The following is a 57671-nucleotide window of genomic DNA, read 5'->3' as shown; positions in this document are numbered from 1 at the left end:
CCGGGTTCGGCGCAGTCATGTCCGACAAGATCATTGGCAAGGCCTCGGGTAACTTCACCCGCGCCGAGGGCAAGATCGCCGTGGAGGCGGCCCTGCAGGCATACCCCGAAATGAACGTCATCTTCGCCCACAACGACGACATGGGCCTGGGGGCGATCGAGGCGGTCGAGGCAGCCGGGAAGAAGCCGGGGGTGGACATCAAGATCGTCACCATCGACGGCGTGCGCGACGGCCTCCAAGCCCTGGTGGACGGCAAGTTCAACTTCGTGGTCGAGTGCAACCCGATGTTTGGTGAGCAGCTGGGCCAAGTGCTCCGCGACGCCAAAGCGGGCAAAGACCTGCCTGACAAGGTGATCGTCAAGGACCAGACCTTTGACCAGACGATCACGCAGGAAGTTGTCGATCAGCGTCCCTACTAAACCGACAGGGGTGGGCGGGCATCCCTCCCGCCCACCCGGGTAAGGAACAGCGTCATGCGTCAGCCAGACACGCAGCCACGCCCGTTGGTGGAAATCAAGGATCTGTCGGTGCTTTTCCCCGGCGTGCGGGCCCTGGATGGGGTCGACTTCACGCTCTACCCGGGGCAGATCCACGCCCTGATGGGCGAAAACGGGGCCGGCAAATCCACTCTCATCAAGGCCCTGACGGGGGTCTATGCGCCCGCTGGGGGCCAGATCCTGCTGGACGGCCAGCCCCGCACTTTCCGGAGCCCGGCCGAGGCGGCGGCGGCAGGTATCTCGACCGTCTATCAGGAGGTGAACCTCGCAGGCAATCTGACGGTGGCAGAGAACGTCATGTTGGGGCACGAGCCGCGCCGCGGGCCGTTCATTAACTGGCGGGCCATGCGGGCCCAGGCCCGGCAGCACCTCCAACGCCTGCACCTGGATATCGACCCGGGTTCGTTCTTGGCCGAGCACTCGTTGGCCACCCAACAACTGTGTGCCATCGCCCGCGCCTTAGTGGCCAACGCCCGCATACTGATTCTGGACGAGCCGACCTCATCATTGGACAACGATGAGGTCGCCGAACTGTTCGCGGTGCTGCGCGAGTTGCGCGACAGCGGGGTGGCCATCCTGTTCGTCTCGCACTTCCTGGAACAGGTCTACGAGATCTCCGATCACATGACGGTGCTCCGCCACGGCCGCAACGTTGGCGGCGGGGACACCGCCAATCTGCCGCGCCTGGAGCTGGTCTCGCTCATGATTGGGCGGGACGCCGCCGCGTTGGAGGCCTTAGAGCGCGACTTACACCCGCCCGTCGATGCACCCCAGACCCTGGCGGCCACCGACCTGGGACGTCGGGGAGCTGTCGCCCCCTTCGACTTCACCATCGACGCCGGACAAATCGTCGGGTTCGCTGGGCTACTCGGCTCCGGACGTTCCGAAGCCGTGCGCCTCCTGGCGGGGGCGGACAAGCCCACCAGCGGCCAGGTGCAGGTGCGCGGCACACAGGTGCACCTCCACACTCCCCTGCAGGCCCTCAACCAGGCAATCGCCTACTCGACGGAGGACCGCAAACACGGGGGAATCGTCGGCTCCCTCACCGTGGCGCAAAACCTCATCTTGGCGTTGCAAGCCAAGCAGGGTATCTTCCGCCCGCTGTCGGCCAAGCAGCGCCAGGAGTTGGTGGACAAATACCTGGAATTGCTCGACATTCAGCCGCGCAACCCCCACATGTTGATCAAGAACCTCTCGGGCGGCAATCAGCAAAAGGTGCTGCTGGCCCGGTGGCTGGCCACCAATCCCCAACTGCTGATCCTCGATGAACCCACCCGCGGCATCGACGTCGGCACGAAGGCCGAGATTCAACGACTGGTGGTGGCCTTGGCTCGCGACGGCCTGGCGGTGATCTTCGTGTCCTCCGAACTACCCGAGGTGCTGCGACTGTCGCACCGGATCGTCGTCATGTGTGACCGGCACAAGATTGCCGACCTGCCGAACGACGAGACCGTCACCACCACCTCGCTGCTATCCATCATCGCTAACCACGCAGGAGACAAAGATGCCGCCTGAGATACCCCTCGCGCGTCGAGCCTTCTCCCATCACCTGTTCTGGCCGTGCGCCGCCCTCGTGTTGCTGCTGCTCGGCTGTCAGCTGGTGAGCCCCGGCTTCCTGCGGATCTCCGTGCAGGACGGCCACCTCTTTGGGCAACTAATTGACATTCTGCGCGCCGCCGCCACCCCGGCACTGCTGGGGCTAGGTATGTGTCTGGTGGTGGCCACCGCCGGGGTGGACCTGTCGGTGGGGGCGGTGATGGCAATCTCCCTGTCGGTGTCCCTGACCTTCTTGGATGCCTCGCAGACCCCCGGTGCCGTCAGCACGGCGCTGACTGCCGTCGGTTTGGGACTGCTGGTGGCGGTGGGGATCGGGGTGTTCAACGGCCTGCTGGTCACTGCCTGCGGCATCCAGCCGTTCATCGCCACCATGATCCTGATGGTGGCCGGGCGCGGCATCGCCATGCTGATCACCAAGGGACAAATCACGACGGTCACCTCACCGCCGTTTAAGTCCCTCGGTTCAGGTTTCACCCTCGGCCTGCCCACCCCGGTGATCTGCGGGCTCGTCGCCTTCGTCCTGTTGGCGCTGCTGCTGCGCCGCACCGCCCTCGGACTCCTGCTGGAGTCGGTGGGCATCAACGCCGAAGCCGCCCGCCTGAGCGGCGTGCGCGCCAATCAGCTGAAGTTCCTCACCTACGTGCTGTGTGCGCTGTGTGCCGGGCTGGCGGGTCTGCTGTATGGCGCACCCACGATGGCGGCAGACGCCAACAACATTGGGCTCATGAAGGAGCTGGACGCCATCATGTGCGTCGTCATCGGCGGCACCCGCATGAGCGGCGGGCGGTTCTTTCTGGCGGGCACCGTCGTCGGCGCCCTGGTCCTGACCACGATCGAACGGGCCGTCATCATTTTCCACATCCCCACCCAGACCACGCCCCTGTTTAAGGCCCTCATCGTCATCGCCGTGTGCATCGCCCAGTCGGCGGCGTTTCAGCGGTGGGCGCAGCAGCGGCGGGCCCGCGCAGAGGTGGCGCGCCGGGCCGTCCGGCAGGAGGCAGCATGAAAACGACCCGGAATCCGACGAGAACCGACGGCATCTGGCGGCGACTGTTATCCCGCCGCTACCTGCCAGTCCTCGGCACCACGTTGACTCTGGCGTTAATGCTGTTGGTCGGCCAGCTGCGTTACTCCACGGCCTCCCGCTCGTTCCTCTCCCCGCGCCTCTTTTCCAACCTGCTGGTGGACAACTCCTATCTCTTGGTGTTGGCGGTCGGCATGACGTTCGTGATTCTTACGGGCGGCATCGACTTGTCGGTGGGCGCGGTGGTGGCGCTGGTGGGACTGGTGGTGGCGACTTTGCTGCCCGGAGGGCTGCCCCTGCCAGTGGTGCTGCTGGTGGCGGTGCTGATTGGCGCGGCGTGCGGACTCGCCATCGGGGTGATGGTGCAAGTGTTTGACCTGCAACCGTTCATCGCCTCCCTGGCCATCATGTTCCTAGCCCGCGGCCTGGCGAACCTGGTGTCGGTCGAACCGATCAGCATCACTGACAAGTCCTTCTCAGCGCTGGCGAAGTGGAACATCGCCTTCGGCTCGGGCCGCAATGTCTTCCGCCTCAACCTGGCGACCGTATGCGCGCTGGTCATCATCGCGGTGGCCTTCTACCTGCTGCACTACACCCGCTTCGGACGCACCGTCTACGTGCTGGGGGCAGGGGACGACGGCGGGGCCGGGCAGTTGATGGGCCTGGCCGTGGGCCGCGCGCGCCTGCTGGCCTACCTCATCTCGGGGGTGTGCGCCGGGATCGCGGGCGTGCTGTTCGCGATGTATACGAAATCCGGCTACACCTTGACCGGTATCGGCATGGAGCTGGACGCCATCGCGCCGGTGGCGATCGGTGGCATCCTGCTCACTGGCGGGGTCGGCTACGTGCTGGGCTCGTGCGTCGGGGTGCTGATCTACGGGCTGCTGCAAATCCTCATCGCCCGGGAGGGACTGGAGTCGTGGTGGACGAAGGTCTTCATCGGGGTGTTCCTCCTGGCCTTCGTCCTGCTGCAGCGCGGGGTGTCGCTCCGCAAGAGCAGCAGCTAGCGGCGGACATGCAGGTGGGTGGGCAGGGACTGTGCCCCTGCCCACCCACCTGTAACCGCACCGTCTCAGCGCACCATCGAAGGTTGGGCTACCTCCCCGCCAGGCGCTCGGCCACGGCCTGCGAGACGGCGCCCGGCCCCCCGATGATGCGCACGTGGGTGGCGCCAGTCAGCGGCGGGACGGAGGCGGGCGGCAGCTGGTCGCGGCCGGTGAGCACGAGCGGGGCGCGCCACACGGCCCCCGCCGCCGCGGCCGCGAGCGCGTCGGGGTAGTCCTGACCGGAGACGACCAGGCGGGAGGCGGACGGATTGGGCATGAGTTTGGCGACGGCGGCGGCGGTGGCGTACCGGTTGGGGCCCGCCACGCGCTGCACTTGGGCGCCGGGGACGACGGCGGCGAGTTCGGCCGCGACGGCCGGGCTGACGGCCGCGTCGGCGCCGACTATCCACACCTTTTGCGGCGCCAGGCGCTGCAGTTCAGCCCGCACGGTGGTGTCTAGGTGTTGGCCGTCGGTAAGCAGCACGGGCGCTCCGCTCGCCCCGGCCACCGCCGAGACGGCGAGGGCATCGGCGAAGGTCTGCCCGTTAGCGAGGAAGACGGCTGGGGTGGTGGGGAAGGCGTAGGCGGACAGGGCGGCGGCGGTGGCGTACCGGTTGGGGCCGGCGACGCGGTGGACGCGGGCCTGCGGCACGGTGGCGCGCACGTCGGCCACGACGGTCTCGCTGAGGGAGCCGGGGCCGCCGACGATGACGACTTGGTGGGGGCGCAGGCGGCGTAGTTCTCCGCGCACCAGTTCACTGAGGGTGGCGGGATCGCTCAAGAGCACGGGGCCGCGTTCGTGACCCGCGGCCGAGCCGGCGGCCAGGGCGTCGGCGAAGGTCGTGGTGGAGGCGAGGTAGATGGTGCCCTCGCTTTGCGCGAAGGCTTGGGAGAGGCGGACGGCGGTGTCGATGCGGCTGGTCCCGGCGAGGCGTTCGATGTGGAGCCCGGCAGGCACTCGGGGGCCGCGCATCTTGGTTTCGACCCGGTTCAGGAGGTCCTCCCATTTGGTCATGAAGCCGTTGCCGGGGCACGTGGTGGCGTTGCTGGGGACGTGGCGGTGGGGCAGGATGGTGGGCACGGTGGAGGTGCCGAGGCGGGTGGTCAGCTGCATGGTGCCGCGGGGGGCGACGCCTGCTTGCTGGAGTTTGAACGCGAGGACGTCGGCGATGGCGTCGAGGGCGGCGGGGCTGGGGGTGAGGTGAGAGTGGTCGCCCAGGAGGGAGATACCGAAGGTTTCGTCGTTGGCACCGAGGGCGTGGGCACCTTGGGAGGTGACGGTGTAGACGTCGCCGCGCCGTCCTTGCCAGGCGTTGCCGTACTTGTCGACGAGCACGTTGTAGCCGATGTCTCCCCAGCCGAGGGTGACGGCGTGATAGTGGTAGATGCCGCGGAGGATGCCCGGCACATCGGCGGCACTGTAGTTGTTGGTGCCTGCCGTGTGGTGGACGACGGCGCCCTCCACTCGGATCGGGTCGACGCCCCAGTCGTTCCAGCTTTCGTTGGCTCCCCATTGGGCGCGGGTGTGGATGACGGGGCGGGCGGCCGCGGTGGTTAGGTCGGCGGCGGGATTGGTGCCGCTGAGGGGAGCGATTGACTGCTCGGGGGCGGGGACGGGATCTACCTGCCCGGCGTCGTCGACGTCGATGACGCGAATGTTGGCGTCGGTGACCTGCCCGCCGGGGATGGGGGTCAGTTGCAGTTCGGCGCTGGCGGCTCCGGTGACGAAGTAGGGTTCGGTGCCGACCAGGCCGGAGTCGGTTTCTTCGATTTCTAGTTCGTAGGGGTCTGCGCCGGGCACCGTGATGCGGGCGCTTTGGACGCCGTCGCCGTGCCAGGTGGCGGCGAGGACGCAGGTGTGGCAGGTCAGGGGCACGGCGAAGGTGGCGTCTTGCGCGGGGGCGGCCAGCGGCCGGAGGGTCGCGCCGGGGTCAGCTGGGCTGGTGCTTGGCAGTTCGATGGGCAGGAGGGTTTCGACGACGGCGGGCGGGGTGGGGCTGTCTACGACGTTACCTGCCGGGGCTGCGGCAGGGGTGCTGGGGGGCAGCGCGAGCGCCGTGACGGCGGGCATCGTCAGGGTGACGGTGAGGAAGGCAATGAGGCGACGCATGATTCTCCTGACTGGCGGGTGGGACGATTGTCCCGCGCCCGCCCGCGCCGCGGTGCCTCCCGCCCGCAAAAGCGGTACAGCCCACACGGACACACAGTATTTGCGCGGGCAAAGATCTTCCCAAAGTAATTAAGTAAGCGTAGCCTTGCCATATGAGCACTAGCGAAGAACTCCCCGGCGGCAACCGCCCCGTCAGCGCCGCCGCTGGCCACTGGGTTCTGGCCCGCGCAGGCAAGCGCGTCCTGCGCCCGGGCGGAGCAGCCCTCACCACCGCCCTCCTGCAACACGCCCACCTCCCCGCCGCCGACGTCATCGAGTTCGCTCCCGGCCTCGGTCGCACTGCCGGCGAAATCGTCACCCATCGCGTGCGGTCCTACACCGGGATAGACCAAGACCCAGTGGCCGCCACCCGCGTTGGCCGCCTCGTCGCCGCGCACGGCACCTGCCAGCAGGGCGACGCCCGCGCCACCGGCCTGCCCCCCGCCAGCGCCGACGTCGTGGTCGGGGAAGCCATGCTGACCATGCAGGGGGAACGGGGAAAGCAGGAAATCATCGCCGAGGCGGTGCGATTGCTGCGCCCCGGCGGCCGCTACGCCATCCACGAGCTCGCCCTGGTGCCCGACGACGTCGATCCCGCGGTCGCCACCGAGATCCGCGGGGCCCTCGCGCGGTCGATCCGCGTCAATGCCCGCCCGCTCACGGTGGCCGAATGGTCCGCCGCCCTGCAAGCCGCTGGCCTGGAGGTCGAATGGAGCGCCACCGCCCCCATGGCCCTGCTCAACTTCCGCCGCAACCTCGCCGACGAAGGCCTGGGTGGGGTGGCCCGCATCTTGCGAAATGTGCTGACCAACCGCGACCTGCGTCGCCGCATCCTCGCCATGCGGCGCGTCTTCTCCCGCTACCGCCGCTCCCTCGCGGGGGTGGCAATCGTCGCCCGTAAACCCTAAGGAGGAACTGTGTCCGACCAACTCACTGTCATTGCGGACCTCGCAGAGCTGACTGCCGTTCAGGACGACTCCACGGTCTCGCGCACCGTCCTGAAAGCCGAAGGTGCCCGCTGCGTTCTCTTTGCCTTCGATGCCGGACAGGTACTCACGGAGCACACGGCCGCCATGCCGGTGCTCATCACGGTGCTCTCCGGTGCCCTACGGGTGATGGCCGACGGGCAAGACGTCGTGTTGCGGCCGGGCGGGGTGATCCACATGACCACCCGCCTGCCGCACGCGGTGGAAGCCCTGGAGCCCACCAAGATGGCGCTCTACATGCTGGACCCCCGCCAAAAGCCCGCGGAATAACCCGCGGGCTGCGGTGGTTACCTTGCCATGCGAAAGAAAATTGGCTTTCTGTCCTTCGGACACTGGCGCGACACCCCCGGCTCCGCCACCCGGTCAGCCGCCGACTCGCTGCTGCAGGGCATCGAACTGGCGGTAGCGGCCGAAGAGCTCGGCGTGGATGGCGCCTACTTCCGGGTCCACCACTTCGCCCAGCAGCAGGGTTCGCCCCTGCCACTGCTGGCCGCCATCGGGGCCCGCACCAGCCGCATCGAGATCGGTACCGGCGTCATCGACATGCGCTACGTCAACCCGTGGATCTTCGCGGAGGACGCCGGGGCGGCAGACCTCATTGCCGGCGGCAGGCTCCAGCTTGGACTGTCGCGGGGATCACCAGAGCAGGTAGTCGACGGCTGGCGCTACTTCGGTATTGCGCCCCGGGAAGACGAGTCGGTGGCAGACATGGCCCGCCGCGTCACGCTCGAAACCCTGCACGCCCTGGAGGGCGAGCACTTCGCCGAGCCAAACCCCGAGCCCATGTTCCCCAACCCGCCCGGGCTGCTGCGGCTGGAGCCGTACGCCCCGGGTCTGCGCCAGCGCATCTGGTGGGGCTCCATCTCCGACGGCACCGCGGTTTGGGCCGCCAAGAACGGCATGAACCTGATGAGCTCGACCCTAAAGACGGACGAGACCGGGGAGCCGTTCCACGTGCAGCAGGCCAAGCAGATTCGGGCCTTCCGCGCCGAGTGGGACAAGCACAACCACGGTTTCGCCCCGCGCGTGTCTGTCTCGCGGTCTATCATCCCGCTGGTCACCGCCCAGGATCGTTCCTACTTCCTGCCAGGAGCGAGCGCCGAGACCACTGACCAGGTTGGTTTGCTCGAATCGGTCCGCTCGGTCTTCGGTCGTTCCTACATCGCCGAGCCCGACGTGCTTATCGACCAGCTCCGGCAAGACGAGGCCATTGCGGAGGCAGACACCCTGCTGATCACCATTCCCAACCAGCTCGGTGTCGACTACAACGCGCACCTGCTGGACTCGATTGTGCGGCACGTCGCCCCAGGCCTCGGCTGGCGCTGAGGCGGTGCGGCAGCGCGACCATCCGGGTCCACCGACCCGGATGGTCGCCCCAGTTGGCCACGGGGAAGGCTCATCTGGCGTATATGACGCTTAAGGCGCTGTGGTACCCAGTTAGGGCGGGCCAGTGCAGGCGCGGCGCCGGAGCAACGCTGGCACAGCACCGGGGGTGGCGGCAGGAACCCACCGCCGCCCCCGGCCCGCGCTACTTGAGCGAACCGCGCATGACGCCGGAGATCACCCACCGCTGCGAGAAGATGTAAACCAGCAGCAGCGGCGCCATCGCCATGAGATACGACGAGAAGGCCACCGAGTAGTCGGTGTTGTACTCGCCCTGGAAGACGTACTGCGCCAGCGCCAGGGTGCGGCTGGACGGGGCGGTCAGCACCACCAGCGGCATGATGAAGTCATTCCAGGCCCACACGCACGTCAGGATGCCCACCGTGGCGTTCATGGGGGTCAGCAGCGGGAAGATTACCTTCCAGAACACGCCCCACGTGCTCGCCCCATCCACCCGTGCCGCTTCCTCCAACTCGATCGGAATGGACCGAATATAGGCGGTGTAGATGAAGATGTTGAGACTAAGCCCGTAAATCGTATAGAGCACGATGAGCCCGGCCTGATTGTCCAGGTGCAGCAAGGCGGTCTGCTTCACCAGCGGCAGCATGATGATCGGGAAGGGAATGAACAGCGCGGCCAACAGGTAGAAGTAGACGCCCTTGAAGAATTTCCGGTCGAGATTGCGGGCGATGGCGTAGGAGACCACCGAGCTGGTGAGCAGCGTGAAGACAACCGCCCCCACCGTGATCAAAGCCGTATTGGTCAACGCCTGCGGGAACTTGGCCCGCTGCCAGGCTTCGGCAAAGTTCTCCCACCGCACCGATGTCGGCCACTCGAAACCGGATCCCTGCGCCACCTGCTCCGGCGACTTCAGTGCCACCACCACCGCCAGGTAAAGCGGAATCAGCACCGTCAATGAACACACGGCGATCAGTGCAGTCGCCCACCAGTTAACGTTGCGGCGTTCCCGGCGGAACCTGCCGCCGCCCCCGGCCGTCCGTGGTCCCGCTTGCTGCGGCAAAGCTTGCACCGCCATCAGAAATCAGCCTCTCGGTTTTGCAGGGTCTTCAACTGTGCCAGCGAGACCACGGTGATCACGAGGAAGAAGACGACGGCGTTGGCCGTCTGGTACGCGAACTCCCCGCCAGCGAAACCGCTGCGGAAGATCAGCAGGGTCACCGATTCGGTGGCCGTGCCGGGGCCGCCCTGTGTCAGGGACATGATCGGGTCGAAGACCTGCAGGTATCCCTTCAGGCTGAGCACCACGTTGATGGTGAAGAACGCCCCGATCAGCGGGAAGGTGATGGAGCGGAAGCGCCGCCAGGGGGAGGCCCCATCCAGTTCCGCCGCCTCGTACACCTCAGTCGGGATAGTTTGCAGCCCCGACAGGTAGATGATGATGGCAAAAGCGCAGCCCTGCCATACCGCGAGCGCCACAATCGCCAGCCACGCCCATGTCTCGTTGGTCAGGATGTTGTCGGCAAAGAGGGGAATGTTGGCCAACAGCTTCGGCAGCGAGTTGGAAAACAGGAACTGAAACACGTAACCGATGACCAGCACCGGCAGCACGTACGGCACGAAGTAGACGCCGCGGAAGAAGCTGCGGGCCCGGATCTTGGCGTTCAGCCCCAAGGCTATCGCCAGTGCGATCACGTTGGTCAGGACCGTAGCAACGAGCGCGAACAGGAAGGAAAAGCCGTAGGCCCCGAGCGCACGATCGTCCTGGAAGAGGTTGAAATAGTTCTCCAGCCCGACGAACCGCCAGTTGCCGTAGCCGGCGTAGTTTGTGAAGGAGAAGAACACCCCAATCAGCACCGGCACCGTGTGGAATAGGGCGAACAGAATGACCGCGGGCCAGACCATCCAGTAGAACGTGCGATCGGCCAGGCGCCGTCGCGGCGCCAGCCGCACCGGGGCAGTTGCGGACGCCATGTCACTCCTCCTCTTGCTCTTGCATGGGAATGGTGCGGGCCGCGACCTTGGCCCACTCCTTGTCGAGGGTGGCGAGCGCCTCCGCGGCGTCCCCGTCGAACAGGAACTGTTGCACCGTGTTGGTCAGCGGAATGGCGGCGGGCACCTGGTGGTCTATGAATCCGGTGATCCGGCCGTCGGCGAAGTAGGGGGCAACAGAGGTGATCGCCGGGTCGTCTGGCAGCTGTGCGCCCTGCACCGACGGGATCATGTTCTGGGACGCGGCGAACCGTTGGATCACGTCCCGCGAGAACATGAACTCGATGAAACGCATGGCCTCCCGTGGATGTTTGGCGTTCTTCGGCATGGTCACCACGATGTCCACCCCCGTGACCAGGAGGCGGTCGTCCGGGCCGCCGGGCGCCGGGTAGGGGAAGATGGCGGCGTCGATGTCCGGGTTGATTTTCTTCACCGGGCTCAGGGCCCAAATGCCCTGCAGCAGCATCGCCGCCTCGCCGTTGGCAAACAGCGCCGAGCCGTCGTCGTAGTTCGCCCCCCGGTAGCCGTCTTGGGTGTACTGGTACAGCTGGGCTTGCCGCGCCAGCACGTCGGCAAAGTCGCGGGAGAACGACGTCGGCGAGTCCGGTGTCAGCTCCTCACCGGCGGCCCGCAGCTTGCCGAAGAAGTCGTCCTGTGCGGCGTAGGCTCCCAGCCCGTTCCACGACGGCAGCCCCGTCCAGGCATCCGCCAACGTCCCCGCAAACGGCGCGATCCCTGCCGCCTGCAGCTTGTCGCATACGGCGATCAGTTCGTCCCACGTCTCGGGCACTTCAAGGCCTTGCTCGGCGAAGATCTGCCGGTTGTAGATGATGCCGTTGGCGTTGTTGACGTAACCCAAGCCGTTGACCTCGCCCGGCACCTCACCCAGGTCCTCAAGGATCTGCTGAACCGACGGGTTGATGGTTTGCAGCACCGGCTCGGCCGAGAAGTCGTAAAACACCCCCGATTCGGCGAGCTTGCCGAAGTTGCCGTTGGCGTTCAACGTGATGATGTCCGGCACCCGGTCCTTCACCAGGAGGGTGCGGATAGCGGTCTCTGAGTCGGCGGCCTGATCCATCTCTATGCGAATGTCCGGGTTGGCTGCCTCAAACTCGTCAACAATCTGCTGGAAGTCCTCGATCGCCTCTCCCTTGTATTGGAAGAAACGAAGCGTGACCACTCCGTCTTCGGCCCCACACCCGGCCACACTGGCGGCGAGAACCAGTCCCGTCGCCGCGATAGCCGCGCTGACTGCCTGTCTTTTCATGCGCGCCTCCTTACGCTTCACATTGCGGTCAGTTCAATGACTGTGGCTTGCTGCGGGTACTGCACCGGCGGCCGCAGGCCGACCTCCGCCAACTGCGCGCCCGTCAGGCAGATGTCGTCCGTGGCCCAGGCCAAGGGAGATTGGGCGGGCTCTTGCCGCCAGCCGCCGGGGCTCGCAACCGTCAACCGGTAGGTACGCTGGGCAGCCAGGCCGGGCAGCCGTACCCGCCCGGGCGGCGCGGAAACCGAGGTCGCCACCTGGGTGAAGGCGAAGAATGCCTGGGACTGGTCGGCGGCGACCACGCCCCGCACGTCTAGCGCGGGATCGGCGGTATCGGCGTGCACCAAGACGCCACTGGCCACCAGGGGACGTACCCGTTTCGCCAATGCCACCCAGTCGGCCACCGCTTGCCGTTCGGTGGCCGACAGCGTCGTCAGGTCCCACTCGATGCCGAAATGCCCGAAGAGCGCCACCGCACCCGCCAGTCGCAGGTCTACCGTGCGCCCGGTGGAGTGCACCCGCGGGGAGGTCAGGTGAGTCCCCAGCATCTCGGGCGGCACCACGAGGCCGGTGTAGGCCTGAATGGGGAGGCGCTCCAGCGGGTCGAGGCAGTCCGAGGTCCACACGCGGTCGGTGCGGGCCAGGATTCCCAGGTCCACGCGGGCCCCACCGGATGCACAGCTTTCGATCTCCAGGTGCGGGTGCTTGGCTTTCAGGCGGTCCAGCAGTTCGTAGAGCGCCAGGGTCTGTGCCTGGGCCAGGTGCTGGCCGCCCGGGCCACTCGCCGCCTCCACGAGGTCGCGGTTGTGATCCCACTTCAGGTAGCTGATCGGATAGGCCACCAGCAGCGCGTCTAGGCGGGCGAAAAGATAGTCGGCAACCGCGGGCAACGTCAGGTTCAGGACTTGCTGCTGGCGGGCCACCGGGGGCAGGGCGGTGCGGGCCTGGAGGACCCAGTCGGGGTGGGCGCGGGCGAGGTCCGAGTCGGGATTGACCATTTCCGGTTCCACCCAGAGCCCGAACTCCATGCCCCGTTCGCGCACGTGTTCGATCAGGGGTCCGAGGCCCATCGGCCATACGTCCGGGTCCACGTACCAGTCCCCGAGCCCTGCCGTGTCGTCGCGCCGATGCAGGAACCACCCGTCGTCCAGGACGAAGCGCTCGACCCCCACCTCGGCAGCGGCGTCGGCGAGGGCGGTGAGGCGGGCAAGGTCGTGCGCGAAGTAGACGGCCTCCCACGTGTTCAGCGTGACGGGACGGGGGCGGCGCGGATGGGCGGGCCGGGCCCGCCACTCGGTGTGAAAGCGGGCCGCGAGCGCGTTGAGTCCCTCGCCCCAGGAGGCGTACAACCAGGGGGTGGTCAGTTGTTGGCCGGGGGCGAGGCAGACTTCTCCTTGCAGGTAGAGCGCGCCACCGGCCAGGAAGGACTGCCCGGTGGTGGTGCGCTCGACGTAGAGCCGGTGGTTGCCGGACCAGGCGACGTGCGCACCGTAGACCCGGCCGTGGGTGAAGCCGAAGCCGGGTTGCCCGGCGGCCAGTAGCACGGTGGCGTCTGCCCCGGGTCGTCCGCGGCGGGAGGTGCGTTCGTAGGTGCCGTAGGTGAGATGGTGGCGTTGCGGGCTGCGTTCGCGGAGGTGACGGCCGGTGGTGTCGAGGATTTCGGTGGCGTGCCAGGGCAGCGGTAGCCCGGGTTCTAGGCGGGCGACGGCGTAGGGGGTGGTCCCGGTGTTGGTGAGGGTGAGCCGTTGCCCGACGAGTCCCCCGGCACCGATGGTGAGGTCGACAGCTAAAGCCAGTTCGGCTTCTGGGTCGGTCAGGTGCAGGGTGGCTGTGGTTGCATCGTAGTGGCCGCCTACCAGGGTGAACCGGGCCGAGACGTGGCCGCCGTCGCGGTGTCCTTCGAGGGTGGGGGTGCCGAGCCAGCCGGTGGCGGGGGTGGCGACGAGGCTGTGGGGAGCGGTCTCGTCCAGGCCGCCGGAGACGCGTTGCAGGCGGGCAGCGCGGGCGAGGCTGGTCAAGGTGGCCGTCTGCGCCGACCCAAGATCCGGGCCCCAGTGGGTGATGGTCAGGGTGGACAGGTCGAGCAAGAGGCAGGTGCCAGCGTTGCGCAGGTAGATGATGCTCGTGTCGCCGGGAGTGAGACGCATTTAATAGTTTTACGACAAAAGTAATAGGGCTGTCAACGCGTTTTCGCGTCCGGTAACGTGGCCCCTACCAGCCGCAGCCACCACAACTCCGAGGGATGCCGTGTCCAGTGAAGTCGCCCTCGTGCGCGAGGTCCTCATCCACGGCCCCATCTCCCGGGCCGCCCTCACCGGGCGCCTCGACCTCTCGCCCGCCTCCCTGACCCGGCTCGCTAAACCTCTGCTTGACGTCGGCATCCTGCACGAGTTGCAGGAACTGCCCAGCGGGGACGTGGGCCGTCCCTCCCGCCCCCTGGCCATCAACCCCGACCTAGGGGACTTCGTCGGCATCAAACTCACCGGCGAACAGCTGTACGCGGTGCGCACCGACATGCACGCCACCATCCAGGCCCGCCTGGACACGGCGCTGCCCGACCGCCGCCCGCAGGCCGTCGCCCGGGCGATCACCGCCGCCGCCACCACCCTCGCCACCCCGCGCACCCAAGGCGTCGGCCTGAGCCTGGGCGGTTTCCCCACCCGCGGCGTCGTCCACCACGCCCCCTTCCTGAACTGGCGGGAGGTGGACCTGGCCCGCCTGCTGCGGCCCGCTCTCTCCCTGCCCACCACCATCGAGAACGACCTCGTGGCCCTGGCCGAGTTTCATCGGTGGTTCGGGGTCGGCCGCAGCCTGCCCGGCTTCACCGTCATCACCCTGGGTGCCGGAGTCGGCTACGCACTGGCCGCCAACGGGGCCGTGGTGCGCACCCCCGACGCCGGGGTCGGCAGCGTCGGCCACCTTCCGCTCGCCCCCGACGGCCCCCGGTGCGCGGCCGGGCACCCCGGCTGTTCGCAAGCCCTCCTGACCTCGCCAGCCATCGCGGCCCGAGTGTCTGCCGTGCTGGGCCGAGAGGTCTCCTTCCCCGAGGTCCTCTCCCTAGCCGCCGCCCACCAGGGGCCCGCCTGGCGCGAGGTGCAGGCGGCAGGCAAGGCCCTCGGCACTCTCATCGCCTGGGCCGCCAACCTCACCCATCAGGCGGTCACCGTCGTCGGCGGGGAAGGCATCGGGTTGTATCCGCTGGTGGCCGACGTCGTCGCCGAGAGGCTGCAGGCCCTGCGTCCACCCGCCGGGGACCGCATCGCCATCCACCTCGACGACTCCAACTTCTTCGGCTGGGCGCGCGCCGCCGCCGTGGTGGCCATCCAGGAGTGGGTACTCAACCTGCCCCGCGGGACCGCCCCCAGCCACCCCCGCCCCTAATTTGCCCCAAATGCCCTCCAACCCGGGGCGCTTGCGGGGCGGGCCGCCCCTTGGCGATCCGGCCACCAGAGACAATGCTGTATCCGATCTACTTCAGAAATGGAATAACTCCGCATGCCCGCCTTCCGCTCACGTTTCGCCGCCTTAGCTCTGGCCGTCAACGTGGCCGCTGCAGGCTGCAGTGCCGGGGCCACCGAACCGGCGCAAACCCCGACCACTGCGGCCCCAGTCCCCGCCGTCAACACCGAAGCCACCGCCCGGTCCTTCATTCCTGCGGATGCGGACCCCGGCCCTGCCCTGCCCGCCGCAGGCATCCACTCGGTCATTACCGAAAACCTGGAGGCCCCCCGCTGGTTCCTGCAGACCCCCACCATCGATGGGCTTGAGGCATTCAACACCCTGGTTGACACCGAACTGGAGGATGCCCGGCAACGTTTTGCCACCGACCACACCAACGTCGACAAGGCCGTGTTCAACGCCCGCTGGCAGCTGTCGCAGCGTTCCGGCCCGTGGATCACCGTCCTGGTAACCCGCGAGACGTTCGCCGGAGCCGGGTGGGGCAGCGAGTTCACCAGCTACGTCGCCAACGTTGACACCCTGGGCGCCTCGACTTCGGCCCGGCTCGTCGCGCCTGACAAGTTCCAGCAATTGGTGGAGATCACGGCGGCAGCCATCACCAAACTGCAGGGGAGGGAACCGCTGCGGGAAGAGGGGACCTGGCCGGCCGCCATCGGCACCCAGCTGGCCCGCTCCCTGGTGCCCGACGTCGACGGAGACCTGCTGGTACAGGTCGCCCCGGGCGTGCTCACCGCCTACTCTGACGGAGCGTTCATCGTCGAGATTCCCCAACAGGAAGCCACCGGCCTGCTCACCGCTGACGGGGCCGCCTGGCTGGCGGTGGGCATCGCCGCACAGGAGCCGGCGGCTCTGCCGGAAGAACCGGAAGCGCCCGAGCCGGAGCCCACACCTTCCGCGTCGCCCACCACCGACTTGTCCACAGTCGAACCGGATCCCGTCGCCCCCGCAGCCGCGCAGCCGGCCCCCGGGGCGGAGGTCGATTGCGCTGCCGTGGCGTGTGTGGCTCTCACTTTCGACGACGGCCCCGGTCGGCACACCGACCGGCTACTCGACACGTTGCGGGATGCGCAGGTGCCAGCCACCTTCTTCATTCTCGGCTCGGCCATCGCCGGGAAGGAAGCGACCTTGCAGCGCATGGTGCAGGAAGGACACGCGCTCGGTAACCACACCTGGGACCACCCGGACCTGACCGGACTGAGCCCAGCGCAGGTCGAAGAACAACTGCGGTTGACGAACGACGCGATCCTGGCCGCCGCCGGGGTGGCCCCGACTTCGCTCCGGCCACCCTACGGCGCCTTCGTCCCCGGCCAGACCCCGAGCGGGCAGCTGCCGGTGGTGCTATGGGACGTGGACACCGAAGATTGGAAGAATCGCAACGTCGCCGAGACAACGAAGCGGGCCGTCACCGGGGTCAAACCGGGATCCATCATCCTGCTACACGACATCCACCCGACCTCGGTCGACGCGGTGCCGGGAATCATCCACAAACTGCAAGAGGCCGGGTACGTCTTCGTCACCGTCCCCACGCTGCTGGGACAGATGGAACCGGGGGCCGTCTACTACTCGCGTTGAGGCTCGGGGTGGATTGAGGGTGTTCGCCCCTCCCAGGGCTGTGGCCGGGGGAATATCGTCTTGGACGTCCAGTGATCAAAAACTGCAAGGAGATGGAACATATGCGTAGGACCCTGGCTACTTTCGCGGCCCTCGGTCTGGCTTTCTCGCTCACCGCGTGCGGCGACGACAAGGCTGCCACTGAGGCTGCCACCCCGCAGGTGGTGGCCAGCGAGCAGACCGCCATGGACGGTGAAGAGACCCACGAGCACACCGAGGGCGACGGCCACGACCACGCCGACGACAAGGCTGACGGCGACAAGATGGCCGCCGACATTGACGCCAGCAAGATGACCTGCGACGACCTGGCCAAGATCACCGACGCGGACAAGATGGAGGCCACCTACCTGGCGCTGACCAAGGCCGCGGGCAAGTCGCCGGAGGACGACAACGATATCCTCGACGTGTCCACCAAAGTCACCGAATTCTGTGCCCAACCGGATAACCTGGGTAAGCCGATCGTCGAGAACCTGAAGTAGTGAGTAGTGGGGCCCGGCACTGGCCGGGCCCCACACCCCACGAATCGCCCTCGCCTGCGCGGGGGCGGTTTTGGCGTTCCTGTCCCACCTAGTTGCGAAACGAAACCGCTGATGCGCGTCGTAACCTTGCCGTTGCCAGCTGCGGCCGCGCTGCTGGCTGCGCTGGTAACCGTGTTCGCGGTGTGGTTGTGGCGGGAATACCGGGGCGCCAAGCAGCGGGAGGCTACCCGCCAGCTGGCGCAAATGTCGCAGGCCAAGGCCGTGGCGGAGGTGGAGCACGACCTCGCGACGCAGCGCGAACGCCACACCGCCGCCATCGCGCAGCTGGAGAGCGAGGTGACGTCGGCGCACGACACCCAGGTGGCGGTGTGGGAGCACCTGTCGAAGTCGCTGGCCAGCGAGCTGGCCTCCCGGCGCCAGCTGGTGGCGGCGGTGGCCTCGCTGGGGATTGATGCGCTGGTGGCCAGTCATCTCCATTTTTTGACCACCGATCCGCGCGCGCCCCGGCCGCGGGTCTGCCGGGTGGATCACCTGGTGGTCACCGACCAGTTCGTGCTGTTGATCGAGCACCGGGACTGGCAGGGCGTGGTGTTCGACGCCCGCCAGCCGAGCCGGGTGCACGCGATGCTCAGCGATCTGGTGGACGAGTCGGAGCTAGAGACCGAGTTCGCGGTTCGCCTGGAGCGCGAGAATCAGGGCGCGATCGCGGTGCAGCGCTTCACCGACATCGGCGCCCCGCGGGCCGCGGCCCGGGAGAAGGCCACCCAGCTCGCCCAGCACCTGGGGTCCAGCGGGACCGAGGTGCCGTGGATCAACACGTGCGTGTTCTATTCGCAGTCCGGGGCCCGGGTGTTGGTGGGCGACGGGCAACGCGGGCACCGGGGGCAGGCCCACACGTTCGTGGCGGTGCGGGAGCGCGGCATCGCCCGCATCATCGGGCAACTGGTGGAGCTGTATGGGACCGACGACAACCCCCAGCTGGTGCGGCAGCTCGGGCCCAGCCTGGAGAAGATAGCCACCGACATGTGCGGGGTCGGGCGGTGGGCCAGCAAGTGGCCCGACCTGCGCCGCTGAGGCCGCGCGCCGCCAAGGCGGGGCGGGAGCCCGGCCGTGCCGGTGGTCGGCGCGCTGCGGCGCCCGGGGGCGGGCACCGCCGGGGAGGCGGTTTGCGGCCCGTGTCGATTTCGTGGCGGCCCGTTCGTCGAAGCAGTGTCAGGATGTTGTTGACGAGAGGAACGATCATGCCCGAGTACCTGTTGAGCATGTTTGACGACGAGAGCTGGCACGAGCAGGCCGGCGAGGAAGACTGGCAGGCCGAGCTGCAGTTGCATGAGGCTTTCGCCGCGGCCGTGGAGGCGGCCGGCTGCCAGATCACCGGCGGGGCGGCGCTGCAACCGCAGGCGACAGCCACGACAGTCCACCGCGTCGGCGGCGAGGTGACACTCAGCGACGGCCCGTTTGCCGAGACGAAGGAGTGCCTGGGCGGCTTCTACCTGCTGCAGGCCCCGGACCTGGACACGGCGGTGCGGTTGGCGCGGCAGTGCCCAGCGGGCCACGTCGAGGTGCGCCCGGTGGTGAACCTGGAGCAGTACGAGTAACGCGCGGCAGTGGAGACCCTCGAGGAGGCGTACCGGCGCTGCCGCCCACACGTATTGGCGGCGACGGCGCGCCTCACCCACGACCTGGACCTGGCCGAGGAGTGCGTGCAGGAAGCCTGCATGCGGGCGCTTACCAGTTGGCGGGAGCAGGTGCCCGCTAATCCGGCGGCGTGGCTGACGACGACCGCCCGCAACCTGGCGATCGACCGGTTGCGGCGGGAGGCGACCTGGCGGCGGAAGCTGCCGCTGCTCGTCGTCGACACCGAGCCGGATGATGAGCCGGGTCTGGACCTGCTGCGGCTGATGTTTGTGTGCTGCCACCCGGCGCTCGCGCCGCCTGCCCGTTTGGCACTGACCTTGCGGCTGCTCGGAGGTCTGTCGGTGGAAGAGATCGCGGCGGGGCTGCTGGTGCGCCCGGCCACGGTGGCGGCCCGTATCACGCGCGCCAAACGCAAGATCGCGGCGGCTGGCCTGCCGTTCGTGGTGCCGTCCGGCCCGGAGCTCACGCACCGGTTGGACGACGTCCTCGCCGTCATCTACCTCATCCACACGGCCGGGCACGCCCCCGCGGACGGTCAGACGGCGGTGCGGGGCGACCTGGCGGCCAAGGCTCGCGAGCTGGCGCGCCTGCTGGTGGGATGTCTGCCGGAGTCGGCCGAAGCCGTCGGGCTGCTGGCTTTGTGCCTGCTGGACGACGCTCGGGCGCCCGGGCGGCACCACCCCGAGGCGGGCATGGTGTTGCTGGCGGACCAGGACCGGAGCGGCTGGGACCCGGCCCTGCGCCTGGCGGGCCTGGCAACGGCCACGCGCGCCCTGCGGCTCGGGATCTCGGCGGGCCAACTGGGGCGGTACACGCTGCAGGCGGCGATCTCGGGGGTGCACGCCCAGGCACCAAACGCGGCGGCCACCAACTGGGACGCGATCCTCACGCTATACGACGGCCTGCTGCGGGTCTGGCCGAACCCGGTGGTGGCACTCAACCGGCTCGCAGCCGCCAGCCTCGCGCCCGGGGCAGACCTGGCGGCGATCCTGGCCGAGCTCGACCAGCTGGCGGCCAGCAGCGCGCTGCGCGACTACCGATACCTGGCTGCCACCCGGGCCGACCTGCTGCGACGCCTCGGGCGGCGCACGGAGGCGGCCTCCGCCTACACCCAGGCCCTGTCCCTGACGCGCAACGGAGCCGAACGCGGCTTCCTCCAACGGCGCCTGGCGGAGGTGACGGCGCCGGGCAGCGTATCGGATTGAATCCAAGCGCGTGCCGTGACGCAGCCGGGCCACGGCCAGCTGGGCGAACGCAGCCCGGTGGCCCGGTCTCAGACGCCGCCGCCGCGCAGCCCCGCCAGGTAAGCGGTGATGATACCGACGTCGTTCGCCTCGGCGCCCCGCAGCAACTTCCCCAACCACTTTGGGGCAATAGCGCATCCGTCTCCCGGCCTCCCCTAGGCAAGTCGTGGGAACGCGGGTAGCATCGAGATGAGTCAAAAGGGGGGTGTAATGGTTGGCAGGGAACCTAGCCGAGAAGAACACCAACGAGCAGCGACGTCCAATAAACCAAGATCGTCTCATTGAATCGTCGCTTGTATTGAGCGGGGATTCCCGGGTGCGACACCTGCAGGACGGGCTGCTCTCCTAATTACAGAGTGCCGCGTGAGCAGAAGACATGAATGACACACGCAGGTGGCGGGGCCACGTATTCATCGGTGTGAGCCTAGACGGATTCATCGCGCGCCCAGATGGGGACCTAGCTTGGTTAACCAATCCGCCAGGCCGCCGCGAGCATCTTCGTGCCGAGAGCGCCCAGCCAGCTGAGAGTTGGGAAACGTTCTTCCCCAAGATCGATCATATTGTTATGGGGCGCGGCACCTATGACACGGTGGTTGGCTTCGACGAATGGCCGGACATGTACGACGACAAAACCGTCATCGTGCTCTCCACCACGCTGCCGTGCGAGACTAGCGGGGTAACCATTGTTCGCACGCTAGGAGAAGCTGTCGACTTACTGGACGGCTGCGATGCCCGAGAGGTATATGTGGACGGAGGTCAGACCATTCAGAGTTTTCTACGCGCTGGCCTCGTCGACGAGATCACCACCTGTTGGGCGCCGATCCTTATCGGCCGAGGCCGTCGACTATTTGACACTATCGAGCGCGACGTGCTCCTGACCTTGGTCGGCAACCACACAACTGATCTGGGCATGGTTCATTCCACCTACCGCGTCGAACGACACTGACTCCCCGGGCCCCGGACTGGTTGGCACTTGTCCGTTCAGCGGCCACGGCCTGTTTTGGGCTAAGGTGCTGGCCCGCGACAGCCAGCGCGAGAACTTCCATTAGCAGGGCACCTCAGCCCTCATCACCGGTTCACCACCCCTGCCGATCCACACCCTCATCCGTGAAGAGCCTGTTCACATGATCTCGAGGTCAGATTGACTCCAGTCGCGTGCCGTTGCGCAGTCGGGCTACGGCCAACCGCACGGCGCTCAACCCGGCGGCGGCCAGGACCAGCGCCAGCAGGACGTCGACGGCGAAGGCCCGCAGCCCGCCGGTCCCGGTCAGGGCCCCCAGCGTGTGACTGAGCGGCACGAGCTGCACCAGGTCCGCCAGGCCCGTCGGGTAGAGCGCCGTCGGCACGATCACGCCCACCCCGAGCGGCAACAGTGCGTTGACTAGGTTCGCCCCGAGGTAGGGATCGGAAAGCCCCACGCTGATGGCCGCCGCGAAGACCCCAAGCAGGGCGCCCACCACGATCGCGGTCAGGAGGCTGCCGACCAGCTGCAGCGTGCCCGCACCTTGCCACGGCGGAACCGAGAGCCACACACCGAGCAGCAACACGCTCCCGGTGCTCACGGCGAGGACGGCGGGCAGCAGCGCCGATCCCACCCAGTACGCCACCGGCACGCGTCTGCGCAGGTGCACCTCTTGAAACACGCCCAGGTTGCGGTCTTGCGCAATCTTGCCCACCACCCCAGCGCAGGCGGACACGCAGGTGCCCGCGAGAGCCGCCGCGTAGGCGGTGCGCGCGACGTCGGGCGCCCGCAAGTCCCGCCCCAGCAGCGCGTCGAAGGCCACGTCGAACGCGGGCAGGACCAGCAGGGTCACCACCGTAGTGCCGACCGAGGCGAAGGCAATAGACGAGGCCCGCGCCACCCGCGCCACCAGCAGCACAGAACGAAAGAAGTCCACCTAGATCATCTCCAACGTCGCCCGCCGCCGCGCCAGCCGTAGCGCCCGGGTGCCCGGCCCGGCCGCAGCCAACCCCCACACAACCGTCAGACCCACGCTGTGCAGCGCCGCCCCGGCCAACGGCGTGCTGGTTGGCTGCAGCAAGTAGCCAACGACGGGGGTAATCGGCAGCACCTGTCCGATCGCCGCCACGACGGTCGGCGCGGCGCCCGCCGTGAACAACACCCCGGAAGCGAAGAAGACCGGCACCAGCAGCAGGCCCTCGTAGGCGATAGCGTTCGGGGTGAGCACGAACAGGGAGGCGATGACCAGACTGATCGCCAGCGCCCCCAGCCACAACAGCCCCACCCCAACCAGCAACTGCCCCACCGTCAGGCCAGTGGCCGCAGGAACCTGGCCGGACAGCCACAGCAGGCCACGCCACGCGAGCCAGGCCAGCGGAAAGGCCGCCAACCCGAACGTGGCCGCGGCCGCGACGACGGCCGCGGTAGCCCGCAGCGGGTGGATGCGGCCCGAAACCAGGTAGATCAGGGTGCCCTTGTAGCGTTCGAAGCCGATGATGCCCGCGGCCGTGGTGCAGGTCGTCCACAGCCCGACGATCCCGGCGCGCAGCCACGGCACCGCGGTGCTGCCGCCCCAGGCGTGCCACCCCAGATACTGGGTCAGGCACATGCTAACGGTCGTGATCGCCATAAGCTGCACGAAGAAACCAACCCGCATGTACTGCCGCAAGTGGAAAAGCAGCATGCGCAGCTGGCGCGTCACCGGGCGAGCCTCTCGGCGATCGCCAGGTAGGCCTCCTCCAGGCTGGCCGCCCGGTTCACCAGGTCTTGCGGGCAGTGCGGCAGCAGGGCAAGCACGCGGTCCGGTTGCGGCAACCGCCGCCAGTAGAGCTCCACCGCCCATTGTCCGGCGACCTCCCGCCACGTAACCACCGCGTCGTCCCCCAGCTTTTCGACGAGCTGTCGCAGCAAAGCGGAGGCCGAGGCGGGCAGGCTGAACGTGGTGATGCCCGCGATACCGGCGTAGTTGGCAACGTCGGCGACATCGCCCCGCACCGCGATCTGCCCAGCCCCAATCACCGTGATGACGTGCGCCAGTTCCTCCACCTCGGCCATGGAGTGGCTGGTCAACAGGACGGCGACCCCGCTGGCGGCAATCTGCCCAACGAGGGAGCGCACGCGATGGGCGATGTCGGGATCCAGGCCGGTGGTCGGTTCGTCCAGGAGCAGTAGTTGCGGTCGGCCCAGTAAGGCGCGTGCCAGGTGCAGGCGTTGTTTCATGCCGCGGGAGAGGTCGCCGACCCTGCTGTCGGCCCGGTCCGCCAAGTCGACAAGCTCCAACACTCGGCGCACCTCCCCGCGCCGCCAAGCCCGCGATGTCGGCGAAGAACAGTAGGTTGTCGCGCACTGTGGCCCGCGGATAAAAACCCAGCTCACCCCCCAGCACCAAGCCGATGTGCTTGCGCGCAAGTTGTGGGTGGGCCACTGCGTCCACCCCCGCGACGGTAACCGATCCGGCCGTGGGCGCCAGCAGCGTCGAACACATCCGCACCACCGTGGTCTTTCCGGCACCATTCGGCCCCAACAGTGCATGCACCTGCCCGGGCGCAATCCGCAGCGACACGTCACTGACGGCCACAAAGCGGTTCCTGCCGAACTCGCGCCGCAGGCCTGCGGCCACCAACACGTCTGAGGGGTGATCTTGCACTATGTGGTGAGGTCCTTCACTTTAGGGGGAGGGAAAGCTGGAACTAACAGTCCGGGACCGTCGCCCAGCCAGGCCACGGCCAGCTGGGCGAACACAGCCCGGTGGCCCGGTCTCAGGCGCCGCCGCGCAGCCCCGCCAGGTAAGCGGTGATGATACCGACGTCGTTCGCCCCGGCGCCACGCAGCAGGCGCTGCATGAGCAGCCCGTCGCACAGTGCCACGAGATCCGCGGCGTGGCGCTCCGGCGCGTCCACCCCCAAGCCCTGCAGCAAATCAGTGGCCAGGCCGGTCAGCGCGTGACGCAGCGGCGGCCGCGCCCGCAGCGCCTCATAGATCTCGGGCGCGGCACGGCATTCCAACAGCAACACTAGGCGGGCACGCAGGTCCGCCTCCCGCTCCAGCGCCGCCTCCAGCCCGGCCGCCAGGAACTGGGCGGCGGTGGCGGTGGTCAGTCTGGCGGGCAGGGGATGGGTGGCCAGCTGCCGGTCGGCGCGCTCGGCCAGGCGGTCGACCACCAGGCCGAGCAGATCGCGGCGGCTGCGCGCGTAGTACGACGTCGACCCGTCCGGCAGGCCCAGTTCGCGGTCGATGTTCAGGTGCGTGAACGCTCGGGCACCGCGCTCCCCGAGAATCTTGATGCCCGCGTCGGCGATCTGCGTGCGCCGCATCGTCATGCCTGCCGCCCTTCCCTCGCTCTATGAACATAGAGTACCCTGCAGTGACTCTACGTCCATAGAGGAGCAGTGCCATGATCCTGTGGTTCACCGACATCACCGCCGCCGACCACGCCCAGGTGGGAGGCAAGGGCGCCAACCTCGGCGAGTGCACCCGGGCCGGGCTGCCCGTGCCGCCCGGTTTCTGCCTGACCACCGCGGCCTACCGCGCCGCCACCCGCGAGATCACCGAACTCCTGGCCGCTGACGCCGACGCCGGGGCCGCCCGCGCCGCCCGCCAGCGCATCCTCGATCTGCCGCTGCCGGGCGGGTTGCGGCAGGAGGTGGGGCGCGCCTACGCACGCCTGGGGCGGCCACCGCTCGCGGTGCGGTCGTCCGCTACGGCCGAAGACTTGGCCGACGCCAGCTTCGCCGGGCAGCAGGACACCTATCTGGGGGTGGTCGGCCTGGAGGCCCTGCTAGCGGCAATCAAGCACTGCTGGGCCTCCCTGTGGAGCGACCGCGCCGTGGCATACCGCCGCCGCCAGGGCGTGGCCAATGCGGGCCTCGCGCTCGGCGTCGTCGTGCAGCAACTGGTGGACGCCGACGTCGCCGGGGTGCTGTTCACCCGCGACCCCGTGCAGGGGCACGCGCAAACCATGCTGGCCAGCGCGGCCTACGGATTGGGTGAGTCCGTCGTGGCGTCCCTGGTCACCCCCGACACTTTCACCCTGCGGCGGCGCCCGGCGGCGGTCGTCGGCCGCGAGTTAGGCAGCAAGGAGACCCGCATCGACCGGCTGCCTGACGGCGGGACCGCCACCCGGCAGGTGCCCGCGGAGCAGCGGGCGCGCGCCTGCCTTACCGACGCCCAACTGCTGCAACTCCTGGCCCTGGGGGAGCGCGTCGAGGCGCACTACGGCGCGGGACAGGACATCGAGTGGGCCCTGGCGGGCGGCGAGCTGCACCTGCTGCAGGCGCGGCCGATCACCACCACCGTCCCCACCGTGCCCAGTCACCACCCCGTCCGGGGGCGCGCGGCGCGGCGACTACAAGACGACCTGATCGAACACTTCCCCGCCCCCTACCCGCTGGACCTATGGGCGGTGCACCAGGTGCAGGGCGCGATTCAGGCGCTGGCCCGGCGAGCGGGCCTGCGGGCGGCGACCGCGGAGGAGCTAGTGCGGGGCGACGACGACGGCGTCGTCCGCCTCCACGTCACCAAGCCGCGGCCGACCCCGGCCATGCTCACCCGCCTGCCACGGCTGTTCGCCCACGGAATGGGCCACGACCCCGCGACGTGGCCGCACCGGGAGGCGCGACTGCGGGAGACGCTGCAGGAGCTGACCGCGCAGGTCGCTAATCCGGCTACCCTGGCCGACGCCGAGCTGCTGCCGGTGGCGCGCGCCGCGGTGGGGCAGGCAGCGGCCTTAACCGGCGCCCGCTTCGTGCACTACCTCGCGCCGATGCTGGTCAGCCGGGCCGCCGTCGCGGGCCTGCTGCGGCTGGCCCGGCCACCGCGGGAGGTCTCGCCGGAGGACCTATACGCAGGCCTGAACTACCGGACCGCCGAGATCACCGCCGCCATCTCCAACCTGGCCGCGACGGCCCGGCGGTGCGATCTGGACGAGACCATCACCGCGGCTGAGGCGGGAATGGTGGGCGCGGCGGTCGCGGCCCACGGGCAGGGCCCGGCCTTCCGCGCGGCGCTCGACGCCTTCCTCGCGCAGTACGGGGCCCGCACGGCCCGCCTCTACCTGCCATTTTCCAACCGATCGTGGCGGGAAGATCCCGAATCGTTCTACGCGCTACTGTCGGCCGCGCTGCGGGGCGGGGCAGGAGCGGCAGGTGGCGGGAGTGTCGGAGTCGGGCCTGAGGGCGAGAGTGCCACGGTCGGGCCGGGCGGCGGATGTTCCGGAGTCGACGGGAGTCCCCCTCCCGAACCGAGCGGCGGAACTCGCCCGGCAGCCGGGCCCACGATGGGTGCAGGAGCCGGGGCGGGCACACCGGCCGGGGCGGACGCGTCGGCCGGGGCAGGGGCGCCGACCGGGGCGGACGCGCCAGCCGGGGCAGGCACACCGACCGACCTGCCACCGCTGGCCGTCGCGGTGGAGCGGCGTCTGCCGCGCCTGTTGCGCCGCCGGTGGCGGGCGGCCGTGGCCCGGCTGCGGGCCCAACACCTGGCGCGTGAGGGCAGCGTCTACCTACTTGAGGAGTTCTTTTGCGTGGCGCGGGGCGCGTTGGACGAGGTTGCCCGCCGCCTGGTTGCCCGGGGCCAGTTGGCGGAGCCAAGCGACCTGCGCTTCCTGTACCTGCCCGAGGTAGAGCGGGCGCTGGCTGATACGGGGGACCTGCGGGCGGTCGTGGCACGGCGGCGGGGGCGGCGCGGCGTCGCCGAGGCGGTGTGGTGGGAGCGGGGCGCGGCGGGCCAGGCGTCGGCCGACCTGCGCGGGGTACCCGCCAGCGGCGGGCGGGCCACCGGCGTGGCCCGCATTATTCGCTCGCCTGCGGACTTTGCGCGCCTGCAGGCCGGGGACGTGTTGGTGTGTCCGTACACGGACCCGACCTGGACACCACTGTTCTCCCTCGCGGTGGCGGTGGTGACACAGACAGGCGGGCCGCTCTCGCACGCCGCCATCGTCGCGCGCGAGTACGGCATTCCGGCGGTCATGGGGCTGGCCCAGGCGCTGAGCCTGCCCGACGGTACCCGACTGCTGGTCGACGGCAGTCGCGGCCTGGTGACGGTGCTCGACTAGCTGTCTAAGGTGGATTTCCAAGCAACCTCGCCCGCAACCACCTAGCCACGACCCAACAGCAAGGGTGCTTCGCTCTCAGCCCTGCAGCGGCCAGAGATACTCACGGCGAACGTGCCGCGGAAAATGTTTAGCGCGCCTGCGAGATGTAGAGCACGCATTTGGCTTGACCGTCGGGCGCGTACTCCGCGGGCGTGCTCACTTCAAAATCTTCGCTATATGCGCGGCGTAGTTTTCCCGCCCGTTCCTCATCCCAAACTCGCTGCCACGCCTGGACCGTACAGGCGGCCACGTCCACCCCTGTCTCCTGATAGCGGCGATATTCTCCGCTTTCCGTCTCAGCCTCCAGTTGACCCACGCGGCCAGAGTCTGCCAACAGAATCGTCAGATCGAAGGCTCCGTTGGCGTCACTGGCGTACGCAGAGTAGCGCGCGATAGGAAACTGCCCCGGCTCCGCGTGCGACAGCAACGGCACCACACCTGTCACCACGTCATTCCACAAGCGTTCGATCGCCCTCGTGCCCATCGGCGTATTGTCAGTGCGAATAGTAATCTCATCCATGCTAACCTCTGCCTCCTTAACTAGGATTACAAAAACCAGATCCCAAAACATTTTGCGATGGCTGTAAATGTTGCTATCCGAGCCGTTCGAGATATTTCAGCCAGTCACCTAGCTAATTTCTGTTTGAATTGTGGGGCCAATTAAGACGCATACGCAGCCTGGCGCTCCAGAGGGGCAGGAGACTTTTCATCGTCCAAGACCACCACTTCGCCACCCTAACAGGCCACCAGGGGAGCACAGGCGCCATATACACCGGATGAGCCGCCCCCATTGCCAACTAGGACGCCCCAGATGCTCAGCCCGAGCAAACGTAACTGGCCAATAAGTGATACCGGAGCGCAGGTGCCTGGGCCCGCGCAGTTTCCGTGCCAGCGTGCTGCGCTACCAACAGCGCTGCCTCGCTCATGGCACCGAACAGCAGCGCCTGGCAGGGGAGAGCGTTGAGGTGGTCCAGACGCCGCGCGAGGAGGACCTCAGGCAACGCCACTTCGTGCCGGTGACACTGGACAGAGTCCTCCTTGACGTCATCCAGCCGATAACGCCAGCGCCAAGTTCGCGGACGCCTACACCAACCAGCAAGCTGCGCAGCAGTGAGCTAATACCGGGCTCACCGCGCGGTTGTGCGCGCCGCAACTGTGTCGCTCCGCCGAGCCACCGCCCTAACTGGCCACCATGGGAGCACAGGCGCCATATACACCGGATGAGCCGCCCCCATTGCCAACTAGGGCGACCCCGCGCGTCCAGAGCCATGGCACGTCCAGGCGCAGTGGCTCGCCGGGGCGCAAGGGCGACCCCGCGCGTCCAGAGCCATGCCCAGCGGGTGTTGCTTTGCGGTGAGCCAGGGCGATGCCGGGCGCGTCCGCCGCGCGCATCCGGGGCATACCGGGGCCAAGCCAGGCACGGAAGGAAGCGGGGCGCGTCCGCCGCGCGCACCCCGACCCAGAACCCCAGCCCGCACACCCCACCCCACAAACCAAACCGGCAGGGACCGCTTCAACGATCCCTGCCGGTTTATTCGTGGAGCCTAGGGGACTCGAACCCCTAACCCCCTGCTTGCAAAGCAGGTGCGCTACCAATTGCGCCAAGGCCCCGTGCCGGGCGGGCTATTCCTCCCAGGTGACGTTCTGCCACAGGGCGGCATCTTCGTGCCGTTGTCGCCAGGCGGCCAAACCGACCTTGGCGAGGAGGATGCCAACGGCGGCTAGTAACAGAGTTCTTAGTCGCATTGGCCCTCCTTGGGCGGTGAAGAGTGGGCCTAGCTGGACTCGAACCAGCGACCTCTTCCTTATCAGGGAAGCGCTCTAACCGACTGAGCTATAGGCCCCTGCGCTGTGGGCGCCGCAGAAGGTTACCGCACCAACTGCCAAACGTCCAAACGCAGCGCGTCACTTGTGTTGTAAGTAACGCTATTCGTCGGACAGGGTCAGGTGCACCCCGCCGACAAGGGAGGTGGCGATGTTGTACAGGAACGCCCCGATGGTGGCGAGGGCGGTCAGCAGCACCACGCAGATGACGGCGAAGAAGATCGTCATCGCCATGACTCGGTCGAATGCCACGTAGGCCATCAGTTTGAGCATGGATTCGGCGTTGACGGCCTTCAGGAGGGCCGACAGTTTGGAGAAGACCTCCAGCGAGTCGAGCGTGAACCACGTGAGCGCCGCCGAGACGACCATGCCGATGCCGATGGCTACCGACAACAAGAACGCCATTTTCATGATCGACCAGGGGTCGACCTTGGTCAGCACCAGGTGGACGCGCCGTGGTCCGCTGGCGGGGGTAGAAGCCTTGTTGCTCACGCCTGCTCCGTTTCGTCAGTTGTCTCGCTAGACGCTACCGCAGCTGGGGGAGGTGTGGCAGCTTTCTCAGTCACCTGCTCATTTTCCCCCATCCGCGCCGTGCTGGGGGACGCGGGCTCGCCGCTCTGACTTCCATCCCCACCGGCCTCGCCGTGCCCTGCCGCCTCACCACCGAGCTCGCCCGCCGCCTCAGCGTCCAGGTCGGCCTCGACGGACTCCAGAGAGCGGGCCACGGCGATGATGCGGTCACCGTTGTCGGGCCGTGCGAACGTGACGCCCTGCGTGGTGCGTCCGGTGCGGGAGACCTCGTTGACGCGCGAGCGCACGATTTTGCCGCCCTCCATGATGACCAGCACTTCGTCGTTCTCGTCGGTAATCAACGCCCCGACCAGCTGGCCGCGTTCCTCCACGAGGTTGGCAACCTTCACCCCGAGCCCACCGCGGCCCTGAGCCCGGTACTGCTCGACCGCAGTGCGCTTGGCAAACCCGCCTTCGGTGACCACGAAGAGGTCCGCGCCCGGGCGCACCACATCCATGCTGAGCAGTTGGTCATCGCCCCGAAAACGCATGCCGGTGACCCCGGAGGTGGCCCGGCCCAGCGGCCGCAACGCCTCGTCAGAGGCGGTGAACCGCAGGGACTGGCCGCCGCGCGAGACCAGCAGCACGTCGTCGGTGGCGTTGGCCAGCACGGCGGCCACCAACTGGTCGGGGGTGCCGTCGGCCAGTTCGCGCAGGTTGATGGCGATGACCCCACCGGACCGGTTGGAGTCGTAGGCCGTGAGCGCCGTCTTCTTCACCAGGCCGGACCGGGTGGCCAGCAGCAGGAAGTCGGCCTGCGTGTAGTCCTTGATGGCCAGCACCTGGGTGATGGTCTCATTCTGCTGGAACGCCAGCAGGTTGGCCACATGCTGGCCCTTGGCGTCCCGCCCGCCTTCCGGCAGCTCGTAGGCCTTGGCCCGGTAGACGCGGCCGAAGTTCGTGAAGAACAGCAGCCAGTGGTGGGTGGTGGTGACGAAGAAGTGGTCGACGACGTCGTCCTGCCGCAGCGCCGCGCCCCGCACCCCCTTGCCGCCCCGCCGCTGGGAGCGGTAGTTGTCGGTCCGGGTGCGCTTGGCGAAACCGGAATGGGTGATGGTGACGACGACGTCTTCCTCCGGGATGAGGTCTTCCATCGACATGTCGCCGTCGTGAGGCACGATCGTGGTGCGCCGCTCGTCGCCGTACTTGTCGACGATTTCGGCTAGCTCGGTGGACACGATGCCGCGCTGGCGCTCCGGCGAGGCCAGGATGTCTTTCATGTCCTCTACCCGGGCCAACAGCTCGGCGTGCTGTTCGAGGATCTTTTGCCGCTCCAGGGCTGCCAGGCGCCGCAGCTGCAGCTCCAGGATGGCGTTGGCCTGGATCTCGTCCACGCCCAGCAGCTCCATCAACCCGGTGCGGGCCTCGTCGACGGTCGGGGAGCGGCGGATCAACGCGATGACCTCGTCGAGCGCGTCCAGGGCCTTTAGGTAGCCTTCCAAGATGTGCAGCCGCTTCTCGGCCTCGCGCAGCCGGAAGCGGGTGCGGCGCTGGATGACGTCGATCTGGTGGGTCACCCAGTGACGCACGAAACCGTCCAGCGACAGCGTGCGCGGCACCCCGTCGACCAGGGCCAGCATGTTGGCGGGGAACGACGTCTGCAGCGCGGTGCGCTTGTACAGGTTGTTGAGCACCACCTTGGCGACGGCGTCGCGCTTGAGCACGATGACTAGGCGCTGGCCGGAGCGGCCGGAGGACTCGTCGCGCAGGTCGGCGATGCCCTGCAGGGAACCGTCCTTGATGAACTGGCCGATCTTTTCGGCCAGGTTGTCGGGGTTGACCTGGTAGGGCAGCTCGGTGACGACCAGGCACTGCCGCCCGTGGATCTCCTCGACCTCGACCACGGCCCGTTGCACGATCGAGCCGCGGCCCGTGCGGTAGGCGTCCTCGATGCCCTTGCGGCCGAGGATGGTGGCGGCGGTGGGAAAGTCGGGGCCCTTGATGCGCTGCAGCAGCGCCTCCAGCAGTTCCTCGCGGGTGGCGTCCGGGTGGCGCAGGTACCACTGCACGCCGTCGGCCACCTCCCGCAGATTGTGCGGCGGGATGCGGGTGGCCATGCCAACAGCGATGCCCTCCGAGCCGTTGACCAGCAGGTTGGGGAAGCGGGCCGGCAGCACGCTGGGTTCCTGGGAGCGGCCGTCGTAGTTGGGCACGAAGTCGACGGTTTCCTCGTCGATGTCGCGCACCATCTCCATGGCCAGCGGTGCCATCTTGCATTCGGTGTATCGCGGGGCGGCCGGCCCGAGGTTGCCGGGCGAACCGAAGTTGCCTTGCCCGGCCACCAGGGGCGCGCGCATGGACCACGGCTGCACCAGGCGGGCCAGGGCGTCGTAGATGGGGGCGTCACCGTGCGGGTGGTATTCCCCCATGACGTCACCCACCACGCGGGCGCACTTGCTGAACGCGGCGGTGGGGCGGTAGCCGCCGTCGTACATGGCGTACAGCACCCGCCGGTGCACGGGCTTCAGGCCGTCGCGCACGTCCGGCAGGGCGCGGCCGACGATGACGCTCATCGCGTAGTCGAGATACGACTTTTGCATCTCGTTCTTGAGGTCGACGGCCTGCACGCGCTCGTCGGTCACGGTTTCCTCGGGCGTGGAAAACTCAGTCATGCGGTTCTAGTCCTTGTCAGATGTCGAGGAAGCGGACGTCTTGGGCGTTGCGTTGAATGAACGCGCGCCGCGATTCGACGTCTTCGCCCATGAGCACCGAGAAGATCTCGTCGGCGGCCGCGGCCTCCCCGAGGGTGACCTGCTTGAGGATGCGGGCGGCCGGATCCATGGTGGTGTCCCACAGTTCGTGGTCGTTCATCTCACCCAGACCCTTGTAGCGCTGAATCGCGCCGTCCTTGGGTAGGCGGTGCCCGGCGGCCAGGCCCGCCGCCACACGCTCGTCCTTCTCCTTGTCGGAGTACACGAATTCGTGGGGCGCGTTGGTCCACTTCAGCCGATACAACGGGGGCATCGCCAGGTAGATGTGGCCATTTTCCACCAGCGGCCGCATGTAGCGAAACACCAGGGTCAGCAGCAGGGTGGCGATGTGCTGGCCGTCGACGTCGGCGTCGGCCATGAGGATGATCTTGTGGTAGCGCAGCTTGCTGAGGTCAAACTCGGGCCCCACGCCGGTGCCGAACGCCGTGATGAGGGACTGGATGGCCTCCGAGTCCAGGGCCCGGTCCATGCGGGCCTTTTCGACGTTGAGGATCTTGCCGCGAATCGGCAGGATGGCCTGCACCTCGGGGTCACGGCCTTGCACGGCCGAGCCGCCGGCTGAGTCGCCCTCGACGATGAACAGCTCGCACTTGGAGGCGTCCCGCGACGAGCAGTCGCGCAGCTTGCCGGGCATGGAGGCCGAGTCCAGGCCGGTCTTGCGGCGGGTGGCGTCGCGGGCCTTGCGGGCCGCCAGCCGGGCGGCGGCCGCGGCCTGCCCCTTGGCGACGATGGCCTTGGCCTCGGCCGGGTGGGCGTCGAAGAAGTCCCCGAGCTGGCTGTAGACCTGCTTGGCGACGAACGAACGGGCGCTAGCGTTGCCGAGCTTGGTCTTGGTCTGCCCCTCGAACTGCGGTTCGCCCAGCTTGATGGAGATGACGGCGGTGAGTCCTTCGCGGACGTCGTCACCGGTGAGGTTGTCGTCCTTTTCCTTCAGCAGGCCCTTCTCGCGGGCGTAGGTGTTGACCACGGAGGTCAGCGCCGTGCGGAAGCCCTCCTCGTGCATGCCTCCCTCGGAGGTGTTGATGGTGTTGGCGTAGGAGTGGATGGATTCGCTGTAGGCGCTGGTCCACTGCATCGCGATCTCCAGCGAGATGACGGCCTCGGCGTCCTCCGCCTCGAACGCAATGATCTCGGGGTTAATGATCTCGGCCCGCTTGGTGTGGTTGAGGTGCTGGACGTAGTCGCGCAAACCGTCGGCGTACAGGTAGGACACCTCGCGGTGGCCGACGACGGGGTCATCGCTTTCCCCGGCCTGGTCTCCGGTGACCTCGTCCCCGGCGTCCGTCACGCCGGCCCGCTGGTCGATCAGGGTGATGCGCAGCCCCTTGTTGAGGAATGCCATCTGCTGGAAGCGGGTGCGCAGCGTTTCGAAGTCGAAGACGACCGAGTCGAAGATGCTTGGGTCGGGGTAGAAGGTCTGAGTGGTGCCGGTCTCGCTGGTTTCTTCGCCCCGCTCCAGCCCCGTGACGGGCTGGCCGCCGTTAGCGAAGGACTGCCGCCACACGTGGCCTTGGCGCCGCACCTCGGTCTCCACCCGGGTGGACAAGGCGTTGACGACGGAGATGCCCACCCCGTGCAGCCCGCCGGACACTGCGTAGCCGCCGCCCCCGAACTTGCCGCCGGCGTGCAGGATCGTCATGACGACCTCCACGGTGGGCTTGCCCTCGGTGGGGTGGATGTCGACCGGGATGCCGCGGCCGTCGTCGCTCACCCGCACCCCGCCGTCGTCCTGCAGCACGACTTCGATGTGCGTGCAGTAGCCGGCCAGGGCTTCGTCGACCGAGTTGTCGACAACTTCGTAGACCAGGTGGTGCAGGCCGCGTTCACCGGTGGAACCGATGTACATCCCGGGCCGTTTGCGGACGGCTTCGAGGCCTTCTAGCACGGTGATATTGCTGGCGCCGTACTCTTGCGGCCGCTGCGTTTCGTCGCTCACGCATCTCCTTCGCTCGGGGGTCGGCCTTTGCCGATCCCGCTCAAGCCCCAGTTGGGCCAGCTCACATTTTAACGCACCAAGGGCCCTTCCAGCGCCTGCACCCTCCAGGCGCTAAGGGAGGTATTGCTCACGGGGTACAGGGCCCGCAAGGGGCCAAATACGGCCGGTTCGGTGCGGTTGGTCTGTCAGGTGGCACTCAGCCATAGGTGTCGCGGGGGCCGCGGCCCGGCACGACGCGCGGCCCGTGCCGCCAACTGGGGGCGGCCGGCGGCAGGATTGTCAGTGAGGTGATTACCCCGGCCCCGGCCGCCGCTTCGATGCGGGCCAACAGGTTGGGGGTGAGGATGCGCAGTTGCTGGGCCCACGCGGTTGAGTCGGTGCGGATGACCAGGTTGTGGTCGGTGCAGGCCTCGACCTTGGTGTGGTCGGCGATCTGCGGGCCGACCAGGCTCGGCCACATGGCCGCCACCTTCCCGCCCGCCACCGCCTCGGTCAGGCCGAGGCGGGCCAGCACCCGCTCGCCGACGGCCCCCAACCGTTTCGGGTCGCGGCGAGACTTGCCGGGACCCGAGCCCCAGAACTTCACGCCCGGCGGGGGCTGCCAGCCGCCCTCGTTCTCGCCGGTCTGGTCTTCCTCGTCCAGGTAGCGGCGGGGGCCGCGGGCCCAGGCCACCCGCACCTCGCCCTTTTCCCAGGCGGCCGAGCGGAAGCGATCCAGTGCCCGCAGCGCCAGGGCCCGCACCTCCGGCGGGGTCGGTTCCCAGGCGGCCGCCGCGGTCTGCGGCGGCGCGGCCTCGGGCCCGGCTAGGGCTGGCGGGGTCGGCTGGGGCTGCGGGTCGGCAGCTGCCTGGGCGGGCCGGGGTAGCCCGGCCCCCGTGGGCGTGAGCCGGTCAGGGGTCGCTGCACCCGCCGTAGCGCGCCCCCGCGCCACCCGGGCAGCCATCAGGCAACCTCCTCGTGCGGCGCGGGCGCGCCGGGGGCCGGAGTGAGCTGGCCGGCCTCCACCCACACGCGATCCCCGCCGAGCGCGGGCGGCACGTCGGCGGCCACGGCGGCCGTAATGAGTACCTGCTCGACGCCCGCCACCAACTCTGCCAACCGGTCACGGCGGGAGGCGTCCAGTTCGGCGAACACGTCGTCGAGAATCAGGACCGGATCGCCGGCGTCGTCCAACTGCCGCAACAACTCGAAGGAAGCAAGGCGGAGGGCCAGGGCACAGCTCCACGATTCCCCGTGGCTCGCGTAGCCCTTGGCGGGCAGGCCGCCCAGGGTCAGCTCCAGCTCGTCGCGCTGCGGGCCCACCAGGTTCACGCCGCGGCGCAGCTCGTCGGCCCGCCGTGCCGCGATGGTGACGCGCAGCAGTTCGGCCAGCGCCGCAGCCGACGGGGCCGGATTGGTGGGATATTGCGGGTCTGCCGCCAGCCGCAGGGTGAGGGAGAAGTCGTCTTTGGTGCCGGAAACGTCCCGGTAGGCGGTCTGCGCGCGGGGCAGGAGATCGGCCACCAGGCGGGCGCGCGCCGCAGTTAGCTCACTGCCCAGCTCAATCAGCGGCTCGTCCCACACCGCCAGCTGCGTCTCGGCGCCGCCCCGGTGTCCCTGCAGCTGTTTCAGCAGCGCTCCGCGCTGCCGCAGCACCTTATCTAGATCCGCCTTCAGGCCAGCCAGCCGTGGGGCTCCCTGCACGAGTAGTCGGTCCAAAAAGTCGCGCCGCCCGGCCGGCTCACCGCGCACCAAAGCTAAATCTTCCGGGGCGAACAGCACGGTGCGCAGGTGCCCGAGCAGCTCGCGGGGGCGCACCGCGCCCCGGTTTAGCCGGGCCCGATTGGCGCGCCCGGCCACGATCTCAAGCTCTAGTACCTCCGCGCGGGCCGCCGTGCACACTTTGGCTCGCACTACCGCCCCGCCCGGCTGCGGCCCCCCAGCCAGACTCCGCCGCACCAGGGCGGCATCGGCCGCCACCCGATGCGAGGCGAAGGTCGAGAGGTAGACCAACGATTCGACCAAGTTGGTCTTGCCCTGCCCATTTCGGCCGACGAAAGCCGTCACTCCCGGCTGCAGGGACAGCACCACATGCTGGTAGGAGCGAAAATCATCCAGGGCGAGGTCTGAGACGAACAGGACGTCAGCTCCCGAAACGAATCGGCATCAGCAAATACCGGAACTCCGGCAGCGCCGCGCCCTCCAATTCTTCCTGCCCGGTCAACACGGCCGGCTTCGCCGGGTGGGTGAAGGAGAATCGCACGAATGGCTTACCGATGGCCCCAAGCCCGTCCAGCAGGTAGTGGGGGTTGTAGGCGGTGACGATGTCTTCGCCGTGCAGGTCGACTCCGACCTCTTCGCGCGCCTGCGCGTCATCGCCTTGGCCGGCCTCCAACACCAGGCCGTCGGCGGTGAAGCTCAAGCGGATCGAGGTGTTACGTTCCGCCACCAGGCTCACGCGCTTGACCGCCCCCACCAGCTCGGCCGTGGAGACGACGGCGTGGATCGGGGTTTCAGTGGGGAAAAGGCGCATCACCGGGGGATATTCGCCGTCGGTGAGCAGCGACGTGGTGGTGCGCCCGCCGGCGGTAAAACCAACCAGCGCCACCTCACCCTGTTCGCGGGAATTACGCAGCGCCACCTCGACGGGTCCGGCTGAGGTCATCGACTTGGCCACGTCCACCAACGTCCGGGCCCGTACCAAGGCCTGTTCTTCGATCCCCGGTTGGCTCGGGTTCCACAGGAATTCCCGCACTGCCAGGCGGTAGCGGTCCGTGGCCATGAGGCGGACCCGCTCTCCGTCGATCTCGACGCGCACGCCCCCCAGCAGCGGGAGGGTCTCGTCACGGGAGGCGGCCACGCTGACCTGGCTGACGGCTTGCGCCAACAACTGGGCATCGACGGTGCCCGTGGTTTCGGGGATCTGCGGCAGGTCAGGGTAGTCGTCCACAGGCATGGTGGCCAACGCAAAGCGGGCGGAGCCGGAGGTGACATTGACCTTCGTGCCCTCCAACGTCAGGGTAACCGGCCGGTTCGGCAGGGACCGCACGATGTCTGCCAACAAGCGCCCCAACACCAGCACCTCGCCCGGCTGCTCCACTTCCGCTGAAATGTGTGACCGAGCCGACACTTCGTAGTCAAAGCTAGACAGGGCAACCTCGCCGTTGGCAGCCGCCGTCAGGCGCACGCCCGCGAGCACCGGCAGAGCCGGGCGGGCGGGCAGGGTGCGGGCAGTCCAGGTGACTGCTTCGGCGAGAACCTCGCGCTCAACAGTGAACTTCACTTTTCCATCCTTTGACTATGGGTCTGGCGCAATTATCCACCACGGGCCTGGCAGGTGGCACGGTAGGGCAGCTCGGCCCTTGGTGGGGAAACTTGTCCAATCGCGCTTAACTAACGTTCATCTTCATCATCAGGGGTGTGGAAGGTGGGGAAAAGCCGGGGAAAGCTTGTAATTACAAGCTTTTGCCCTGTGGCCGAAGCTGGGGACCGGGCGGGAACAAGTTGGGGATGGTTGTGGATTGTTCGCCCTGCGCCGGCGCAATCCACAGGCCCTGCCCTTCTTCCACAGCCGTGTACCCAACTCGCCCACACCCCGCTGTGGATCTAATGGTTGCGGGCCTGCTGCTTGATGCGGTTGGTCAGCTCCGTGACCTGGTTGTACAGCTCCCGTTTGACCTTCATTTGCTCCGAAATCTTGCGGTAGGCGTGCATGACGGTCGTGTGGTCGCGGCCGCCGAAGTGGCTACCGATCTTCGGCAGCGACAGATCAGTAAGCTCGCGGCACAGGTACATGGCGATCTGGCGCGCGTTAACCAGCAGGCGCGACCGGTCAGCTGAGCGCAGCGCGTCGATCGTGATCGAGAAGTACTCCGCGGTCTGGCCCATGATGGTGGTGGCCGTGACCACCTCGTCCTCCGGATCGGAGATCAAATCCTTGAGCACCAACTCGGCCAACTGCAGGTCGACGCTCTGCGAGTTGAGGTTCGCGAACGCCGTGACGCGAATCAAGGCGCCCTCCAACTCCCGGATGTTGGTGGCGATGCGCGAGGCGATGTACTCCAGCACCTCCGGCCCCACCTCTAGGCGGGCCGCGACGGCCTTCTTCCGCAAGATGGCGATGCGGGTCTCTAAGTCCGGCGGCTGCACGTCTGTCAGCAGTCCCCACTCGAAGCGCGACCGCATCCGGTCCTCGAAGCCCGCCAGCTGCTTGGGCGGCAAGTCGGAGGTGATGACCACCTGCTTTTGGGCGTTGTGCAGGGCGTTGAAGGTGTGGAAAAACTCCTCCATCGTCTGTTCCTTGCCCTGCAGGAACTGGATGTCGTCGATGAGCAGGATGTCTACGTCCCGGTATCGCTTCTGGAAGGACTCGGCCTTGTCGTCCCGGATCGAGTTGATGAAGTCATTGGTGAACTCTTCGGAGTTCACGTACTTCACCCGCAGCGACGGGTAGAGGTTGCGCGCGTAGTGGCCGATGGCATGCAACAAGTGCGTCTTGCCCAGTCCCGAACCGCCGTAGATAAAGAGGGGGTTGTAGGCCCGCGCCGGCGACTCGGCGACGGCGGTGGCCGCGGCGTGCGTAAAACGGTTCGACGGACCTGTGACAAAAGTCTCGAAAGTGTAATTGGGATTGAGGCGCGAATCGTCGTCCACCGTGGGTGATTGGCCTCGTTCCGTGGCCCGCGCAGCGATACGGGATGGCAAATCTAAGTCCGGTTCGTCGGCCGGGCCCGGTGGCGGGCTGGTGGGGGCGGGCAGCGCCGGCTCCGGCTCCAACTCGGCTAGCGATGGGTCGACCGTGACCGCGAAGCCCACGGACCGCCCCATGGTGCGGGACAGCGCATCAGTCAAGCCGACCCGACCCCGAGTCTCGATGTATTCCTTGGCGAAGTTCGAAGGGACGGCCAGCAGCAGGGTGCCCTCCACGTCACCCAGGATGCGGGCATGGCGGATGAGGCCCATCTGCGCGCCCGAGATCGCCCCCGACTCCTGCAAGAGCCGAAGCACCTCAGGCCAACTCTCTGAAATCGGCTTCGGCATGCTCACCACGTGGTCCTTCCTACCGTCTCTGTCACGAAACGATCACAGCGCGCAATTCTTCCACAAACTTATCCACATCTGGGGATTGCGAGTTGGGCACGTAAATTACAGAAAATTGTGGTTCGCTGCCCCCTGGCCGTACGCAGGTTCGTGCCCAGGCTTATCCACAACTGTTGACAGCCGCCGTCGGCAAAAATGTGACCAGATCGCCGGCGGCCTGTCTTGACCTTGCGGGCGGCCACTGCCTAGCATCGAACGCTGTTGTGCGTCTTAGACGCGCCCAAGACCTGCCAGACGCACCGAGAATCAAGAGGAGGAGACCCGTGAGCAAGCGGACCTTCCAGCCCAACAACCGTAAGCGCTCCAAGGTGCACGGTTTCCGTCAGCGCATGAGCTCCCGCGCCGGCCGCGCCATCCTCGCGATGCGTCGCCGCAAGGGCCGCGCCAAGCTGTCGGCCTGAGATGCTGCCGGCGCGCCACCGCATGGTGCGGCCGGAAGACTTCCGGGCCGCCCGGCGGGGCACCAGCGCCAAAACTGACGACCTCGTCGTCCAACTAGCCGACGCGGGTACGGACTGTACCCGCGTCGGCTTCGTCGTGCCAAAGAAGCAAATCGCGCGCGCCACCCACCGCACCCGCGTCAAGCGACGACTGCGGCACCTATGTGCCGCCCGCCTCACGACGCTCGCGCCGGGGAGCCTGCTGGTGGTGCGGGTCGCGGCGGGTGCCGACGGCAAAACTTCGGCTGATCTCGGGGCGCAATTGGACAAAGCACTCGCCAAGATCGCCCGCAAGCACGCGGCGCGGGCGGCCGCGGCGCGCCCCAGCCCAGCAGGGCAGGCGTGGTGAAACGCGCACTTTTGGCCCTTATTGGGGCCTATCAGAAGCACATTTCACCCGCGCGCCCCCGCACCTGCCGCTACTTCCCGACCTGCTCGGCCTATGCGGTGGGGGCCCTGCAAACGCACGGCCTAGTCAAGGGCGGATTGTTGGCACTGTGGCGGTTGGCCCGGTGTTGGCCGTGGACCCCCGGCGGAGTGGATCTGGTGCCCTACCCGGGGCGGTGGCGCTCGACGCCTACCCAGAACGACACCCTGCCGGACGGTTCGCGGATTGGTTTTGGGCACACTTCCGGGCAGCAAGGCGCGCGGGGCGGCCCTCACAAGGTAGATTGAGCCCACATCCTGCGGGGCGCACAGCGGTGCGCCGTCACAAACTAGGAGTTCTCCGGTAATGGACACCATACTCAAGCCGATCATGATCGCCGTGGCGTGGATCATGGTCAAAATCCACGACGTGCTGGCCTTGTTCCTGGGCAAAGAGTCGTCGTGGGCCTGGGTGCTAGCGATTGTCGGCCTGACGATCGTGGTGCGCGTGTTGCTGATTCCGCTGTTTTTCCGGCAGATCAAGGCCTCCCGCGGCATGCAGCTGGTGCAGCCGGAGTTGAAGAAGCTCCAAGAGAAGTACAAGGGCCGCAAGGATCCGGCCTCCCAGCAGGCCATGCAGCAGGAGATGATGGCGCTCTATCGGCGCCACGGCACCAACCCGTTTGCTTCCTGTCTGCCGTTGTTGCTGCAGATGCCGATCTTCTTTGCCCTCTTCCGGGTGCTCTATAACGTCAAACCGATTGCGGAGGGGACGTACGCGGGTGGGGGCATCGGCCCGCTCACCCAGGAGGTTGCCGCCCAGGTGCAGGAGGCCGATCTTTTCGGCGCGCACCTATCCGACACCTTCATGCGGGCCTTGGGCACGGGGGCCACCGCGACCGTGTGGATCACCATCGTTCTGATCGTGGCGATGTCGTTGTCGCAGTTCTTCACCATGCGGCAGCTGACCATGAAGAACATGCCGGAGTCCGCCACGTCGAGTGACAACCCGATGATGCGGACCCAGAAGATCATGATGTACGTCTTCCCGCTCATCTTCGCTGTCACCGGCGTGAACTTCCAGATCGGGGTGCTCATTTACTGGCTGGTGTCGAACCTGTGGACGGCGGGCCAGCAGTTCTACACGATCCGGCGGATGCCGGCCCCCGGGTCGGCCGCCGAACGGGCCATGCAGGAACGTATCCGCGCCAAGCGCATCCGGAAGGGACTGCCGCCCGAGACCGACGAAGAGATTGCGGCCCGGGAGGCAGCCGAGGCGGAAGCCCAGGCCCGGCGCGGGCAGCGGGTCCAACCGGTGCGCAAATCCCGGCAGCGGCCCGGTGAAGCCGGGCAAGGCGGCGAAGCTAGCCAGGAGAGCCCGGTTCACGAACCTGAGCGCGGCAAGGACGGGCTGACGGCGGCCGAACGGGAAGAAAAGCGTTACCGCGCCCGCATGGAGAAGCGGCAACAGGCGAAGAAAAAGAAGAAGAAGCGTTCCTGACAGGCGAGAGGAATAACTGTGAGCGAAGCGAAGGACGAGATCACCCGCCTTGAAGCCGAGGGTGAGCACGCTGCCGACTACCTAGAAGAGCTGCTCGACATCGCCGACCTTGATGGCGACATCGACATCGATGTGGACGGCAACCGCGCGAGCGTAGAGATCGTGTGGGAGGAAGGCCCCAGCGACCTGCGCCGCCTGGTGGGGCGGGACGGAGAAGTGCTGGACGCGCTGCAGGAGCTGACGCGCCTGGCGGTGCAAAACCAGACCGGCGAGCGTTCACGGCTGATGCTGGACGTCGACGGCTACCGGGCCAAGCGGCGGCGGGAGCTCACGGCCTTGACCGAGGCGGCGATCGCCCGCGTGCGGGAAACCGGCCAACCGGAAAACCTGGCGGAGATGAACCCATTTGAGCGCAAGGTGTGCCACGACGTGGTGGCAGCTGCCGGGCTGGTATCGGACTCTGAGGGAACGGCGCCCCACCGGTACGTCGTCGTTCATCCTGCCGGCACGGTGCTCGGCGCATCCGAGCCGAGTGCAGCTGCTGCCGAGGACGAGTGAGACCAGTGGACCGGGCCGGGGTGGAGGAGCTCAGCCCGGCTGCGGCCACCTACCTGGGGGAACGCGCGGGCGCGCTGGCGGCGTTTGCCGAACTGCTGGTGCGCGAGGGCGACAAACGCGGCTTGCTTGGGCCGCGCGAGTTGCCGCGCTTGTGGACCCGGCACTTGTTGAACTCCACGGCGGTCAGCGGGTTTGTGCCCTCCGGGGCGTTGGTGGCTGATGTGGGCTCCGGGGCTGGCTTCCCCGGTGTGGTGCTGGCGCTGGTGCGGCCGGATGTGGACGTGGTGCTGATCGAGCCGATGGCGCGCCGAGTGCAGTGGTTGATGGATGTGGCCGACTGGCTGGCGTTGGAAAACGTGCGTGTCGCCCGGGCCCGAGCCGACGAGCTGCACGGGGAGCTGGCAGTCGACGTGGTGACTTGCCGCGCGGTGGCGGCGCTACGGGAATTGGTTCCGTGGGTGGCACCGCTACTGGTGGACGACGGCGAGCTGGCCATCCTGAAGGGGGCCCGCGCAGCGGCCGAGATTGCGGAGGCGGCCGCCGTGTTGCACCGTTTCGGCCTGGCACCGGCCTGGGTGGAGGAAGTGGATCCGGTGGTGGACGGGGTGCATCTTTTCGGCGAAGAGCCTGCGCGGATCGTGCGGACGCGCCGCGTTCCGCGCGGCTAAAACCGGGGGGACGGTGCGGCTCGTTACTATTGGGACACTTGCGCAAGGAGGACCAACAGTGGCGGAAAAACGCGAGTCGGTGGCGGAGTTCGTAGCGCAACATGACGCGGGCGAGACGCCTTTGGCGTCGCAATTGGCGGCCGATGCTGCTTTGCGTGCGAAATTGGAGGGCGTGACCTTTGCCAAACCCAAGGACACACGCGTCTTCACGGTGGTGAACCAGAAGGGCGGCGTCGGCAAGACGACGACGGCGGTCAACCTGGCGGCAGCATTCGCCCACGGCGGGTTGAAGGTCTTGCTGATCGATTCTGATCCCCAGGGCAATGCATCCACGGCGTTGGGGATTGATCACCGGGTGGGCACCCCGTCGGTGTACGAGGTGTTGGTGGAGGAGCAGCCGCTCTTGGGCATCGTGCAGCAGTGCCCGGATGTGGAGGGGCTGTTGTGTGCCCCGGCGACGATTGACCTGACAGGCGCTGAGCTGGAGCTGGTCTCGGCGCTGTCGCGCGAGCACCAGTTGCGGCTTGCCGTGCAGGATTACCTCCGGGATGAGGCAGCGGCGGAGGTCGAACGCACGGACATTGTCATTATTGACTGTCCACCGAGTTTGGGCATGTTGACCATGAATGCACTGGTGGCTGCCAACGAGGTCATCATTCCGATCCAGTGCGAGTATTACGCCCTGGAGGGGGTGAGCCTGCTCAGTCGCAGCATCGGCCGCATCAAGAAGAACCTCAACCCCCAGTTGCACATTTCAGCGATCCTGTTGACGATGTTTGACGGTCGCACGCGCTTGTCCGCCGAGGTGGCGGCGGAGGTGCGCACGCATTTCCCGACGGAAACGTTAGACATTACGATTCCTCGGTCGGTCCGCATTGCCGAGGCCCCGAGTTACCAGCAGACGATTCTGACGTACGACCCACGCTCTTCGGGTGCCTTGGCGTATCGTGAGGCCGCGCGGGAGATCGCGGAACGTGGTGTGAGGAAGGCGGAGTGATGGCGGAGCGGCGCAAGAGCCTCGGGCGTGGCCTTGGGGCGCTGATTCGCGAAGACGAAGACGCAGTGGTGGACGGGTCGGCCGGAGCGCGCTCGGCACGGCCAGTGGATTTGTACTTTGGGGCCGCCGAGGGCGAGCGAGCGGGACGCAGTGACGTGTCCTCCCTGCTGTCGCCGGGGCGGGCGCGGGCAGGTAAGCGCGGGGCAAAAGCCGAGGGGACCAAGCCGACCGCCACGCGCAAAGCAACTGCAAAGGATAAGTTAACTAAACGTAAAGTTGTGGCGGAGGTGGAGGAGCCTGTTGCGGGCGTATACGTTTCACGTGCCGCCGACGCCCGTGCCTCGCTTGTGGAAAAGCCGGTGGATGAAGGTGTGGATAACGCCGGCGTCGCCCAAAAAACGGCTGAATATCAGGTGGCAGCTGGAGAGCCGCCTGTGGATAACGCCGGCGCGGCGGCGGACGAAGTTGCCCGCGCGGCGGCGAGCGAGACCGGTGCCGACCCGGCTGCGGAGTTAGTGCCGACGGCTGGCGTGCGGCTGGCGCTGTTGTCCCCCACCGTCATCGTCCCGAACGCCAAGCAGCCCCGGCAGGTGTTCGATACGGAGGAAGTCGAGGAACTGGCGGCCTCCATTACCGAGGTGGGGTTGCTGCAGCCCATTGTGGTGCGGCCGTTGGCGGCCGACGACGAGCGTCGGCACGCCGGCCGCCTGGTCGGGCACGACCCAGACAGCGACGATGGGGAAAGGATCGCCGGCGAGTACGAGCTCATTATGGGTGAGCGTCGGTTGCGCGCCGCCCAGCTGGCGGGCCTGACCGAGGTGCCGGCGATCGTGCGGGAAACCGCCGACGAAGATATGCTGCGCGACGCGTTGTTGGAGAACCTGCATCGCGTGAATCTCAATCCGTTGGAGGAAGCGGCCGCCTACGAGCAATTGCTGGTCGAGTTTGGCTGCACGCAGGAGGAGCTGGCCCGGAAGATCGCCCGGTCGCGGCCGCAGATCTCCAACACCATCCGCTTGCTAAAGTTGCCGGGCTCGGTGCAACGGCGGGTGGCCGCAGGGGTCATCTCCGCCGGTCACGCGCGCGCCCTGCTGTCCCTCACCGACGGTGCTGCCATGGAGCGATTGGCGCAGCGGATCGTGGCCGAGAACCTCTCGGTGCGGGCGGTGGAGGAACTCGTGGCGCTCGGGGAGGAAGCACAGCAACCGGAGCTGCGACGACGCCCGCGCGTGGGTGCATTTGACGCCGCCTTCGCTTCGCTGGCCGGCTCGCTCGCCGACCGTTTCGACACGCGAGTGAAAGTCACGATGGGTGCCCGCAAAGGCAAGATTTCTATCGACTTCGCCGGATTGGACGATCTCGACCGAATCCTGGCCGTGCTCAGCCCGGGCATGCGACTGGAACGCGAGTCTGACGGCGAGGCGCCGGAAGTGGTCGGCTAGCCGCAGGGAATGTTAACAACGGGCAGGTGCCGCTACGCACCTGCCCGTTTTCGATTCGGGTGCGCGAGGCCGGGCGCGCGGCGTTTCACGTGAAACACCGCAGGCAATGGGCAGCAAGGAATGGTGCCTGTTGTGACCAATGGGGCGGAGGGAAAGCTGCCTGCTGCGACGAAGGGGGCGGAGGGAAAGCCGCCCAGTGCGACCAATGGACATGGTGGGGAGGAATACCAATCTAACGGGTGGGGTGAGCATGGGGAATGTCCGGTGGACGTTGGGGTGGTGGTTGCCGTACCCATTGGGGTGGTGGTTGCCGCAAACAGTTAGCCAAAATTGAAGAAAGTGCTGCGCTGCCTCACGTTTCACGTGAAACAGACACGGTTGGAAATAGTTTTAGTTTGTGCGCGAGCGTGGGCGTGGCGGCGGCAGGGACAGCGGGCAGCAGGCGATGCCTTCAGTCTGCTTCGTTTGGCGGTAGCGAGGCAGCGGAAGCAGTCCGTGTGTCGCCGTCAATGCGGTGGGTAGCGCGTGCCTTGCCCGGCAGTCCCACCTGCGCGGCGCTCGTTAACTGCGCGATCGAGAGGCTCGCGCACCGTGCCCAGTAGTTTCATTCGCGCGGCACTCGTCAACTCGCCGGTCGCTGGACTCGTGCTCTGCGGCTCAGGGATGAGTGGCAGGACAGCAAGTCAGTTGGGTCTGCGGGCGGCACAGCGACTGAGTTAGGTCCGTGGGCAGCACGGCCACGAAGTCAGCGTCGTCCGCGGTACTGCGACCAAGTCAGGTACGCGGGCGGCGGGCGGGCCTGCGCTGGGCCTCCGATCTTCGCACAACAATTGGGCGGATCGGCTTGCGCGGTACCTGTTTCACGTGAAACATCCACATAAAGCGGTGGCGCTAATTCTGGTGCCGACAACTTTTCTGCTTTCGCTCGGCGGCAAGCTTACCCGCCCAGAGTGCCGCGGGTTGGCATGGAGGTTTCACGTGAAACATTGCCTGGGTTAGTGGTGATGGGCAGGCAGACGTCGCCCGCTACTTCAACGGGTGCCGACAACTAGCAACCCCGAGGCGGCTAATGCAGGGCTGGGTCGGCAGTTGTGCGAGGTGAACTGTTGCAGATAGCTGATCGACTTTGCCTTGGCACTGGTTGCCAATGAAACGCGACAGTAGCCGTAAGGAAAACTGCTCCCGTCTGCCGCACACAATACGGCGAAGCTCTTGCTGTCAGACGCACGGTCGCAGGAGAACGCCTGTTGGCCGCCTGCTGGCGGCCGGATACAGTCAGGCGGATAGCACGGTGAACGGCGGGACCCGATACTGGGGGTTAAGGCGCTGGCGCGCAAAGGAAATAGGCAGGAGCAGCCCGACCCCGTCCGTTATGGTTCGGGTGAGAAGCTTCAGCCGTGGCAGGCTGGCAACCACCGCTACTGTCAGAGTCAGTGCAACTCGATTACGTGAGTGCGTACGACGCTATGCATTGTTGTTTCACGTGAAACGCTGTAAGGAAGAGCAAACTGCTAACGACTTAACTGGCAGATTGCGAAGGCTGGAGAACGTGCCCTGCGGTACGCGGGACGCTAGCCGCTCACGGCTGCGAGTAGGGTCGGCAATCCAAGAATTGGTGAGGCAATGGACTGTTGCCGCCGCCGAATGCCTGGTGCAAGGGTGGAGACGCCGACGGAGTGGCCGAGGCTGTTGGTGCTGTGGAGGCCAATCATCCGATGAGTGACGCACAAGCAGGCAGCGTCGTGACTCGTGACCGCGCGGCGCCGGGTAGGACGGAGGCGGCAGGCGCGCCAGCTCATTGTGACCGCGTGCCGTCGTGCAATGGCTGTGAGGCAGCCGGGCGTTATGGTTTGCCGACTGAGTGTGCAGGCACCTGCCCTCAAGCGATGTCTTGCGGGGAAGGCCAGAGCCTGTGGATGGCCGCAACGGCGGCTGGTTTGGCCATAACTATCGGCAGCTCGTGCCTGCAGCAGAACTTTGCGCGATTAGCGGAGAGGAGTTTTAGCGAGGCAGTCCGCCAGGGTGCCTTTGCCCGACTTGGCGAAAGGAGTCTAAGTGTGCGGACCGGCAGGTAGGTAACTGGCTTTGATCCGTGGATAGGGTCCCCTGCGATTGGCTGGCCCTTTGCCGAGGCGGGCCCTGCGGCGAGTGGTGGTGCTCAGACCGGTGCTGGGTGGTGCTCAGACCGGTGCTGGGTGGTGGTGTTTCACGTGAAACGGTCGGCCACGACTGGATAGGTGAGCGGCAAGGCGCCGCGAGGCGAGTGGGTGCGGGCGGGCATATGCCGAACAACAGAGAGTGTCCGCGACTCCCGGACGGCCAGGATGCTCGCTCCGCGCGTAGTTGCCGGGTGACCGCGACTTACTGCTCTGCCGCAGGTTGGTAGTGGTCTCCCAGTGGCGTTGCCAGAGAGGATCGGCATGGGGCGAAGTGAGGGACCAGGAGGCGGGAAGGGGACGTCGCTGATGAGGGAAATTCCAGGCGGAGAAGCGGCACGGCTGTCTACATTGGGGTCGCGGGCAGTATGCAAAGCCTGCGCCGTCCTGCTAGCCCGGCGGCGGCAGCAGTCGGCATAAAGGGCGTTACTCGGCGAAGGAAAGTCATCTGCCGGATCCGTGCCAGCGATGGGCAGCAGGAGATCTTGCGTGACGGGCCAGGGGCAACCGACTTCCTGGACCAACGCGGGCAACGGACCCCCGGGGCTGGGCACCAGCTGTGCGCCAGGACGGGAGGCATTGGGTGAGACCTATATGCCGGGTGCAGGGAAAAGGTGACAGGAGCTGCTTCATGAGGGGAAGTAGGCGCACGTCTGCCCAGCGAGTGGTGGTGGTTTGGGCCGGTGCTGGGTGGTGTTTCACGTGAAACGGTCGGCGGTGGGCGGAGGTGGAGAGAGCACCACTATCGGTGCCCGGCAGCTCCAGTCCCGGGACTAGTTGCGGGCGGGTGCGGAGAAAACAGGTGGTGGGTGGTGCGAGGGCAGGTGCCGGTAGCGGGTAGCACGTAAATGGGCAGGTCGCTTGGTATAAGGGCCAACGGGAAGGCGTTGGCAGTGGAGCAGTGAAAGTGTAGGCATAGCGCGTGGCCGCAGCGCACCCCCCTCCGCTATGCAGCTGCGTGGGCTGGAGGATGTTTGTGGCCGACAAAAGTTGCCGGTCCACTCCCGCCCTGCATAGATGCCGCCCGCCGACTTCGCCAATCGCCTTTCTATTTTGACTAGCCCTCAGCCCCACAGCTGTGCGGGCCCGCCATCCACTAGGGGGTTAGAAAAGAGGCGCGGGGAGATCAGCCCCGCAGATACTCGACCTGCCTAACTGCGCGAGCACACCCACCAGGCTGCCAGGATCCAGTCTCGCAGATGAGTAGGCTCCCGCGTAGTGCGACCCAATGCTTGCCACGGGGCACACCGCGCCCCGCAGCGATTAGGTCGATGCGGACGCCCTACCTACTGCCCGGTCGCGCGGCAACTTCGCCGCTACCCAGGGTGCAGCGGCAAGCAAGCAACTGCGGAACAAAGCCAGAGACAGAAGATTGGTTCTGGCGGCGGAAGTGGACTCATGGCCGCGCGCTGGGGCCAAGGGTGGCCGGCCTACACCGGTCGGCAAGAGGTATCCGGGGACCGTCCTGGATGGAATGCTCGCGAGGTACAGTGATGCGGAGACCCTAAAGTGTTTGCCCGTTTCACGTGAAACACTGCGCTGACTGCCGATAACACGACTACGGCCAACAAACGTCCGCCTGGGATGGATGTGCCCCTGGGTAGCTGCGGGAGGTGCCACCAGGCTGGGCGAAGCGCGAGATTCTTTCGTGGCGGGCGAGAATCTTCGAGCCAGCGTGACGACGGGAGATGGCCCGGATGCCACTCTTTGGTGGTGGACGTGTCGCTAGGCTGCCCGGGACCTAGGGGAAAGAACCGAGTCCACGACCTTGCCAAACTGCCGTTGCCCGTGGGCAGATACTTCGGTTCATGGGCTTGGCCGCTGTCTCTACCAGGGATTTCCCTCACCCTTAGGAAGAAGTCTCTGAAAACCCGGATAGCGACTACGGCTGCTTCTTTCCTGCAGGACGGACAGCGCGAGACTTCCTTCTTCTCGCCAGGCGTTCCGTCGGCGACCATGTTTCACGTGAAACGGCACGGTTGACAGCAAGCGACGAATCCGTGGCGCTTATCGAAGAGAATGCGAGACAGCTAGGCGTGCCGCCACACGGCGCTGGTCTATGGCCGCAAGTGAGAGCTGGCTAGCGCGAAAGCGGGCAGGCGAAAAAACTGGCGATGCCCGTAGTAACCACGCAGTCGTCGCAAATGGCAGCTCTGCCAACGAGCCAGCTTGTTCCGCCCCAGGGCGGGAGAAATAGGTGGTCAGCGGCGCTGCCCCCGGCACAGTGGACATGCGTCGGGATCACCAGGCGCGACTAGTTAGTTCAGCTTGACGACGCACGCACTGGCCTCCGGTTTATGCACCAGGTCGGCTGCTACCCAAGCGAGCTGTATCTTCGTCGTGAGATGGCGGCAGACCATCGGGCAAGCTCGGACGAAGTAAAAGTCTTGCGCCGCGCGCGAGGCCACTTTTGAGCACCAGCCATGCGCAGCAGTCATTGTCACCCCTGCCGTGGGGCGAAACGTGTCCCCGATTTGCACGCTGGAGAAGAGCCACCATGGTCACCCCTGCCGCGGGGGCGAAACACCTCTCGCGCCCACCTGCAGGAGTGTCGGCAACGTGGTAACCCGTACGTTAGGGAATGCGTTCACGCCCGCGGTGAGCTAGTCGGTGTAGCGGTAGTAGTCCCTGCGTCGGGGAAACACGCCAAATCGCCTGCACCCCGGCCATGGCCGGACCCCCGCGTCGTTTCACGTGAAACATGACGTCTGCTGGCGCGACCAGGGCCTGCCGCCTAGACACCACACAATTCCGGTGGCATGGCGTTTGCACCTCACTTGAACATGCTCGTGTCTGCTCGGCAGTAACGCCGCGGCGGTGCGGCAATCGCTGGAAAGCGTCGTCGGCCCCAGTCGCTGTAGAAATTGGCCGCGCACCAATTGTCGGCACGTGGAAGATGCGGAGCGGGGGGCGAGACAACCGGATTGCCGCTGTCGTCTGGGTAGCCGTGCGTTGGCACCTCGTCCGGTTACGGGAGGTGGCTGACAGCGCTCATGGCTCGTTCCCGCTAGCAAATCCCACCCCGTTGGGGACCGGTGGCAACATCGTGCCCGAGATGGCAACCCGCGATAGGTGCGGCCAAGCTACTGGGCAAACCACGGACAGCAGGCGCGGGCGCCGGGCGGTCGCGCCCACGCTCGGCCGTTTCACGTGAAACCAGTGCGCTGCTGCCCAAATAGCGCCGCCCGCCTGCGAGAATTTGCAAACGGGCGGCGCCAAGCTACGGGAGCTGCTTCAGCTAGCTGTGGTACCGCCTGCAGCGCGGGCGGCCACCCGCTGCACCACCTGGTTGGTAAACGCGTCGAAGCTGTCGTACTCCTCCGCAGCTAGCGGCAGCAGCGAGGTGTCAGTCATGCCCGGTGCCGTATTGCTGTCGATAACAAACGGGGTGCCATCCGGGGCAATAATCATGTCTGTCCGCGACAAGTCGCGGAGCCCCAATGTCTGGTGGGCCAACAGCGCGGCCTCCGCGGCCCGAGTAGCGGTTTCCGGATCCAGGCGAGCTGGCACGAAGAACTCAGAGCGGCCCGCGTTGTAGCGGGCGTCGTAGTCGTAGGTGCCCTCATCGGTGTGAATCTCAACGGCAGGCAGCGCCAGCAAGCCGTTGTCGGTCTCCTGGACCGAGATGGCCACCTCGGTGCCCGCCACGAACTCCTCAATCATGGCGTGCTCGCCGTAAGAAAACGCATTAACTAAACCGGTTCGGAGATCGTCGTCAGTGCGTGCGATCGTCACCCCCAGGGAAGAACCACCGCTGGAAGGCTTCACCACCACCGGGCAGGGGAACTTCTCCCGTACCGCGGCCACCAGGGCATCGGCCCCCAACTGGCTGAAGAGCGTGCGCGGCAATGCCACCCACGCGGGCGTGTGCAGGCCAGCGCGCCGCAGCAGCTCCTTCGCGGTGGGCTTGTGCAGGGTCAAGGCACACGCAGCGGCCTGCGAGCCCACAAACTGGTAGCCGACCAATTCCAGCACCGCCTGCAGCGATCCGTCCTCCCCGACCGAGCCGTGCACCAGCGGCCAGACGACGTCGGGCCGCTGCGCCGCGAGTGTCGGCAGGAGAGCGGTGTTCACGTCCGCTACTTCCACCTGGTGTCCGTGGTGTCGCAGGGACTCGGCCACGCGTCGTCCCGACCGCAACGACACATCTCGTTCGTGCGTCAAACCGCCACAAATTATCGTGACCCGCATGTGCTCTCCTTAGATCTGGTCCGGCGTCGGGTGGGTGACAGTGGGTTGGGAGGCGGCGAAGTCGTCGGCCGCCTGCCGGATTGACTGTAGGTCTACCCCACCTTCCCGTACATTGGTGCCAAACATCTGCACCAATTCGTATTCGGCCTTGATTACCCCTGCCAGCCGCCGCACGCCCTCCCGGATGGTCTCTTCGTTCGGGTAGCAGTAAGACAGGCGGATGTGGTCCGAGCCCTGCCCGTCCGAATAGAACGCAGTGCCGGACACGTAGGCAACCAGCGCCGTGATGGCGCGCGGGAGCATGGCCCGCGCATCCAAGCCTTCCGGCAACGTGACCCAGGAGTAGAAGCCTCCCTGCGGAACCGTCCAGCGGGTTTCGGGCAGATACTCCGCCAGGCTGGTCAACAGGGCGTCCCGCCGCGACTTGTACATCTTCCGGTATTCGACAATCTGCCCAAACCAATCAAAGTCCCGCAGGTAGGCGGCAATGGCCATCTGCCCAAAGTTACCGGGGCAAAGAATTGCGGCTTCCGAGGCGAGAACCAATTTGTCGCGCACCGCCGCCGGCGCGGCCGCCCAGCCCACCCGGAAACCGGGGGCAAACATTTTCGAAAACGAGCCGAGGTAGACGACGTCGTCGGGCGCAATCGACTTGAGTGCGGTCTGGGTTTTCCCGTCAAAGCCGAGCAGCCCGTACGGATTGTCTTCCAAGATGAGGACGTGGTGCCGTTGACAAATCTCAATGATCCGCGGGCGGCGCTCTTCGCTCAGGGTTACCCCGGCCGGGTTCTGGTAATTCGGAATCGTGTACAGGAACTTGATGCGCCGCCCCGAGGCCTGCACGTCCCGAATGGTGGCCTCCAGGGCCTCGGGGATCAGACCTTGGTCATCCATCGGTACGTGCACGACTTCGGCCTGGTACGCCCGGAATACCCCGAGCGCCCCGACATAGCTGGGGGCCTCGGCGAGAATCACGTCGCCCGGGTCGATGAAGATCTCGGTCACCAGGTCCAGCGCCTGCTGGGAACCGGTGGTAATGACAACGTCGTCGGGGTCTTCGCGAATAGCCTCGTGCTTCATCACTTCCACGATCAGCTCGCGCAGCAGCGGATCGCCCTGCCCCGAGCCGTACTGCAGAGCCGTCACGCCCCGCTCGTGCGTCAACTTGGCGATCGAGTCGGCCAGGGCGTCCATCGGCAGCCCCGCAATATTGGGCATTCCCCCTGCTAGCGAAACAACCTCCGGGCGGGAGGCTACCGCGAAAAGCGCGCGAATTTCGGACGAACGCAGGCCGCCGGCCCGCGCGGCGTAGCTATCGAGCCAGGGGTCGAGCCGCGTGCCACGACCAGAACGCGAAGTCATAGTTGGGGTCCTTTCCTTGGGCGCGGGAGGCCCAGGGAAAAAGTGTGCCACCATCGGGGCCGCAGATGGCATTGGCACTCACGCGTTGGCCAGATCAATGTGCGTATTTCGCTTGTGGGCAGGCAGTGACCGTTAGCATGGTCAGGGTGATGAAGCGGTGCAGCTACCTGGTGGTGGCCAGCGTCCTCGGACTGCTGGCAGGTGCCTGTGCGGCTGACTCCCAGGGGGTGCTTCCGCTAGCGGACCGTGGCCTGGCCGCCGAGGCGACTCCTAGCCCGGTGGATGCCGAGTCTGCCGCCTCCGATACTCCCCACCCGGCGGACGGCCCTAGCGAGGCAGACCGGATACTGCGGCGGGTGGAAGCAATGCTCAAGCTTCCCCACCCGCCGCCTGAATCCTTAGCGCAGGCCGACAAAAGCAATTATCGCGACCTCCCCAGTTACGTGTCCCCCAGCCCGCCAGCAGGGAGCACCGGGGACCCGGCCGAGGCACAAGAATTTTCCCTCTACTACTATCTGCTAACCGAATATACCGACGCCACCGGCAACTATGCGCAGCTACAGGCCAGCTGCCATCCACAGAGCCAAACATGTCAACAGTTCATCGCCGACGGAAAGCCACGGTGGGAAGATAAGTCGGCAAAACTCGTGCATCCCCCACCGCGCCGCATCTACATCCAGCCCACCCAAGAAGTCGCCAACGACGAGCCGGGCACCTATATCACGGCGTTTTACGTGGAATCGCAGATGGATGGTGTGGCCGACTGGGTGGCCATCGTGTGGGTTCGCTTCGTTGACGGCCAGTGGCAGGGACAAGACTTCATCATCCGCAATTTGCCGGTCTAGGGCAGCGGATTGGAGGTGTGCGAGCGGCCAGGGAGCGGGGCGATCCAGCGCGCTGACCGAGCTCGTCCACGGCACGGGAGCGCGATATGACTAACAGCCGCCGAGGCAAGCGGCGGCTACGATGAGGCCTGTCGACGGGCACGGCGAGCCGATCCGGACTACGCGGCGGGACGACCAAGTGCGCAGGTCTGAGCGATGATAGGTCAAGGTTCCGGGCTGTAAGCCTCTCTAGCGACGAATAACGGTGGATACAGCGCTAAGAACAGAGTAATCTGGCCAGATGCTGCTACTCAGCTTCACCGTACGCAATCACAAGAGCTTGCGGGACGAGGTCACGCTCGATCTGACGCGCCCCAAGCTGAAGACCCTGCAACCGCCGACAGGCGAACGTTGGGCCGACTACGTCTTTCCCTTAGCAGGTATCTATGGGGCCAACGCCACCGGCAAGTCCACGATCGTTGATGCGCTGCTCTACGCAGCCTCGGCCGTTGAGTCGTCCGCGACAGAGTGGCAGGCAGGTCCTGAGATGCCCCGGGCCCCCTTCCGGTTCGATCCTGCCTCGCGCGAGACTCCCAGCTTCTACCAGCTGGAGTTCGTGCACGAGGGCCGTCGATACGAGTACGAATTTGAAATCGGTGCGCCAGGGGTGGAGCGCGAGAGGCTGCGTGACTTGCCAGGGAAGAGGTGGCGCACGCTGCTGGAGAGAGATACGGCGCGGCAGGTGCTGAAGTATCACAAGGAATTGCAGACCACCATAGGACGAGTGGCGTGGAGGGAGCTCGTCTTGAGTCGTGCCCTGCTACTAGACGATGGTCTCCTGGGGCAACTTGCGGCTGCGCTGCGCGACGGATTCCAGTTCTGTCAGCCGAACTGGCGCTCACGCCGACAGTGGGTGAAAAGCACCACGGCGGCGTTAGTGGAAAGGCGGCTGGAGGAGCGAGAGTTAGTGGCCGCACTTCGGGTTGCCGACATCGGTATCGCCGCGGTGGAAATTGAACGAGAGGAAGTACCGGAGCAAGTTCGGGCTATTCTCGCTGATTTACGGCGGAAAGGGGCCGAGAACGACGCGGGACCATTGGCGGAGGGAGAGGATATTGCGGGAGCGGATGGCTCTGATTCTCTGCCGCAGGTGGCGTATAGCTTGCGTTTTACCCACCGAGGCGGGCAAGGCGACGCTGAGGCCCGGCTGGGACCTGGGCAGGAGAGCGATGGAACTGTCGCCTGGTTGTCCTTCATCGTGCCCGCGTTGCAGGTGTTGCGCCACGGCGGGGTGCTGGCGGTCGACGAGATCGACGCCAGCCTCCACCCCCACTTGGTCGAAGTGGCCTTGCAAATGTTCGCCGATTCGGACATCAATAGGAGTGGGGCGCAGCTGGTATTCACCTCGCACGATACCTACATCCTGTCGCCGCTCAGCGACATAGAGCTCGCGCCAGAACAAGTCTGGTTCACGGAAAAGTCCGGCGACGGGGTAACCGAGCTTTACAGCCTGGCCGACTTCCCCCGGAAACAGGACGCCAACGTCGCCCGCCGCTACCTACTCGGGCGTTACGGAGCCACCCCGCGGTTGGCCACCAGCGTGCTGGCTGAGCTCGTCCACGGCACGGGAGCGCGAGATGGCTAACGGTCTCCGGGGCAAGCGGCGACGGCGAATAGAGAAGCGCCGCATCCTGGTGGTCACCGAGGGGATGGTGACGGAGCCGGACTATCTAGAAAAGCTACAGCAGGAATTGCGGGACGCGACCGTTTTTCTGATCGTGAAGCCAGTGGGGCGGGATCCCCTGACGGTGGTGCGCAAGGCTGAGGAGCTGGCCGCGGCAGCGGAGAAGAAAGGTAAGGGGTACGACGCGGTCTACTGCCTAGTCGATGTTGACCGCCATGAAAAGCTCGCGGTGGCACTCAAACGTGCAGATAGATTAGGGATTCACGTGCTGGTCTCGAATCTCAAGTTCGAGGTGTGGCTGTTGTGGCATGTCAGCGACCGAGTCACGGAGATGAACTCCACTGAGTTGGACCGCGAAATGAAGAACCACGGACTGCTCGAGGAAAAGAGGCTATCCTCCACATTTCGCATCGGCGGCTACGACGAGGCCTGTCGACGGGCCCGGCAGGCCGATCCGGACTACGCGGCGGGACGCGTCGGGCCCAATCCGTCCACCGCCCTGCCGGTGCTGATCGAAAAAATGCGCCCGCCCAGCTCCTAGGACACGGCAAAGGGGGCGCCTCCCCCAGCAGGTGGACTGTTCCCCGGAAGTTGGACGGGTTAAAGGGTACCTGTCGTTCTAGGCTGCAAGGGCCTGGCTTCGGAATTCTTCCGGGGTCAGGCCCTTGAGTCGTTCTTGGATGCGGTGGTGGTTGTACCAGTTGAGGTAGTCCTGGAGCCTGGTGAGGAAGTCTTGGACGCTGGTGAAGCGTTGTGGGTGGTAGAACTCGGTTTTGAGGTGGCTGAAGAAGTTCTCGGCCAGTGAGTTGTCGTAGCAGTTGCCCTTGCGGGACATGGACTGGATCGCTCCGGCTGCTTCGAGCTGGGTGCGCCAGGAGGTGTGTTGGTAGTGCATGCCTTGGTCGGTGTGAACGATCAAGCCTGGTTCTGGGCGTTGAGTAGCAATGGCCTTAGACAGGCAAGCAGCGGTCAGCTTGGTTGTGGGGTGTAAGGCATGGGTAGCGGCGATGACCTTGCCGTCGTACACGTCGATCATTGGCGATAGGTAGACCTTGACCCCGGCGATGCGGAACTCGGTGACATCACTAACCCACTTCTGGTTAGGCCGCTCGGCGTTGAACTGGCGGTTTAGAACGTTGGGCGCGATCTTGGAGACGGCGCCCTGGTAGGAGCTGTAACGCCGCCGGGGCCTAGTGATACAGACAAGCCCTTCTTGGGCCATGAGCTTGGCAACCAGTTTCTTAGAAACCTTTATGCCCAACCGGGCCAGGGCCAGACGAACGCGCCGGTGACCATACCGGCCTTTGGCATGGTGGAAGACTTGGCGGATGTGTTGGCGCAGCTGTGCGTGCTTGCAAGGTGCTGCCAGGCGGGCGTGGTGGTAGTAGAACGTGGAGCGAGCAAGACCAGCAATGGCTAGAAGAACCGGCAAGGGGTAGCGGGACTTGAGAGCAACAACGACCCGTACCCGGGTTAGGACTCGTTGTTCATCAAGTCCCTTAACGCTTTTAGGTAGGCGTTTTCAGCTTCCAGGTACTCCACCCGACGTTGAAGCATCTCCAGCTCACTGCCCCCACCAGCGGCCAAGGATGAGGCCTTGGGCGGGCGTCCTTTGGGTTTAGGGCGTAGTCCGTCTTCACCATGGACCCGGTAGGCCCGTATCCACCGCTCCAGGATCTTGGGTGAGGACAGCCCCATGTCCTTGGCGATATGAGGCTTGGTCTGTCCAGCAAGGAAACGCTTGACCGCCTCTAACTTGGTCTCAAAGGGGTAGCAGGCTTGGGTTGGCTTGCGCATAAGGGCAAGCCTGCCATGAAGGCGCCACCGCTCCCACAAGTTACTAGCCGTCTTAATCCCGACCCCAACACTCCTAGCAGCGGCCGTGAAACCCCAACCATCCTCGAACAACTCAACCAACCGCTCACGCTGGACCTGGCTGGCCTTACTCGATGACAACACAGAAATACTCCCCGGAAGAAGGAACCCGATTACCAGGTCCAACTTCCGGGGAGCAGTTCAA

General features: G+C 66.6%; 48 protein-coding genes, 2 tRNA genes and 1 pseudogene (1 of these 51 running past the window's edge). 26 read left to right on the top strand and 25 right to left on the bottom strand.

The features are described from left to right. The 4 genes in view from BSZ40_RS08175 to BSZ40_RS08160 are tightly spaced (at most 54 nt apart) and all read left to right on the top strand, a layout consistent with a single transcriptional unit that may run on beyond the window. On the top strand, positions 1–419 hold the end of the coding sequence (locus BSZ40_RS08175; RefSeq protein WP_124852884.1) for an ABC transporter substrate-binding protein. It extends 592 nt beyond the left edge of the window; only the last 419 of its 1011 coding nucleotides appear in the window; its start codon lies beyond the left edge, outside the window; it ends in the stop codon at positions 417–419. Positions 420–473: 54 nt separating this feature from the next. Further along, entirely contained in the window at positions 474–2012 is a 1539-nt protein-coding gene (locus BSZ40_RS08170; protein ID WP_073825116.1) for a sugar ABC transporter ATP-binding protein, read from the top strand. Continuing rightward, the gene (locus tag BSZ40_RS08165) at positions 2002–3060 is read left to right on the top strand and encodes an ABC transporter permease (protein WP_073825115.1); all 1059 of its coding nucleotides are present in this window, start codon (positions 2002–2004) and stop codon (positions 3058–3060) included. The genes BSZ40_RS08170 and BSZ40_RS08165 overlap by 11 nt, the downstream gene beginning before the upstream one ends. After that, a complete protein-coding gene (locus tag BSZ40_RS08160) occupies positions 3057–4085 on the top strand; it encodes an ABC transporter permease subunit (RefSeq protein WP_073825112.1) in 1029 nt (342 codons plus the stop codon). The genes BSZ40_RS08165 and BSZ40_RS08160 overlap by 4 nt, the downstream gene beginning before the upstream one ends. 88 nt (positions 4086–4173) lie before the next feature. Here the strand turns inward: BSZ40_RS08160 and BSZ40_RS08155 are convergent, their stop codons facing one another. Further along, positions 4174–6234, bottom strand: coding sequence for a cell wall-binding repeat-containing protein (locus BSZ40_RS08155; protein WP_073825111.1), 2061 nt, complete (start codon positions 6232–6234; stop codon positions 4174–4176). A 152-nt stretch (positions 6235–6386) separates the two neighbouring features. Between BSZ40_RS08155 and BSZ40_RS08150 the strand changes: the two genes are divergently transcribed. From BSZ40_RS08150 to BSZ40_RS08140, 3 genes are read left to right on the top strand one after another with little or no spacing between them, the layout of a single operon-like run. Continuing rightward, positions 6387–7181, top strand: a complete 795-nt coding sequence (locus BSZ40_RS08150) for a class I SAM-dependent methyltransferase (RefSeq protein WP_073825108.1) — start codon at positions 6387–6389, stop codon at positions 7179–7181. Positions 7182–7190: 9 nt separating this feature from the next. After that, positions 7191–7529 (top strand): cupin domain-containing protein, encoded by a 339-nt coding sequence (locus BSZ40_RS08145; RefSeq protein ID WP_073825107.1) that lies wholly within the window; start codon positions 7191–7193, stop codon positions 7527–7529. Between the two features lie 27 nt (positions 7530–7556). Further along, positions 7557–8585, top strand: coding sequence for an LLM class flavin-dependent oxidoreductase (locus BSZ40_RS08140; protein WP_073825104.1), 1029 nt, complete (start codon positions 7557–7559; stop codon positions 8583–8585). A 202-nt stretch (positions 8586–8787) separates the two neighbouring features. Here the strand turns inward: BSZ40_RS08140 and BSZ40_RS08135 are convergent, their stop codons facing one another. Genes BSZ40_RS08135 through BSZ40_RS08120 form a run of 4 tightly spaced genes read right to left on the bottom strand, consistent with a single transcriptional unit; the run spans position 8788 to position 14006 of the window. Then, complete coding sequence (locus BSZ40_RS08135) at positions 8788–9678, bottom strand: carbohydrate ABC transporter permease (protein ID WP_073825103.1); 891 nt, start codon at positions 9676–9678, stop codon at positions 8788–8790. After that, positions 9678–10574 (bottom strand): carbohydrate ABC transporter permease, encoded by an 897-nt coding sequence (locus BSZ40_RS08130; RefSeq protein ID WP_073825100.1) that lies wholly within the window; start codon positions 10572–10574, stop codon positions 9678–9680. The genes BSZ40_RS08135 and BSZ40_RS08130 overlap by 1 nt, the downstream gene beginning before the upstream one ends. Position 10575: 1 nt before the next feature. Beyond that, positions 10576–11859, bottom strand: a complete 1284-nt coding sequence (locus BSZ40_RS08125) for an ABC transporter substrate-binding protein (protein ID WP_073825099.1) — start codon at positions 11857–11859, stop codon at positions 10576–10578. Between the two features lie 17 nt (positions 11860–11876). Next, positions 11877–14006, bottom strand: coding sequence for an alpha-galactosidase (locus tag BSZ40_RS08120; RefSeq protein ID WP_073825096.1), 2130 nt, complete (start codon positions 14004–14006; stop codon positions 11877–11879). A gap of 100 nt (positions 14007–14106) precedes the next feature. Between BSZ40_RS08120 and BSZ40_RS08115 the strand changes: the two genes are divergently transcribed. From BSZ40_RS08115 to BSZ40_RS08085, 7 genes are all read left to right on the top strand, one after another. Further along, positions 14107–15240, top strand: coding sequence for an ROK family protein (locus BSZ40_RS08115; protein WP_073825094.1), 1134 nt, complete (start codon positions 14107–14109; stop codon positions 15238–15240). A 114-nt stretch (positions 15241–15354) separates the two neighbouring features. After that, positions 15355–16890: a polysaccharide deacetylase family protein gene (locus BSZ40_RS08110; protein ID WP_073825092.1), complete on the top strand. Its 1536-nt coding sequence runs from the start codon at positions 15355–15357 to the stop codon at positions 16888–16890. A gap of 101 nt (positions 16891–16991) precedes the next feature. Further along, the gene (locus tag BSZ40_RS08105; RefSeq protein WP_073825090.1) at positions 16992–17408 is read left to right on the top strand and encodes an LptM family lipoprotein; all 417 of its coding nucleotides are present in this window, start codon (positions 16992–16994) and stop codon (positions 17406–17408) included. Positions 17409–17519: 111 nt separating this feature from the next. Further along, positions 17520–18482: a hypothetical protein gene (locus BSZ40_RS08100; RefSeq protein ID WP_073825087.1), complete on the top strand. Its 963-nt coding sequence runs from the start codon at positions 17520–17522 to the stop codon at positions 18480–18482. Between the two features lie 167 nt (positions 18483–18649). Beyond that, a complete protein-coding gene (locus BSZ40_RS08095) occupies positions 18650–19006 on the top strand; it encodes a YciI family protein (protein ID WP_073825085.1) in 357 nt (118 codons plus the stop codon). A gap of 9 nt (positions 19007–19015) precedes the next feature. Next, positions 19016–20251 carry an RNA polymerase sigma factor gene (locus BSZ40_RS12390; RefSeq protein WP_073825083.1) on the top strand — a complete coding sequence of 412 codons (1236 nt, stop codon included), beginning with the start codon at positions 19016–19018 and terminating at the stop codon, positions 20249–20251. A gap of 415 nt (positions 20252–20666) precedes the next feature. Next, on the top strand, positions 20667–21236 hold the full coding sequence (locus BSZ40_RS08085; protein WP_073825080.1) for a dihydrofolate reductase family protein: 570 nt from the start codon (positions 20667–20669) through the stop codon (positions 21234–21236). A 190-nt stretch (positions 21237–21426) separates the two neighbouring features. On the opposite strand, the gene BSZ40_RS08080 is transcribed toward BSZ40_RS08085, so the two are convergent. From BSZ40_RS08080 to BSZ40_RS08065, 5 genes and pseudogenes are all read right to left on the bottom strand, one after another. Continuing rightward, entirely contained in the window at positions 21427–22188 is a 762-nt protein-coding gene (locus tag BSZ40_RS08080; protein WP_073825078.1) for a hypothetical protein, read from the bottom strand. After that, positions 22189–22953: a hypothetical protein gene (locus BSZ40_RS08075; protein ID WP_073825075.1), complete on the bottom strand. Its 765-nt coding sequence runs from the start codon at positions 22951–22953 to the stop codon at positions 22189–22191. It lies immediately after the preceding gene. After that, positions 22950–23534 carry an AAA family ATPase gene (locus tag BSZ40_RS12270; RefSeq protein ID WP_342741918.1) on the bottom strand — a complete coding sequence of 195 codons (585 nt, stop codon included), beginning with the start codon at positions 23532–23534 and terminating at the stop codon, positions 22950–22952. The genes BSZ40_RS08075 and BSZ40_RS12270 overlap by 4 nt, the downstream gene beginning before the upstream one ends. A 91-nt stretch (positions 23535–23625) precedes the next feature. Next, a pseudogene (locus tag BSZ40_RS12465) lies at positions 23626–23787 on the bottom strand (ATP-binding cassette domain-containing protein); the annotation flags it as partial. Positions 23788–24010: 223 nt separating this feature from the next. Further along, positions 24011–24571, bottom strand: coding sequence for a TetR/AcrR family transcriptional regulator (locus BSZ40_RS08065; protein WP_073825073.1), 561 nt, complete (start codon positions 24569–24571; stop codon positions 24011–24013). 74 nt (positions 24572–24645) lie between these two features. On the opposite strand from BSZ40_RS08065, the gene BSZ40_RS08060 reads away from it, so the two are divergent. After that, the gene (locus BSZ40_RS08060; protein WP_073825071.1) at positions 24646–27303 is read left to right on the top strand and encodes a PEP/pyruvate-binding domain-containing protein; all 2658 of its coding nucleotides are present in this window, start codon (positions 24646–24648) and stop codon (positions 27301–27303) included. 127 nt (positions 27304–27430) lie between these two features. Here BSZ40_RS08060 and BSZ40_RS08055 read toward each other — a convergent pair whose 3' ends face one another. From BSZ40_RS08055 to dnaA, 11 genes are all read right to left on the bottom strand, one after another. Continuing rightward, a complete protein-coding gene (locus BSZ40_RS08055; RefSeq protein ID WP_073825068.1) occupies positions 27431–27862 on the bottom strand; it encodes a hypothetical protein in 432 nt (143 codons plus the stop codon). 1018 nt (positions 27863–28880) lie between these two features. Beyond that, positions 28881–28953, bottom strand: a tRNA-Ala gene (locus BSZ40_RS08045). Positions 28954–28965: 12 nt separating this feature from the next. Then, entirely contained in the window at positions 28966–29088 is a 123-nt protein-coding gene (locus tag BSZ40_RS12385) for a hypothetical protein (protein WP_281246639.1), read from the bottom strand. Between the two features lie 24 nt (positions 29089–29112). Beyond that, positions 29113–29186 (bottom strand) — tRNA-Ile (locus tag BSZ40_RS08040). An 82-nt stretch (positions 29187–29268) separates the two neighbouring features. Next, entirely contained in the window at positions 29269–29658 is a 390-nt protein-coding gene (locus tag BSZ40_RS08035) for a DUF3566 domain-containing protein (RefSeq protein ID WP_073825063.1), read from the bottom strand. Continuing rightward, positions 29655–32348: a DNA gyrase subunit A gene (gyrA, locus tag BSZ40_RS08030; protein ID WP_073825062.1), complete on the bottom strand. Its 2694-nt coding sequence runs from the start codon at positions 32346–32348 to the stop codon at positions 29655–29657. Before gyrA ends, BSZ40_RS08035 begins: the two co-directional genes overlap by 4 nt. A gap of 16 nt (positions 32349–32364) precedes the next feature. Continuing rightward, a complete protein-coding gene (gyrB, locus tag BSZ40_RS08025; protein ID WP_073825060.1) occupies positions 32365–34383 on the bottom strand; it encodes a DNA topoisomerase (ATP-hydrolyzing) subunit B in 2019 nt (672 codons plus the stop codon). A 196-nt stretch (positions 34384–34579) separates the two neighbouring features. After that, positions 34580–35326 (bottom strand): DciA family protein, encoded by a 747-nt coding sequence (locus BSZ40_RS12030; RefSeq protein WP_084542735.1) that lies wholly within the window; start codon positions 35324–35326, stop codon positions 34580–34582. Then, the gene (gene recF, locus BSZ40_RS08015) at positions 35326–36450 is read right to left on the bottom strand and encodes a DNA replication/repair protein RecF (RefSeq protein WP_425425648.1); all 1125 of its coding nucleotides are present in this window, start codon (positions 36448–36450) and stop codon (positions 35326–35328) included. The genes BSZ40_RS12030 and recF overlap by 1 nt, the downstream gene beginning before the upstream one ends. A gap of 55 nt (positions 36451–36505) precedes the next feature. Further along, a complete protein-coding gene (dnaN, locus tag BSZ40_RS08010; RefSeq protein ID WP_073825056.1) occupies positions 36506–37645 on the bottom strand; it encodes a DNA polymerase III subunit beta in 1140 nt (379 codons plus the stop codon). 323 nt (positions 37646–37968) lie between these two features. Further along, a complete protein-coding gene (dnaA, locus tag BSZ40_RS08005; protein WP_073825252.1) occupies positions 37969–39402 on the bottom strand; it encodes a chromosomal replication initiator protein DnaA in 1434 nt (477 codons plus the stop codon). Between the two features lie 323 nt (positions 39403–39725). Here dnaA and rpmH point away from each other — a divergent pair, with 323 nt between their 5' ends. From rpmH to BSZ40_RS07965, 8 genes are read left to right on the top strand one after another with little or no spacing between them, the layout of a single operon-like run. Then, positions 39726–39863, top strand: coding sequence for a 50S ribosomal protein L34 (rpmH, locus tag BSZ40_RS08000; RefSeq protein ID WP_073825054.1), 138 nt, complete (start codon positions 39726–39728; stop codon positions 39861–39863). Position 39864: 1 nt separating this feature from the next. Continuing rightward, the gene (locus BSZ40_RS07995) at positions 39865–40251 is read left to right on the top strand and encodes a ribonuclease P protein component (protein WP_073825052.1); all 387 of its coding nucleotides are present in this window, start codon (positions 39865–39867) and stop codon (positions 40249–40251) included. Beyond that, entirely contained in the window at positions 40248–40577 is a 330-nt protein-coding gene (gene yidD, locus BSZ40_RS07990) for a membrane protein insertion efficiency factor YidD (RefSeq protein WP_124851727.1), read from the top strand. The genes BSZ40_RS07995 and yidD overlap by 4 nt, the downstream gene beginning before the upstream one ends. Positions 40578–40635: 58 nt before the next feature. Then, positions 40636–41769 carry a membrane protein insertase YidC gene (gene yidC, locus BSZ40_RS07985; protein WP_073825047.1) on the top strand — a complete coding sequence of 378 codons (1134 nt, stop codon included), beginning with the start codon at positions 40636–40638 and terminating at the stop codon, positions 41767–41769. 18 nt (positions 41770–41787) lie between these two features. Then, complete coding sequence (locus tag BSZ40_RS07980) at positions 41788–42327, top strand: Jag family protein (RefSeq protein WP_073825045.1); 540 nt, start codon at positions 41788–41790, stop codon at positions 42325–42327. Further along, positions 42324–42995: a 16S rRNA (guanine(527)-N(7))-methyltransferase RsmG gene (gene rsmG / locus BSZ40_RS07975; protein ID WP_073825043.1), complete on the top strand. Its 672-nt coding sequence runs from the start codon at positions 42324–42326 to the stop codon at positions 42993–42995. Before BSZ40_RS07980 ends, rsmG begins: the two co-directional genes overlap by 4 nt. Before the next feature lie 58 nt (positions 42996–43053). Further along, positions 43054–43992 (top strand): ParA family protein, encoded by a 939-nt coding sequence (locus tag BSZ40_RS07970; protein WP_073825041.1) that lies wholly within the window; start codon positions 43054–43056, stop codon positions 43990–43992. Beyond that, positions 43992–45434 carry a ParB/RepB/Spo0J family partition protein gene (locus tag BSZ40_RS07965; protein WP_073825039.1) on the top strand — a complete coding sequence of 481 codons (1443 nt, stop codon included), beginning with the start codon at positions 43992–43994 and terminating at the stop codon, positions 45432–45434. Before BSZ40_RS07970 ends, BSZ40_RS07965 begins: the two co-directional genes overlap by 1 nt. 5390 nt (positions 45435–50824) lie before the next feature. Here the strand turns inward: BSZ40_RS07965 and BSZ40_RS07960 are convergent. Beyond that, the gene (locus tag BSZ40_RS07960; protein ID WP_073825037.1) at positions 50825–51781 is read right to left on the bottom strand and encodes a D-alanine--D-alanine ligase family protein; all 957 of its coding nucleotides are present in this window, start codon (positions 51779–51781) and stop codon (positions 50825–50827) included. Positions 51782–51790: 9 nt separating this feature from the next. Next, a complete protein-coding gene (locus BSZ40_RS07955; RefSeq protein WP_073825035.1) occupies positions 51791–53143 on the bottom strand; it encodes an aminotransferase-like domain-containing protein in 1353 nt (450 codons plus the stop codon). A 146-nt stretch (positions 53144–53289) separates the two neighbouring features. Between BSZ40_RS07955 and BSZ40_RS07950 the strand changes: the two genes are divergently transcribed. The 3 genes from BSZ40_RS07950 (at position 53290) to BSZ40_RS07940 (ending at position 56192) form a co-directional block, all read left to right on the top strand. Continuing rightward, positions 53290–53988 carry a hypothetical protein gene (locus tag BSZ40_RS07950; protein WP_124851719.1) on the top strand — a complete coding sequence of 233 codons (699 nt, stop codon included), beginning with the start codon at positions 53290–53292 and terminating at the stop codon, positions 53986–53988. Between the two features lie 280 nt (positions 53989–54268). After that, positions 54269–55612: an AAA family ATPase gene (locus tag BSZ40_RS07945; protein WP_073825031.1), complete on the top strand. Its 1344-nt coding sequence runs from the start codon at positions 54269–54271 to the stop codon at positions 55610–55612. Beyond that, the gene (locus tag BSZ40_RS07940; protein ID WP_073825029.1) at positions 55605–56192 is read left to right on the top strand and encodes an RloB family protein; all 588 of its coding nucleotides are present in this window, start codon (positions 55605–55607) and stop codon (positions 56190–56192) included. Before BSZ40_RS07945 ends, BSZ40_RS07940 begins: the two co-directional genes overlap by 8 nt. Positions 56193–56270: 78 nt before the next feature. Here the strand turns inward: BSZ40_RS07940 and BSZ40_RS12090 are convergent, their stop codons facing one another. Both BSZ40_RS12090 and BSZ40_RS12085 read right to left on the bottom strand, forming a co-directional pair. After that, the gene (locus tag BSZ40_RS12090) at positions 56271–57083 is read right to left on the bottom strand and encodes an IS3 family transposase (RefSeq protein WP_073825026.1); all 813 of its coding nucleotides are present in this window, start codon (positions 57081–57083) and stop codon (positions 56271–56273) included. Positions 57084–57124: 41 nt separating this feature from the next. Then, positions 57125–57448 carry a helix-turn-helix domain-containing protein gene (locus tag BSZ40_RS12085; protein ID WP_222842765.1) on the bottom strand — a complete coding sequence of 108 codons (324 nt, stop codon included), beginning with the start codon at positions 57446–57448 and terminating at the stop codon, positions 57125–57127. Positions 57449–57671 lie beyond the last annotated feature (223 nt).

Origin of the sequence: Buchananella hordeovulneris, from assembly GCF_001907235.1 — a bacterium.
GTDB lineage: Bacteria > Actinomycetota > Actinomycetes > Actinomycetales > Actinomycetaceae > Buchananella > Buchananella hordeovulneris.
This window is presented reverse-complemented; position numbering and strand designations above follow the sequence as displayed.

Coding starts and splice junctions, on each gene's coding strand:
- BSZ40_RS08170 (WP_073825116.1), top strand. CDS start 474: ATGCGTCAGCCAGACACGCAGCCACGCCCGTTGGTGGAAATCAAGGAT.
- BSZ40_RS08165 (WP_073825115.1), top strand. CDS start 2,002: ATGCCGCCTGAGATACCCCTCGCGCGTCGAGCCTTCTCCCATCACCTG.
- BSZ40_RS08160 (WP_073825112.1), top strand. CDS start 3,057: ATGAAAACGACCCGGAATCCGACGAGAACCGACGGCATCTGGCGGCGA.
- BSZ40_RS08155 (WP_073825111.1), bottom strand. CDS start 6,234: ATGCGTCGCCTCATTGCCTTCCTCACCGTCACCCTGACGATGCCCGCC.
- BSZ40_RS08150 (WP_073825108.1), top strand. CDS start 6,387: ATGAGCACTAGCGAAGAACTCCCCGGCGGCAACCGCCCCGTCAGCGCC.
- BSZ40_RS08140 (WP_073825104.1), top strand. CDS start 7,557: ATGCGAAAGAAAATTGGCTTTCTGTCCTTCGGACACTGGCGCGACACC.
- BSZ40_RS08135 (WP_073825103.1), bottom strand. CDS start 9,678: ATGGCGGTGCAAGCTTTGCCGCAGCAAGCGGGACCACGGACGGCCGGG.
- BSZ40_RS08130 (WP_073825100.1), bottom strand. CDS start 10,574: ATGGCGTCCGCAACTGCCCCGGTGCGGCTGGCGCCGCGACGGCGCCTG.
- BSZ40_RS08125 (WP_073825099.1), bottom strand. CDS start 11,859: ATGAAAAGACAGGCAGTCAGCGCGGCTATCGCGGCGACGGGACTGGTT.
- BSZ40_RS08120 (WP_073825096.1), bottom strand. CDS start 14,006: ATGCGTCTCACTCCCGGCGACACGAGCATCATCTACCTGCGCAACGCT.
- BSZ40_RS08110 (WP_073825092.1), top strand. CDS start 15,355: ATGCCCGCCTTCCGCTCACGTTTCGCCGCCTTAGCTCTGGCCGTCAAC.
- BSZ40_RS08105 (WP_073825090.1), top strand. CDS start 16,992: ATGCGTAGGACCCTGGCTACTTTCGCGGCCCTCGGTCTGGCTTTCTCG.
- BSZ40_RS08100 (WP_073825087.1), top strand. CDS start 17,520: ATGCGCGTCGTAACCTTGCCGTTGCCAGCTGCGGCCGCGCTGCTGGCT.
- BSZ40_RS08095 (WP_073825085.1), top strand. CDS start 18,650: ATGCCCGAGTACCTGTTGAGCATGTTTGACGACGAGAGCTGGCACGAG.
- BSZ40_RS08085 (WP_073825080.1), top strand. CDS start 20,667: ATGAATGACACACGCAGGTGGCGGGGCCACGTATTCATCGGTGTGAGC.
- BSZ40_RS08065 (WP_073825073.1), bottom strand. CDS start 24,571: ATGACGATGCGGCGCACGCAGATCGCCGACGCGGGCATCAAGATTCTC.
- BSZ40_RS08060 (WP_073825071.1), top strand. CDS start 24,646: ATGATCCTGTGGTTCACCGACATCACCGCCGCCGACCACGCCCAGGTG.
- BSZ40_RS08055 (WP_073825068.1), bottom strand. CDS start 27,862: ATGGATGAGATTACTATTCGCACTGACAATACGCCGATGGGCACGAGG.
- BSZ40_RS12385 (WP_281246639.1), bottom strand. CDS start 29,088: ATGCGACTAAGAACTCTGTTACTAGCCGCCGTTGGCATCCTCCTCGCC.
- gyrA (WP_073825062.1), bottom strand. CDS start 32,348: ATGACTGAGTTTTCCACGCCCGAGGAAACCGTGACCGACGAGCGCGTG.
- BSZ40_RS12030 (WP_084542735.1), bottom strand. CDS start 35,326: ATGGCTGCCCGGGTGGCGCGGGGGCGCGCTACGGCGGGTGCAGCGACC.
- dnaA (WP_073825252.1), bottom strand. CDS start 39,402: ATGCCGAAGCCGATTTCAGAGAGTTGGCCTGAGGTGCTTCGGCTCTTG.
- BSZ40_RS07995 (WP_073825052.1), top strand. CDS start 39,865: ATGCTGCCGGCGCGCCACCGCATGGTGCGGCCGGAAGACTTCCGGGCC.
- yidC (WP_073825047.1), top strand. CDS start 40,636: ATGGACACCATACTCAAGCCGATCATGATCGCCGTGGCGTGGATCATG.
- BSZ40_RS07965 (WP_073825039.1), top strand. CDS start 43,992: ATGGCGGAGCGGCGCAAGAGCCTCGGGCGTGGCCTTGGGGCGCTGATT.
- BSZ40_RS07960 (WP_073825037.1), bottom strand. CDS start 51,781: ATGCGGGTCACGATAATTTGTGGCGGTTTGACGCACGAACGAGATGTG.
- BSZ40_RS07955 (WP_073825035.1), bottom strand. CDS start 53,143: ATGACTTCGCGTTCTGGTCGTGGCACGCGGCTCGACCCCTGGCTCGAT.
- BSZ40_RS07945 (WP_073825031.1), top strand. CDS start 54,269: ATGCTGCTACTCAGCTTCACCGTACGCAATCACAAGAGCTTGCGGGAC.
- BSZ40_RS07940 (WP_073825029.1), top strand. CDS start 55,605: ATGGCTAACGGTCTCCGGGGCAAGCGGCGACGGCGAATAGAGAAGCGC.
- BSZ40_RS12085 (WP_222842765.1), bottom strand. CDS start 57,448: ATGCGCAAGCCAACCCAAGCCTGCTACCCCTTTGAGACCAAGTTAGAG.